Source organism: Microbacterium paraoxydans, assembly GCF_019056515.1.
Lineage (GTDB): Bacteria > Actinomycetota > Actinomycetes > Actinomycetales > Microbacteriaceae > Microbacterium.
Window position 1 is genome coordinate 3,195,088 of the sequence record NZ_CP064873.1, and the last position, 55,149, is coordinate 3,250,236.

Genomic DNA, 55,149 nt, shown 5'->3' on the forward strand with positions numbered 1-55,149 from the left:
TGGCGGCGAGGGCGGCGAAGGCAGCGGCCGCCCGAGTGATGCGCATGCGGGGCATCTTTGCTCCTCTACGTGGGTCGACCGTGTTGTCGACACCGCGAGGCTACCAGTGTTGACTGTTAACAGTCAACACTGGCGCGTCGCCCACGCGGGCGTCCACACCTCGCTCCGCCGCACTCCGGACATGACCCCGCACCGGGTCGACGAGGGTGACCCGATGTCCGCGGTCGAGGAGCGAACGCGCATGGACGCCCGCCCCGCCTCCGACATCGATCACGCGACCCTCGGCGAGGTGCTCCGCGATCAGCTCCTGGATGCGCTGGTGCTCCAGCGGCCCCTGCGCCGACCGGGTCGTCAACCGCACCGATTCGTCGAACTGCTCCTCGTAGTAGTCGCGGATCCGCTCGTCGAGCTCACGCTGGTCCATGGTCGGCCTCCGATCGGTAGGCCTCCATCATCCACGCCCGCCTGCGCGAAGGACGGCGCCAGGCGGGGATGCCCGCCTGGCGCCGTGCCTCCGCGTCTGGCCGGGCTAGCCGGCCGTGGCGTTCTCGTACGCCCGCATCGCGGCCTCCTGCGCTTCCTTCAACGCGTCCTCGGGCGACTTGTCCCCGAGCAGCGCCGCCGTGATGGCGTTGTTGAGCTCGTTCTGGATCTCCTGGCCCGCCGGGGAGGAGCCGAACGACTGCCCGTAGTCCACCACGTCGTAGTAGGTGGAGATGACCTGGTCGAAGCCGGCGTTGCCGCTGTCGGTGACGAAGGTCTCACGGATGGACTGGTCGGCGGACGGCGACCCGGTGAACAGCCCGGTGTTGATCCCCCCGTCGGTCTTCAGGGTCTCGGCACGCGCCTCACCCGCCGCATTCCACGCGTCGTCGGAGGTGAGGTTGACCATCCACGCGCACGCCGCCGCGGGGTTCTCCGCGCCGGCCGGGATCACGAACGCGGTGCCGGAGGCGACCGAGAACGGCTCCCCGTCGGCGTTCCGGAACGGCACGGCCTCGAGGTCGATCTGGTCGGCGTAGGGGCTCAGCACGTTCGGGTACCACTGCGCGTTCACCTGCGCCCCGACCTGCTGCGCGACGAACTGGTTCTGGTCGCCGAAGGCGTCGAACGAGTCGGTGAAGCTTTTGACGGCCGCGAAGCCGCCCTGCGCGTCGGTGATCTGCTTGAGCATCTCGATGCCGGCCACGTTGCTGGGGTCGTCCAGGGTCGGCGCCCCCTTGTCGTCGTTGAGCTGGCCGCCCATGCCGAGGATCCACAGCCCGGCCTGACCGGTCGCGACCGGGTCGAAACCGAGCCGCGTGGGCACACCGCCGGACTCCTGGTACATCTTCTCGATCGCGCCGAGCAGCACGTCGGGCTTCGAGGTGTCGATCTCGTCCGCCGTCACCCCCGCCTCGTCGAGCACGGCCTTGTTCAGCAGGATCGCCGGCGGCTGGTAGAACTGCGGCACCGCCCACACCGCGTCGTCGTAGGTGACGTCGTCGACGACGAAGGGGTACCAGTGGTCGCGCGGCGAGACGTCCTGGGCCGCGAAGCACTCGTCGAGCGGCATGATGAGGTCCTGCGCGGCATACGTGGTCACGTACCGGCGATCCATCTGCACCACGTCGGGCACGTCGCCGCTCGCGATGCGGGTGGTGAACTTCTGCGCGTCGAAGGCCGTCGCGTCGAGGTCGACCTCGACGTCCTTCAGCTGCTCGGCGGCGTAGTCCATGCGCGAGGTGCCGACGTCGTCGGCGTTCTCGAAGCCCCACGCCTTCAGCGTGCCGCTCGGCTCCGCCCCGAAGTCGGCGTCGGCCGCCTGGTCGTCTCCCCCTCCCCCGCCGCACCCGGCGAGGACGAGGACGGATGCCGCGGCGACCGCGGTGATTCCCAGCATGCGTGTGCGCATGACTGCTCCTTTCGATCTGTGGTTCGTCATCCCTTTCGCCCCTGGGTCGCGACGCCCTCGATGAAGGCGCGCTGCCCGAAGGCGAAGAGGATGAGCATCGGGAGGGTCACCAGGAGGGAGGCGACCATGACGTACTGGTAGTCGCCGTGACCGCCCGCGGTGGGGCTGTACTTGGTCATGGCGTACGCGATGCCGAGCGGCGCGGTGAACTCGTCCACCGATCCGGCGTTGAGGTAGATGAGGGCGGCCTGCAGGTTGTTCCAACTGGCCTGGAACTCGAACAGGAACACGATGACGAACGACGGGATCGACAGCGGCATCGCGATCCGCCAGAACAGTCCCCAGGCGCTGGCCCCGTCGAGCCGCGCCGCCTCGAACAGCTCCCGCGGCAGGCCGAGGAAGAACTGACGCTGCAGGAAGATGTAGAAGGCCGAGCCGAAGAGGTTCATGCCCCACAGCGGCACCCAGGTGCCGAGGAGTCCGGTCTCCTTCCAAATGAGGTAGATCGGGATCATCGTCACCGCGCCGGGAAGCATCATCGTCGCGAGCACGAGGCCGAACAGCAGGCCGCGCCCCGGGAAGCGGAAGTAGGCGAACCCGAACGCCACGATCGAGCTGGAGATCGCGACGGCACCGGCGGCGAGCAGCGCGATGGCGATGCTGTTGCCCATCCAGTTCAGCAGCGGGAGCTGATTCCACACCTCGACGTAGTTCTCCGGCACGAACGTCTTCGGGATGAGGGCGTTGTCGAATACCTCGCCCCGGGGCTTGAAGCTCGCCGCGATGAGCCACGCGAACGGGTACAGGAACAGCAGCGCGAACAGCACGAGGATGATGTTCAGCACGATCCGGGCGGCGAGGCTCTTCGGCTGCCGCAGCCGACGACGCCAGCGCGAGCGGGTGGCGACGGTGGTCGTGAACGTGCCCGGGGCCTTCTCGGGCTCCGCCTCGACGGGGACCTGACGCAGGGTCTGGGACATCAGCGGTCTCCCTCGTAGTAGACGAAGCGGTTGCCGACCTTCACCTGGATGAGCGTGATGATCATGATGATGACGAAGAGCAGCCATGCCATCGCCGCCGCGAAGCCGAAGTTGAACTGCCGGAACGCCTGCTGGAACAGGTAGATCGCGTAGAAGAGGGACGCCTCCGGTGACGAGTTGCTCTGATCCCGCCAGAACAGCAGGTACGCCTGGTCGAAGATCTGGAACGCGGCGATCGAGAGCACGATGACGTTGAAGAACATCGCCCCCGAGATCATCGGGAGGGTGATCGAGAAGAACTTCCTGATCGGTCCCGCCCCGTCGAGCGAGGCCACCTCGTACAGCTCGACGGGCACGTTCTTCAGCGCCGCGAGGAAGATCACCATGGTCCCCGCGACGGTCCACAGCGTCATGATCACGATGCTCGGCTTGACCCACGCGGGGTCGACGAGCCACTGCGGCCCCTGGATGCCGAACACCCGGAGGAACTGGTTGATCGCCCCGGAGTTGCCGTTCAGGAGGAGGAAGAACACGGCGGCGGTCGCGACGGCCGGCGTCATCTTCGGCAGGTAGTAGAGCACGCGGAACGCTCCCGCACCCCGCCCGACGCGGTTGAGCAGCAGGGCGAGGATCAGCGCGAACACGATCTCCAGCGGCACCGCCATCACCACATAGAACAGCGTGTTCGCGAGCGAGACGCCCACCCGCGGATCCTCGAAGAGGTTGGCGTAGTTGTCGATGCCGACCGGGCGGGCGCTGTTCGTGGCGAGGTTGTAGCTGCTGAACGAGATGTACAGGCTGTAGACCATCGCGCCGGCCGTGAAGATGAGGAATCCGAGGAGCCAGGGGGAGATGAACAGATAGCCGGCGAGGGCCTCTCGGCGGTTGTACCGGTCCCGCTGGCGGGTCTTGAGCGGCATCCACCTGCCTCCTTTCCGAGGACGCGCAGACACGGCGCTCCGTCCTGGCGCGATGCTAGGTCCGGAGAAGCGGTTCTCCGCGGGGCTTGCGCAGAACCGTTTCCTGTGGTTCGCCTGAATGCCGCGTGGACGCCCTGGTGCCCCGGCTGCGGTTCCTCCCTAGGATGAGGGGAATAAACACGGAGGAGGGCCGGGGGAATGTTCGACGAGCGACGGCGACAGGCAGCGCTCGAGGAACTGGGGATCCTTGACACACCACCCGATGAGCGGGTGGATCGGGTGGCACGACTGGCGAAGGAGATGTTCGGCGTGCCGATGGTCAGCGTCTCGCTGATCGACCGCGACCGGCAGTGGCGCAAATCGCAGATCGGCCTCGGGGGGAACGAGGCACCGCGCCAGGACTCGTTCTGCGACTACACCGTGTCGCAGGACCGGACGGTGGTGGTGGAGGACGCGAGCACGACCGACCTCTTCGCCGAGAACCCGTTCGTGACCGGCGATCCGCACCTCCGCTTCTATGCGGCCCATCCGCTGCACGCGCCGGGCGGCGAGCCGGTGGGGACGCTGTGCGTGCTCGACACGGAGCCGCACACCTTCACCGACGCCCAGCAGGATCTCCTGCGCGACCTCGCGTTCTGGGTGCAGACGGAGCTGGCACAGGACGCCGACGTCGACCACGCCGCCGTGGTGCAGCGGGCTCTGCGCCCGCGGGTGCACCCGGAGATCGACGGGTACACGATCGCCGCCGGCGCCGCCCCACGGGGAACGCTCGCCGGGGACTACTACGACTTCTCACGCCACGGGGAGGCCCTGCGCGTGACCCTGGCCGACGCGATGGGCAAGGGCACGGGACCGGCGCTGGTCGCGGCCACGGTGCGCGCCTCCCTGCGGACGGCGCCGGAGCGCTCGCTGTCCGACGCCGTGATCGAGGTGGACCGCCTGCTCGAGGACGATCTCGCGGACACGTCGATGTTCGTCACGGCCGTCGTCGCCGAGCTGCAGCCGGAGACGGGAGACCTCGAGGTCATCGACGCCGGTCACAGCCTCGCTTTCGTCGTCCGGGCGGACGGGTCGTGGACGCCGCTGCGTTCCACGAACCTGCCCCTCGGCATGGGCATGGGCCTCGTCGACCCCCGGGTTCCGGTGACCACCCGCCTGGAACCGGGCGATGCCTTCATCTGCTGCAGCGATGGACTCCTCGACGTGCTCGATCCAGACGACCCGTTCGGCCACGTCGAGCGCGTCCTCGCAGAGATGGGCCCCGGCGGTGCTGTCGGCGAGGCTCTGCGTCTCGCGAACGACGAGCGCGCCACCGACGACATCACCGTCGTGGTCGTGCGGAGGGACGCGTGACCGCCCGGTTCGCGACCATCCGCGTCCTCGCCCTGCTGTCGGTCCTGCTCGGCGTGAACTACGTCGCATGGCGGTGGCTGGAGTCGGTGAACTGGTCGGCCTGGTGGATCGCGGTGCCGCTCGTGATCGCCGAGACCTACAGCCTCATCGACACGTTCCTCTTCTGTCTCACGATGTGGCGCGCGAAGGAGCGCCCGGCACCGGTATCGCCGCCGCAGGGCACCGTCGACGTGTTCATCACGACCTACGACGAGCCGATCGAGCTCGTCATGACGACGGCCAGGGCGGCGAAGCGGATCGCCTATCCGCACTCCACCTGGATCCTCGACGACGGCTCCCGCCCCGAACTCGAGGCCGAGGCCAGGGCCGCGGGCGTCGGCTATCTCACCCGCTCCGAGGACTGGACGGGCAAGCCCCGGCACGCCAAGGCCGGCAACCTCAACAGCGCGCTCTTCCAGACCGACGGCGAGTTCCTCCTCATCCTCGACGCCGACCAGGTGCCCGACCCGCTGATCCTGCACCGCACACTCGGCTACTTCGCCGATGATCCCGAAGTCGCCCTCGTGCAGACGCCGCAGTGGTTCGTGAACGTCGACGAGGCCGACCCGCTCGGCAGCCAGGCGCCGCTGTTCTACGGGCCGATCCAGCAGGGGAAGGACGGCTGGAACGCGGCCTTCTTCTGCGGCTCGAACGCCGTGCTCCGCCGCGAGGCGCTCATGCAGCTCGGCATCGTGGGTTACGTGCGGAACGTGACCGACTCCGCCGCGCGGGCGCTCAAGACCTCCGAGGCGCTGATCGCTCGCGAGGCCGAGGCCGCCACCGACCCCGCGCTCGGCACCGAACTCGGGGCGCTCCGCATCGCGATCGCCCGCGGGCGGAAGGAGCTCGCCGGCGGCGACTCCGTCGCCGAGGTCGCCGCGCGCGTGGGGGAAGCTGTCGACAACGCCTCCCGGATCCTCGTGGCGCACGACCTCGAGGGCATCCGCGCCGACCTCGCCGTGATCGAGTCCCTGCCGGTGCAGCACGACGCCGAACTCGGGCAGGTGATCGTGGACGAGGCAGGGCTCGACGCTCTGGCCGCCTCGGACCTCTCCCCCCTCACCGCCGTCGAGGCGGTCCGCGGACTGCTCGACGCGCTCCGCCTCGACCGGGCCGATGAGGCCCAGCCGATCCTCCCCCTCGCCACGATCTCGGTGACGGAGGACATGGCGACCGCGATGCAGCTGCACGCCCTCGGTTGGAAGAGCGTCTACCACCACGAGATCCTGGCGCACGGCCTCGCCCCGGAAGACCTCAGGACGATGCTCACGCAGCGGCTGCGGTGGGCTCAGGGGACGCTGCAGGTGATGCTGCGCGACAACCCCCTGGCCAAGCGCGGACTCTCGGTGGGGCAGCGCCTCATGTACTTCGCGACGATGTGGAGCTACCTCTCCGGCTTCGCCGCGATCGTCTACCTCGCCGCCCCGGTGATCTATCTCGTGTTCGGGGTGCTTCCCGTCACCGCCTGGTCGGTCGACTTCTTCGTGCGGTTCCTGCCGTACTTCCTCGTCAACCAGGCGCTGTTCCTCGTGGTCGCGAAGGGGGTGAAGACCTGGCGAGGTCAGCAGTACTCGCTCGCGCTGTTCCCCGTGTGGATCCGCGCGTGCTGGACGGCCTTCGCCAACGTCGTGCTCGGCCGGCCGCTGTCCTTCGCCGTGACCAGGAAGGACGGCCGGGATCCGCGCGGCGTCCCCTGGCGCGAGATCTGGCCGCAGCTCACCGCCATGGTCGTACTCGTAGTCGCCCTCGTCATCGGGGTCGCCCGGGTCATCGTCGGCACGGGCGACGGCACCGGCACCCTCGTCAACACGGCCTGGGTCCTGTACGACCTGGTCGTCCTCAGCGTCATCATCCAGGCGGCGCGCTATCGCGGTCCCGCCGCGCAGGTCCTCGAGAAGGAGTCGAATGAACGTCAGCACTGACACCAGGGACGGGTACGCCGTCGTCGCGATCACGGGGCGCCTGACCGCCTCGGGCGCGCCGTTGCTGCGCAACGCGGTGAGCGACCTCGTCGCCGCCGGGCAGCCGCGCATCGCGATCGACCTCAGCGGCACCGAGTTCGTCGACTCCTCGGGCCTCGGCGCCCTGGTGGGCGGCCTCAAGAGCGCCCGGGTGGCCGGCGGCGATCTGCGCATCGCCGCCGTCCCCGAGGCCGTGCGCACCGTCCTCCACCTCACCAACCTGGATCGCGTGCTCCGCGACTACCCGACGCCGGAATCGGCGTTCGATGGACGCTGACATCCGGGCCTTCCACATCGACGGGCCCGCCGGGCTCGCCCTCGTCGACCGCGCCCTCGACGAGCTCGACCGGCTCTGGACTCAGGCTCCGGAGGTACCGGCGCAGGACCAGGTGCTGTTCACCCTGGCGCTGAGCGAGGTCACGACCAACGTCGCGCAGCACAACGAGCACGCGGACGTCGTCCTGAGCATCGACGTCCGCGTGACGGCGGAGGAGCTGCGCGCCTACATCCGCGACACCGCCCCGCCGGCACCGATCGACTGGGACGCGGTGTCGATGCCGGGCGAGGAGGCGGAGAGCGGACGCGGCCTCGCGCTGTCGCAGGCGGCGCTCGACGAGTTCACCCACACGGTCACCGATCTCGTCAACACATGGGTCCTCGTCCGCCGCGTGGATCCGGCGCGCGAGGCGGGCGGCTGACCCGTCAGGCGAGCCAGGCCGGTGCTCGTCCGCGGAGTGCCGCGGCGTCGATGGAGTAGCGGCCCGCCCCCGTGAGCGCGAGCGCCAGAGCCGCCACACCGAGCACGGCGACGAACTCGTAGCCACCGGCCGTCACCCACAGGCCCGCGGGCAGGTGCACGAGCACGAGGGCCACCAGCATGTCGACGGCGAGGAGGATGCCGACCGGACGCGTCAGCAGTCCGAGGATCAGCAGGATCCCGCCGATGAGCTCGAGGAAGGCGACGACGGGCGCGGCGATCTCGGCGAGCGGGACCCCCATGCCGGCGAAGCTGCCGATGGTCCCGGGGATCGTGAACTCGAAGATCTTCTGGGCGCCGTGGGCGGCGAAGATCGCGCCGACGACGATGCGCAGGACGAGGAGTCCGAGCGACGAGGCGGAGGAGGCGGAGGCTGTGGTGTTCGTCATGAGGAGGTTCTTCCTTCGTGGCAGGACACCCGCGCGGGCGCGGACCAGGGCTCTTGCCCTGGCCCCCACGGTAGGAACCGTTCTTTTCCGTCCGCTGAACGCCTGGAGTTCGCGGACGGGGCGGCCTCAGCGGGAGCCGACCTCGTGGAGCATCCGCTCCCGGGCGCCGTCGAGGTGAGCCGAGAGGACCGCGGCGGCGTCCTCCGGAGCTCCCGTGCGCATGACGTCGAGCAGCTTCACGTGATCGTCCGACGACTCGTGCAGGTCCTCGTCGTGGTTGATCGTGACCTCGAGCAGCGCCGTGAACGTGGGGAGGTACTGGTTCCAGGCGCCCTCCAGCCGCGGGTGATCGGCGAGGGCGTAGATCTGGGAGTGGAAGTCGAGGTCGGCTGTGACGAAGGCGGCATGGTCACCCGCGTCCGCGGCCTCGGCCATGCGCTGGACGGCGTCGGCCATCGGCTGCCACCGGTCGTCGTCGTCGACCCGCATCGCGCGCGACAGGGCGAGCTGCTCCAATGCGCCTCGGAGGCTGTAGAGCTGGTCGACGTCGTCGCTCGTGAGGCCCACGATGTAGACGCCGCGCGGGCGCTGCACCTCGACGAGCTTCTCGAAGCTGAGCTGGGTGAGGGCATCGCGCACGGGACCGCGGCTGACGGCGAACTCCTCGGCGAGGGCCTCTTCGGTGAGCCGGGCCCCCGGAGCGAGCTCCCCTCGGACGATGCGCTGGCGCAGCACGCGCGCGACCTGCGCTCCGAGCGACTCCCCGCGCGTGACGGTCTGCGTCATGGTGACCTCCTGTTAACAGTTGACAGGATACACACCGGGTGCGCGGTCAGGCTCCGGAGCGCGGACTCCAGAGCACGAGCTCGGTCGAGCGGCGGATGCGGCGGCCGGTCGGCATGGGCACGACCCCCGCGGATCCGGCGGCGAACACCCGCACGCCGGGACGGCTCTCGCGCTCGGCGCGGAGGGCGCCCTCCAGCGCGACGACACGGTCGCGCAGCATCCGGTTCTCGTCCTCCAGGTCGAGGAGCCGGGCGATCGCGGGGAGACTGACCCCTTCGGAGGAGAGCTGGGCGACCTCGCGCAGCTGCTCGATGTTGCGGTGAGAATAACGACGGGAGCCGCCGGGCGTCCGTCCCGGCACCACGAGGCCGATCCGGTCGTACTGACGGAGGGTCTGGGGGTGCAGGCCGGAGAGCTTGGCGGCTGCGGCGATCGCGAAGACCGGGGTGTCCGCGTCCATCACGCCTTCCTTCCTGATTTCACGTCAGGCCGTCGCGCCGGGTCAGGCAACTCCCTTCCGGAAGCGCCTGACCCGACGCGAAAGCCTGTGCTCGTCAACGGCGGGCTTTCGCCATGAGCTCGGCCCGCGGGTTCTCCTGCGGCTCCAGCTCCTGGAACCGCTCGAGAGCCTCGCGCGCGGCGTCGTCGAGGTGCGTGGGCACCGCGACCTGGAGCTCGGCGAGCAGGTCACCGGTCCCCTTCGCGGTCGCGACACCCCGACCCTTGACGCGGAGCACGCGGCCCGACGGAGTTCCGGGGGCCACACGCAGCTTCACCACGTCGCCGCCGAGCGTCGGGACCTCGATGGTCGCGCCCAGCGTCGCCTCGGTGAAGGTCACGGGGACCACCACGCGGAGGTTGAGGCCGTCCCGCGTGAAGACCGGGTGCGGACGCACCGTGATCTGCACCACGATGTCTCCGCTCTCCCCGCCGTCCGGCGAGGGGCGACCACGGCCGCGCAGCCGGATCTTCTGCCCGTCGGCGACGCCCGCGGGGATCTTCACCTTGAACGGCTTGCCGTCTTCTCCCTGCAGGGTGATGGTCTCGCCCTGCACGGCGGTGCTGAAGTCCAGCGTGGTGCGGGCCGTGACGTCGGCGCCGCGCTGCGGACCACCGAAGCCCCGGAAGCCGCCGCTCGGCTGCCCGAACCGGCCACCGCCGAACGAGCTGCCCTGGCCCTGGTTGAACATCGCGAAGATGTCCTCGAAGTCGGCGGTCTGGCCGCGCCCCTGCTGTCCGAACCGGCTGAAGACGTCTTCGAACCCGCCGGCGCCCGAGCCGCTCGCCGTGAAGCGAGCGCCCGAACCCATGGCGCGGATCTCGTCGTACTCCTTGCGCTGCTCGGCGTCGGAGAGCACCGAGTACGCCTCGCTGATCTCCTTGAACTTGGCCTCGGCCTTCGCATCGCCCTGATTGGAGTCGGGGTGATACTTGCGCGCGAGCTTGCGGTACGTCTTCTTCAGGTCAGCGTCGCTGACGTCCTTCGAGACCCCGAGGGTCTTGTAGAAGTCCTTGTCGAACCAATCCTGGCTGGCCATCGATCACCTACTCCGCAGGGACGGCGACGACGACCTTCGCAGGACGCAGCTCGACCTCGCCGAGGCGGTAGCCCACCTCGACGACCTCGAGCACCGTGGTCTTCGAGGTGCCGGGGGTCGGCTGCTGGAAGATCGCCTCGTGACGCTGGGGGTCGAACTCCTCACCCTGCTCGCCGTAGGCGACCACGCCGAGGCGCTCCACGACCGCGCGCACCTTCTCGGCGATCACGGCGAAGGGGCTGCCCTCGACCAGATCGCCGTGCTGCTCGGCGCGGGCCAGGTCGTCGAGCACGGGGATGAGGCCCTTGGCGGCCTCCCCCTTCGCGCGCTCGATCTCGATCTGGCGCTGCTCCTCCGTACGGCGGCGGTAGTTCGCGTACTCCGCCTGCAGGCGCTTGAGGTCGGTCAGCAGGGCGTTCTCGGCGTCGGCGATCGCGGCGTCGCCCGCGGCGGCATCCGCCGTCTGCGCGGCACCGAGGATGTCCTCGACCGTCAGCCCTTCCTCCGCCTCGGCAGCCGCGTCGACCGGGGTCTCGTCCGAGCCCTCGGCGGCCTTCGCCTCGCGGGAGTCCTGGTTCTGCGGCACGGGGCCGGATGCCTGAGCATCCGACCCCTCCGGAACCTCGTTCTCGTCGAAGTTCTTGTCCGTCATGATTACTTCTTCTCGTCCTCGTCGTCGACGACCTCGGCGTCGATGACGTCCTCGTCGGAGGAGGGGGCGTCACCGGTCGGGGTCTCGCCCTCGGCCGAAGCGCCGGCGGCGTCCGCCTGCGAGGAGGCGTAGATCGCCTCGCCGAGCTTCGACTGGGACTGGTTGAGCTTCTCGAACGCGGTCTTCACAGCCTCGTCGTCGTCGCCGGCCAGTGCCGTCTTGAGCGCATCGACGTCGGCCTTGACCTCGGTCTTCACGTCCTCGGGGAGCTTGTCCTCGTTCTCGGAGATGAGCTTCTCGATGGAGTAGGCGAGGGTCTCGGCCTGGTTGCGGGTCTCCGCAGCCTCACGACGCGCCTTGTCCTCGGCGGCGTGCTCCTCGGCCTCGCGCACCATGCGCTCGATGTCCTCCTTCGACAGCGACGAACCGCCGGAGATGACGATCGACTTCTCGGTGCCGGTGCCCTTGTCCTTCGCGGACACGTGCACGATGCCGTTGGCGTCGATGTCGAACGTGACCTCGATCTGCGGGATACCGCGAGGAGCCGGCGCGATGCCGGTGAGCTCGAACGTGCCGAGCGGCTTGTTGTCGCGCGTGAAGTCACGCTCGCCCTGGAAGACCTGGATCGCGACGGACGGCTGGTTGTCGTCGGCCGTGGTGAAGGTCTCGCTCCGCTTGGTCGGGATGGCCGTGTTGCGCTCGATGAGCTTGGTCATCATGCCGCCCTTGGTCTCGATGCCGAGGGAGAGCGGGGTGACGTCGATGAGCAGGACGTCCTTGCGCTCGCCCTTGAGGACACCGGCCTGCAGCGCGGCGCCGACGGCGACGACCTCGTCCGGGTTCACACCCTTGTTGGCTTCCTTGCCGGTCTCGCGCTTGACGAGCTCGGCGACGGCGGGCATACGGGTCGAACCACCCACGAGGACGATGTGGTCGATGTCGGAGACCTTGATGCCGGCCTCGCGGATGACGTCCTCGAACGGCTTCTTGGTGCGGTCGAGCAGGTCCTTCGTGAGGTCCTCGAACTTCGCACGGGTCACGGTCTCGGAGAGCGAGACGGGGCCCGAGTCGGTCAGCGACAGGTACGGGAGGTTGATGCTCGTGGACGTGGAGCTGGAGAGCTCCTTCTTCGCCTGCTCCGCGGCCTCCTTGAGGCGCTGCAGGGCGATCTTGTCACCCGAGACGTCGACGCCCGTGGTCTCCTTGAACTGCTTGATCAGGTAGTCGACGAGACGCTGGTCCCAGTCGTCTCCACCGAGACGGTTGTCACCGGCGGTGGCGCGCACCTGGATCGTGGAGAAGTCGTCGTCCTTGCCCACCTCGAGGAGGGAGACGTCGAACGTTCCGCCACCGAGGTCGAAGACGAGGATGAGCTCGTCCTCCTTGCCCTTGTCGAGGCCGTAGGCCAGGGCGGCCGCGGTCGGCTCGTTGATGATGCGGAGCACGTTGAGGCCCGCGATCTCACCGGCCTCCTTGGTGGCCTGACGCTCGGCGTCGTTGAAGTACGCCGGAACCGTGATGACGGCGTCGGTCACGGTGTCGCCGAGGTAGGACTCGGCGTCGCGCTTGAGCTTCTGGAGGATGCGCGCGGAGATCTCCTGCGGCGTCCACTTCTTGCCGTCGACGTCGAAGCTCCAGTCGGTGCCCATGTGGCGCTTGACCGAGGCGATCGTCCGGTCGACGTTGGTGACGGCCTGGCGCTTCGCGGTCTCGCCGACGAGCACCTCCCCGTCCTTGGTGAAGGCGACGACCGAAGGGGTCGTGCGGAAGCCCTCGGCGTTGGCGATGACCTTGGGCTCGCCACCCTCGAGGACGCTGACGACGGAGTTGGTGGTTCCGAGGTCGATACCGACAGCACGTGCCATGTGTTCTCTCCTTTGTTGGGAAGTCTGTAGTGGTCTGGAAACCTGCGGCGATCAGGGAAACCTGAGTCGCGATGGCTCAAGTGTACGCCGGGGCCGAAACGCTGTCAAATGAACTTGATATGAACAGGCTCAAGTTTTTCCCGCCGGGCGGTCAGATGTCCGCGAGCCGCCATGCTTGACTCTCACACGGTGTCAGACGGGAGAACAGAGACATGTTGTCCATCGGAGCGTTCGCGCAGATCGGCCAGGTGACCCACCGGATGCTCCGGCACTGGGACACGGCCGGGCTGCTCGTCCCCGCCCACGTGGACGAGTTCACCGGCTACCGGTCGTACGACCCGTCGCAGCTCGAGCGCCTGCACCGGATCGTCGCCCTGCGTCAGCTCGGCTTCGGCCTCGACGACATCTCGGCGATCCTCGCCCAGGGCGTCGACGCCGACCGGATCGCGGCACTCCTGCGCATCCGGCGCGCCGAGGTGGAGCAGGAGCACCGGCTCGCCGCGGCGCGACTCGTCGATGTGGAGCGGCGCCTCCACCTCATCGAGAAGGAGAAGCACATGTCGCAGATCGAGATCGTCCAGAAACCCCTCCCCGCCGTGCGCCTGGCGGCCGTGCGCACCGTCGTCGCCGAGCAGCCGGCGGTCGCCGAGGTCGTCGGCCCCTCCTTCGACGCCGTGGCCGAGGTCATCGGAGACGAGTGCGGCGCCCTCACCACCCCGATCGCCCAGTACCGGACGCTGCCGGACGGGATGGAGATCGTCGCCGGATACTCCTACTCCGGCCCCGCCGCCGACGGGATCGAGATCATCGAACTCCCCGCCGAGGAGGACGCCGTCTGCGGGGTGCACCTCGGCTCGATGGAGCGGATCGCGCAGAGCTGGCACGCCATCCACACCGAGGTGGTCGCGCGCGGCCTCGTGCACGCCGGGCCGTGTCGGGAGCTCTACGTCCGCGCCGTCGGGGAGGACCAGTCGGACTGGGTCACGGAACTCCAGCAGCCCGTCGCGCGCCGCTGACGCGGAGGCCGCACAGACGGGGCGGCCGGGGTCACTTGCCCCCGGGAGGGCCGACCAGCAGCAGGATCACGTACAGCGCGACGATGCCCACGACCAGCAGCACCGCGAGCACCCAGGGGCGACGGAGGAACCAGCGCATCAGGCGGTCGTACCAGCGGCGGTCACGCGGGTCGTCGGTGGCGTCGAGTCGCCAGTCGCCCCGAAGACGGCCGGTGCGATGCAGCCAGATCTCCATCGGGATGGTGGCGTACGGCACGACGGCGCTGAGGACCGCCAGCACACCGACGCCCGGGTGCCACCGCTGGTTGAGCGCGACGAGGACGGCGGTCGCGGCGTAGGCGAGGAACACGAACCCGTGGATACCGCCGCCGACCGTCACGACGCCACCGGGGGCTCCGACGGCGCGGGCGATGATCGCGGCGATGAGGAGGGTCCAGGTGATCGCCTCCGCGATCGCGAGGACACGGTACAGGCGGCCAGGGGTGCGGAACACGGAACTCCTCGGGTGGGGTACCCCTCCAGCGTATCCCGCTTCGAATCGCCCACTTGGCCCCATCCGGCGCCGAAATGGAGCAAGGTGAGCGATTCGAAGGGGAATAGGGGGATGGCAGCCGACGTTGCCGAAGGCATGGTGACGGTGGACGCGGATGCGCTGTCCGCTGTGCTCGGCACGGTGGACCTGCGGGTGGGGATCGCCCGCCGCGTGCGGCTGACCCCCGGAGGACTCCTCCCGCTGCCGCCTGGCCGGATCACCCTCGTCTACCTCGCCGACGGCGCCGTGCACGGGCATCCGCCTCTGGGCACGGGCTGCCGCCTCGACGTGGACCGTGACTCGCAGCAGCTCACGGTCGAGGAGCCCGGACGCCGCGACCGACTCGTCGCCGGCGACGCCTTCCTCCTGCTCCGCGGCGACACCTTCGCACTGGAGGCCGATGCCGACACCACGCTCCTCGTCGTCGACATCGAGCTCGCGGACACCGCCTCTCCCCTCCCCGCGCTCCTGCCGCCCTTCCTCGCGGTGACCGGGTTCGACGCGCTGGAGCCGGCCGCCGCCGCCCTCGCCGAGAACATGGGCGTGGTCGATGCGCCCGCGTGCCCGGTGCGCCAGGGAGACCCGTTGATCTGTCGGATGATGGCGACCACCGTGCTGCTCTCGGTCATCCGGGCCTGGGCGGCCAACGGCTGTGCGCCCGCGGGGTGGCCCTCGCTGTCGAAGGACCCCTTCCTCGACCGCGTGGTGGACGCCATCCACGAGCAGCCGGGACGGGACTGGACCGTCGAGCGCCTGGCCGCCGTCGGCGCCATGTCGCGCTCGGCCTTCGCGGAGCGGTTCCGCCTGGCCGTGGGCCGCTCCCCCGCCGACTATGTGACCGAGGTGCGGGTCGACGCCGCGAAGCGGATGCTCCAGGCCGGGCAGTCCGTCTCGAGCGTCTCGCGCGAGCTCGGCTACGCCTCGGACGAGGGCTTCAGCCGCGCCTTCCGCCGCCGGACGGGCATGACCCCCTCCTCCTGGCGCGCCTCGCACTCCCTCGTCCCCGCCTGATCCCACGACCTCTTCCCCCGCGCGGGCGGGCATGGCTTCGGAGCCTCAGGGCGACACGCCGGCCCCGAGCCCGAGGGGACGGCGTGTCGTCGGCCTGCTCCGAAGTCGAGCCCGGGCGGGCACGAGGTCAGGGGCGGGAGCTGCGGCGGTTCGAGAGGCCGAACAGCACGGCACCGGCGAGGAGGGAGACCGCACCGATGGTGTAGACGAGCTCGATGCTCAGGGTGTCGACGAGGAGTCCGCCCACACCGGCCGCGAGCGTGATCGCGCCCTGGAACCCGACGACCACGAGGCTCCCCCCGGCCTCCAGGCGGTCCGGCATGCGGTGGCCCACCCAGGTGTTCACGACGATCAGCCACGACGAGAAGAAGAAGCCCCAGAGGAGCACGACCGCGCCGATGCCGATGATCGATCCGGAGAAGAGCACCATCGACAGCACGGCGGCCGAGATCACCAGCGGCGCGAACACCGCGAAGAAGGCGAAGGAGCGGTCGATCACGAGGCCGATGGAGAGGTTGCCGAGGAGGCCTCCGACGCCGAACAGCGCCAGCAGCACGACGATCGTCGAGGCGTCCACGTCCGGGATGCGCTCCAGCGCGAGGCGGACGTAGGTGTAGGCGAGGAAGTGGCCGAGCACGACGAGCACGTGTCCGACCATCCCGAGTCCGATGCCCGGACGCCGCACCGTGTCGACGAGCAGACGCAGGCTCGACGCCCGCTCGGCCGGGACGGTCGGCAGCGCCCATCGCAGGGCCACGGCCAGCACCACCATGAGCACTCCCGCGATCGCGAAGACGGCGCGCCAGTCGACGACCTCGCTCAGCATGACCCCGAGCGGGACGCCGGCGACCGTGGCGAGCGAGACGCCGGCGGAGGTGAACATCACCCCGCGACCGAGGTGCTCCGGCCCCGCGAGCCGCGCGGCGACCGTGATCGACATCGTCCAGTAGGCGCTGATCGCCGCTCCCAGCAGGAACCGCGCCAGCAGCACGACCACGAGGTTCGGCGCGATCGCGACCACGAGGTTCGACACGGCCGCGGCGAGCGCCATCCACACCAGCAGCGACCGACGGTCCAGACGGGGGAACACGAGGCCGACGGTCGGGGCGACGAAGAGCCCGACGAGCGCGGTGACGGTGACGGTCTGCCCGGCCTGGCCGGGGGTCACCCCGAGGCCGTCCGCCATCTCGGTGAGCACTCCGTTGGGGAGGAACTCGGCGGTCACCAGCAGGAAGCCCATCACCATGAGGGCGATGAGTCCGCCGTAGCGGATGCGGTCGACGCGGGTGGTCGGCAGGGTCGGGACGGGGGCGGTCGTGGTCATGCTTCCAGACTCGCAACGGGGGCGGGCGCGCGCCCGACCGGTCGTCCGCCGCATCCGACCGATCGTCCGGCCCTGGACAACCCCCGGGAGACCCCCTAGGCTCGACGACGCACCGGGATCCGCCCGGGAAGCCCGAGCGAAGGAGGCGATGAGATGAACGCTGTCGTCGTCGCGCCTATCGCCGACCACCTTCCCTTCGAGGCCACCCGCTCCTGATCGCCGCGTGGCCTCCCTTCCCGGAGCCACACCGTGAACGAATCCCCCGCTTCCTCGGAAGCCGCGTCCTTCGACGCCACCTCCTTCGACTCCCTCGAGACCGCCCTCTCCTTCGCCGAGGTCGAGCCCGGCGCCAACCAGCGCTGGACGACCTGGCCCTCGTCCACCCCCACCGAGCGAGGGCCGGACCCCCGCCCCGCCTGGGTGGTGACCTCCGCCGGCGCCCTGGACACCGAGCTCGGCATCCTGAAGACCGGCAAGGAGGCCGACGTGTTCCTGCTAGAGCGCGCCGTGCCCGACGACCCGACGCAGCGCACCCTCCTCGCCGCCAAGCGCTACCGCGGCATCGAGAACCGGAGCTTCCAGCGCTCCGCCGTCTACACCGAGGGGCGCAGCACGCGGAACACCCGCGACACGCGCGCCCTCGCCAAGAAGACCGCCCACGGACGGGAGGTCGCCGCAGCCCAGTGGTCGCTCGCGGAGTTCGAGGCCCTGTGCCGGATGTGGGAGCGCGGTGCCCCGGTCCCCTATCCCGTGCAGGTCAGCGGCACCGAGGTGCTCATGGAGTTCCTCGGCGACGACCGGGGCATCGCGGCACCCCGGCTCGCCCAGGTGCGCGGGTCGAACGCCGAGATGCAGGAGTACTTCACGCAGGTGGTCGAACTCATGCGGGTCTTCGCCGCCGCAGGCTTCGCGCACGGCGACCTCTCCGCCTACAACCTCCTCGTGCACGAGGGGCGGGTGCGGGTGATCGACCTGCCGCAGATCGTCGACGTGATCGCGAATCCGCAGGGCCTCGACCTCCTGCACCGCGACTGCGTCAACGTGTGCGACTGGTTCGCACGGCGACGAGTGGAGCGCGACGCCGAGGCCCTGTTCGCGGACCTCCTCGCGACGCTGTTCTGACCCCGGGTGTCAGGAGGCGAGTCGGGCGGCGAGAAGGGTCACCAGCTCGTACACGACGTGGCTCGCGGCGATCCCGGTCATCTGGGCGTGATCGTACGCGGGCGACACCTCCACGACGTCGGCGCCGACGATGTCGCGGTCGCGCAGCGCCCGGAGGATGCGCAGCAGCTCGCGGCTCGTGAGCCCTCCCGCCTCGGGGGTCCCGGTGCCGGGCGCGTGCGCGGGGTCGAGCACGTCGATGTCGATCGAGACGTACAGCGGCTTGTCGCCGATGCGGGTGAGGATGCGGTCGATCGCGGCCTCCACCCCGTGCTCCTCGATGTATTCGCTGGAGACGATGGAGAAGCCGAGGCGCTCGTCGTCCTCGAGGTCCTGCTTCGAGTACAGGGGTCCGCGGGTGCCGACGTGGCAGCTCGCGGTGAGGTCGATCAGCCCCTCCTCGCTCGCGCGGCGGAAGGGGGTGCCGTGCGTGATGGGGGCCCCGAAGTAGGTGTCCCACGTGTCCAGGTGGGCGTCGAAGTGGAGGACCGCGACGGGTCCGTGCTTCGCGGCCACCGCCCGCAGCAGGGGAAGGGCCACGGTGTGGTCGCCGCCGATCGTGACGAGGCGCTGCACCTGCTCACCGAGCGCCAGCGCCGCGCGCTCGACCTCGGTCACGGCCTCGGTGAGGTCGAACGGGTTCACCGGGATGTCCCCCGCATCCACCACCTGGGCGAGCTGGAACGGCGACACGTCCTGTGCGGGGTTGTAGGGCCGGAGCAGCCGGGACGACTCCCGCACATGCGACGGGCCGAAACGGGTGCCGGGGCGGTAGCTCACGCCGGAGTCGAACGGGATGCCGACCACCGCGATGTCGGCGCGCGGCACGTCCTCGATGCGGGGCAGGCGGGCGAAGGTGGCGATGCCGGAGTACCGCGGGTTCACGGAGGCGTCGACGGGGCCGATGTTGTCGGTCATTTCTCGTTCCTGTTCGTCGGGAGGTGTGGGTCTCAGAGGGCGTGCTGCGGGATGTGCACGAGCTGCACCCCGCCGTCGGCGATGGCCGCGCGGATGCTGGGGGCGATGTCGGCGCGCGATGCCGCCCGTCGCCCGGTCGCCCCGAAGGCGGTGGCGAGCGCGGCCCAGTCCGGCTGCACGAGGTCGACGCCGACCGGGGTCATGCCCCGGTCGAGCTCGTTCTGGCGGATCTCCGCGTACCCGCCGTTGTCGACGCACACCACGGTGATATCGAGGCGCTGCTCGACAGCGGTGACGAGCTCGTTCACGCAGAACATCAGAGCGCCGTCGCCGATGACGGTGACGACCGGGCGTTCGGTCTGCGCGACGGCCGCGCCGATCGCGGCGGGGAGGCCATAGCCGAGCGTGGCGTAGGTCGGCGTGTAGAGGAGGGAGTGCGGCTGCTCCTGCCGCAGCACGCTGCCGAGCGCCATGTAGACGATCTGGGAGGAGTCGCCGGCGACGATCGCGTCGGCAGGGAGGGCGTCGGCGATGATCTCGGCCAGCGCGACGGTGTCCGGCGCGGTCTCCCGCGATTCCGCCTCGATCGCGGCTCGCTCGGCCGCGAGGTCCCGGGCGGGACGGGCGGGGTCCGGCAGCAGGGGCAGGAGGGCGTCGGTCACGGCGGCGGCGTCTCCGGTGAGAGCGACCGTCGCGGTGAGGTTCTTGTCCCGCTGCTCCGGAGAGATGTCGACGCGGATCACGGCGCCGCGTGCCTCGAGCCGCGGAGCCCAGAGCTCCGCCTCGCCCAGCTTCGAGCCGACCACGAGCAGCACGTCGGCATCTTCGGCCACAGCCCGTGCGGCGGCGAGGCGCAGGTTCGAGCCGAGCGAGAGCGGGTGCCGTTCGTCGAGCACCGCCTTGCCGTTCAGGGTCGTGAGCACGGGGGCTCCGAGCCGCTCCGCCACCGCGGCGATCTGGTGCGCGGCGTCCACCGCACCCCCACCGGCCACGATCACCGGGCGGCGGGCGGCGGACAGCAGCCGGGCGGCCTCGGCGAGCGCGATCGGATCCCCGGAGACGCGGTCGGGCATCGGGCGCGGCTTCCGGTCCTCCGCGGGCACGGCGGCGGGCGCCTCCAGCACGTCGAGCGGGATCTCGATGTGCACGGGGCGGGGACGGCCGGTGCGGAAGAGGTCGAACGCGTCGTGCGCGGCCTGCACCGCCTCCGCCGCGGTCGACACCCGTCGCGACCACTCCGCGATCGCGCCGACCATGGCCGTCGCGTCCTTCGTCTCGTGCAGCGTGCCCACGTCGGCGAACTCCGCCCCGAGCGGCACGCCGGGCGAGAGCACGATGAGGGGTCGCGACTCGCAGAAGGCCGTGCCGATCGCGCTCATCGCGTTCTGGAGCCCGGGGCCCGAGGTCGTGATCACCACGCCGGGGAGCCCGGTCTGCTGCGCCCACCCGTCGGCACCGTACCCCGACCCCTGCTCGTGGCGGTTGGTCACGGCGCGGATGCCGAGGTCGGCGAGGGGCCGGTAGAACTCCAGGTTGTGCGTGCCGGGGATGCCGAAGACCGCGGTCACCCCGTAGCCGCGGATGGTCTCCAGGACCGCACGGCCTGCGGTGTCGGCGTACCGGTCGTCTCCGGTGGTGTCGGTGCTCATCGTGTCATCCTCACATCGCGTGCCGACGGACGCCGTCGACCCAGGTCTCACGGACCTCGATCGCCGCGATCTCCTCGGCCGGCACCGCGAGCGGGTCGTCCGAGAGCACCGCGAAGTCGGCGTACTTGCCCGGCTCCAGGGAGCCGAGGTCGTCCTCCCGGCCGATCGAGACCGCGCCCTCGATCGTGTGCGCCCGCAACGCCGCGGTCGCGGAGATGCGCAGGTCGTCCGGGCCGAGCGTGTGCCCGCGCCGGGTGACCCGGGTGACCGCGGTCTGGATCGCCTCCAGCGGGATGGGCTCGGCGACCGGGGCGTCCGAGGAGATCGTCATGGGCACGCCCGCACGCTCGAACTCCCCGAGGGGGTTGAAGCGCTCACCGGGCGTGCCGATGGCCTCCTCCACGCCCTCGCCCCAGTTGAAGTAGTGCTGCGTCTGGTTCACGGGACGGATGCCAGCGGCCGCCATCCGCTCGATCTGCCCGGGGGTCGGCAGGCCGCAGTGCTCGATGCGGTGCCGGGCGTCCGCATCCGGACGCTCCGCGAGCGCGGCCTCGATCGCGGACACGACCATCTCGATCGCGGTGGGCGACTGGGCGTGGGTCGCGGTCTGCAGTCCGGCCGCGTGCGCCTTGCGGATGAGCTCCGCGTAGTCGGCGGGCTCGTGGTAGAGCTGGCCGGTGCGGCAGGGGTCGCCGACGTAGCCGTCCGGGAAGTACGCGGTCCAGCCGCCCAGCGTGCCGTCGGCGTAGAACTTGATGCCGGCGAAGCTGAGGTGCGCGTTGCCGAACTGCCCGACGAGCCCCATCTCCAGCGCCTCGTCGAGCAGGTGCGACAGCAGGTACATCGACACGCGCAGCTCCAGCCTCCCGGCCTCGGCGAGCCGCAGGTACATGTCGAACTCGCGGCGCGTGACCTGACAGTCGCCGATGGAGGTGACCCCGCCCGCGAGGAACCGCTGCGTCGCCGCGTCGAGCTGGCGCAGGTGCTCCTCCGGCTCGTCCGCGAGGTGGAAGTTCGGACCGTGGTGGCCGATCTTCACCCCGTGGACGCCGGTGAGGATGTTGCACGCCGCGTCGGACAGTTCGCCGGTGAGCTCGCCGTCGGCGTCGCGGAAGAACTCGCCGCCGTCCGGGTTCGGGGTGTCCCGGTCCACGCCGTTGAGGTCGAGCGTGTACGAGTTCACCACGCCGCCGTGGCCGGAGGCGTTCATGAGGTACACCTCGCGGTCGGCGGCCACCTCGTCGAGCTCGAACCGTGTGGGGTGCCGCTTCTCGGCGAGGTTCCGCTGCTCGTAGCCGTAGCCGCGCACCGGGCGCCCGGCGGGGAGATCCGCCGCGGCGGCCTTCAGCAGCGCCACGATCTCCGGGATGCTCCCCGCCTTCTCCGGACCGCAGTCCACCCAGGTCATCATCTGCCCGAACATCAGCGGATGCGCATGCGCGTCCACGAAGCCGGGCACGACCACCGCCTCGCCCAGATCGACGCGCTCCGGAGTGAGTCCGGCCCGTGCCGCCACGTCCTCGCACTCCGCCGCCGTGCCGAGGGCGACGATGCGCCCCCGGTCGGTCAGCATCGCGGTGACGGTGGTGTCCGCGGGGTCCGCCGTGTGGATGGCTCGCGCGGTGACGAGGACGGGAGCGGCCTGGGCCGAGCGGTCGAAGGGGGTGAGCTTTCTCATGATGCCTGTTCGCGGTGGTGTCGTGCGGGGGAAGGGTGCCGGTCAGGGCAGGCGGTTCGCCGTGGTGTCGGTCCGGGCGGTGAACGACGCCGTGACCGGGGCCTCGTCGGAGTGCTGCGGCGCGAGACGCGTGCAGATCCCGGCGATGACGGCCATGCCCACGAACATCGCGATGACGGACCAGACGCTGCCGGTCCAGGCGATGAGCTGCGTCGCGAACCAGGGCGAGAATCCGGCCCAGATGGCGGCGCCGACGCCGTACGACAGCGCGATCGAGGTGTAGCGCGCCTGCGGACGGAACATCTGGGCGAGGATCGCCGCGATCGGGGCGTAGGTCGCACTCATCGCGATGCGCACGAGCGAGGCGAAGAGGAAGATCAGCGGCTCCACGCGACCCGGCATCAGCAGCAGGAAGGGCGCGAAGGTCAGCACCGAGGTGATCAGGCCGATGTACATCACGTTCTTCCGGCCCCACTTGTCACCGAGCCAGGCGACCGGCAGCGTCACGACGAACTCCACGAAGGAGGCCAGGGTCATCGCGTCGAGGATGACCTGCTCGCTGATCGCGATGGGCTCGCCGGTCGCGTACGCGGTGGCGAAGGTGGTGGCCAGATAGTAGCCGCCGGTGGAGATGGGCAGGATGCCGATGCCGAGGAGGATCGGCTTCCAGTTGACGCGGAGGGCGAAGGCGAGCGGCATGGACTGCTTCCGGCCCTCGATCTTCTCCTCGAAGACCGGCGACTCCTCGACGCGATACCGGACCCACAGACCGACGCCGATCAGCACGATCGACAGCAGGAACGGGATGCGCCAGCCGCCGTCGATGATGAACGTGTCGCCGCCGCGAGCCATGATCGCGAAGATGCCGGAGGCGAGGAGGGCGCCGGCCGGGTTGCCGAGCTGGGTGAAGCCGCCGTAGAACGTCTTCGACTTCTCGGGAGCGTGCTCCACGCTCATGAGCACCGCGCCGCCCCATTCGCCGCCGACCGCGAGGCCCTGGATGGCGCGGAGCAGGATGAGGAGGATGGGGGCGAGGATGCCGATGTTCTCGTAGGTCGGCAGGCAGCCGACGAGGACGGTCGCGGCCCCCATCAGCAGCAGCGTGATGACGAGCGAGACCCGCCGACCGAGCTTGTCGCCGATGTGGCCGAAGACGATGCCGCCGAGGGGGCGGACGAGGAAGGCGACCGCGAACGTCGCGAACGCGGCGGCGGTCTCGGCCAGGGGGTCGTCGCTCGGGAAGAACAGCGGGCCGAAGACGAGGGCGGCGGCCGTGGCGTAGACGTAGAAGTCGTACCACTCGATGGTGGTGCCGACGAAGGCGGCGATGCCGGCGCGGCGTGCGCGGCTGTGGACGCCGCTTCGGGGGGTGGGGGTAGTGGTCATGGACCCGCTCCTTCGCGGATGGTGTCGGATAGCGAAGGATGCTACGGACGTGCAGCATCGGGAGCAAGGGCAGAACTCCAGCGATACGCGTCATTCACTGGATTTGTGTGAGACGCATCGCGCACTCCGGGCCTTCCGCTCGGTCGAACCGCGCTCTACGCTGAGGTTCTGCGGGGACGAGCGTGCACTGCGGGGAAATCGACGGAATCGGACGGCACATGGACTTCGACGCGGAACTCATCCGGGCGCTGCAGGAGGACGGCCGCGCCAGCATCCTCTCCCTCGCCGAGCGCGTCGGCCAGTCCCGCGCCGTCGTGGCGGCTCGTCTGCGCACGCTGCTCAGCGACCGCACGGTGCGGGTGGTCGCGGCCGTCGACCCCGTGTTCCTCGGGCAGCACGTGCTCGCCCATGTGTCGATCCGGACCGACGGCGCCGTCGAGGTGGTCGCCGAGCACCTGCGCGACATGTCCGAGACCGTGCTGGTGTCGGCGGTCGGCGGCGCCCACGACATCGTGACGGAGGTGCGGGTGGGCTCGATGTCGGAGCTGCACGACCTGCTCGCGCGCATCCGCGGGAGCGCCGGGGTGCTCGACATCAACACGATCATCTACTCGACCGTGATCAAGGGGTTCTTCGTCTCGGAGTACCACGGCGGCGTGACCCTCGACGGCATCGACGAGGCCCTCATCGAGCACCTGCAGTCCGACGGGCGGATGAGCTTCCGTGCCCTCGGCGAGCAGGTGCGGCTCTCCCCCAGCGCGGTCGCCACCCGGGTGCAGCGGCTCATCGACGCCGGTGTCATCAAGATCAGCGCCGTGGAGGCCCGAGGGCTCGCACATCGGCAGCTCTCGATGGGCGTGGGCATGACGCTCGGAGACGACGACGAGGCCGTGATCGACGAGCTGCGGCGGGGGCGCGGCGTCGACTTCGCGGCCCGGACCCTCGGGCGGTTCGATGCCGTCGCGACCCTCGTGGAGCCCTCCGCCGGAGCCCTGTATGCGAGTCTCGAGCGGCTGCGCGCGCTTCCCGGAGTGACCCGGATCGAGGCGTGGCTGCATCTCGCGGTGCTCAAGGAGGACTACGCCCGCACCCTCCGCCCCCTCCGCACCGACTGACCCCCCGTCCCCCCGTCCCGCCCCCCGTCCCCGTGCCCGTCCCGGGATCAAAACTGCGCCTCGTTCACCCATCCCCGGCACGTTTCTGCACTCCCACCGGGAGGGGCTCCCCACGCGGGATGCAAAAGGGGCTTCGGAAGCCGCAGCGAGGGGCCTTATCGATCCCGGGACCAGGGCGGGACCGGGACCGGGGCGGACAGGGGGTCAGGGAGTGAGGGGGGCGAGGAAGGCACGGCGGACGGCGGCGACGTCGGCGTCCTCGCGCGTGGGGTGCACGCGGTTGAGGAGCAGCACGCCGTAGGCGCCCGTCTCGGGGACGACCGCGAAGCACGTGCCGGTGAAGCCGGTGTGGCCGACCGCATCAAGGTCACCCATCCACGCGGCATCGCGCACGCGCAGACCGATCGCCTGGCCGTAGCCGGCGTCGGCCTGGATCGTGGGGGTCGTCATCCCGCGGAAGGACTCCCGTGACAGCACTCGCCCGTGCGTCCCCTCGCCCTCATCGCGGAGGAGACGGGCGAGAGCGGCGACGTCCCCCACCGTGCCGAACAGTCCCGCGTGGCCGGCGGGACGGCCGAGTGCATGGGCGAGCTCGTCGTGCACCTCTCCGCGCACGTTCCCGCGATGCGGCTGCGTCTCCGTGGCGACCGCACGCTCCCGCTCCGGAGCCATGGTCAGCGACGCGGCGCCGATCCCCGTGGCCACCTCCGCCCAGAGCGCCGCGAGCGGCCGCCCGGAGACCCGTTCTAGACAATCTCCTGCCGCGATGTACCCGACGTCGGAATACAGATGGCGAGCGCCCGGCTCGGCACCGAGCGCCCGACGCCGCACGCGGGCACGCAACTCCTCCCCGCGCACGCCCTCCCGCCACTCGCGCCCCTCCGCCGGCAGCCCGGAGGTGTGGGTGAGGAGGTGCCGGAGGGTGATCCGCTCCGCTCCGGCGCCGCTGCCCACCGCGAGGACGCGCTCGACGGGCTCATCGAGGTCGAGCACCCCCGTGTCGACGAGCCGCAGGGCGGCGATGGCGGTGAAGACCTTCGTCAGCGATGCGAGATCGAACAGGTGCGCGGCGGTGAGCGGAGCGGGATCGTCGTGCGCCGGCGACCCGAGGAGCTGCAGCTCTTCCGCGCCCCCGGCGACCGCCCGCACCGACGCCCACGCCGAGCCCGGGGTTCCGTTCACCATGATCCGCCTGCGGCCGTCACTTGCTCATGCCGGAGGTGAGGCCGTTGATGATCTGCTTCGTCGCCAGCAGGAACAGCACCACGAGCGGGATGGTGGCGATCGTGAGTCCGGCGAACAGCTGCGGCCAATCGGTCGAGTACTCCCCGAAGAACCGGGTCAGGCCCACGGGGAGCGTGTACGAGTCGCGGTCGCGCAGCAGGATCAGCGGGTAGAAGAAGTCGTTCCAGACCGGCACGAACCGGAAGACGATCACGGTCGCGAGCGCCGGGCGCACGAGCGGCAGCAGGATCTGGAGGAACGTGCGCAGCGGTCCGGCGCCGTCGATGCGCGCGGCCTCTTCCAGCTCGATCGGCAGCGCCCGGAAGAACACCGTCAGCACGAAGGTGGTGAACGGGATGCCGAGGGCGCCGTAGACGAGGATGAGGCTGAAGACGTTGCTGGTCATCTTGAGCGCGTCGAGCAGGTAGAACAGCGGCAGGATCGCCAGGTGCACCGGCAGCATGAGGCCCGAGAGGAACACGGCCTCGATCCCGCGGAAGAACTTCGCCCTGGCCCGCGCGAAGGCGTAGGCGGCCAGCACCGACACGACCGTCGTGACGATGACCGACCCGACCGTGACGGTGATCGAGTTGACGAAGTACGTGTCGAACGAGGCGGTGATCCAGGCGTTCTGGAAGCTCGTGAACGTCGGGGGGACGGGGAGTCCGAGCGGCTCGGTGGCGATCTGCTGCTGCGTGCGCAGGGAGTTGTTGACCATGAGCAGCAGCGGACCGATCGCGACCAGCGCGTATCCCCACAGGAACACGTTGGCGAGGAGCCGGCCCACGAACGGGGTGTCGTTCGTGCGCCGGGAGCGGCGCCGCGGGGCGGAGGGCCGGCCGGAGACGATCGCCTCGGTGCTCGGCTCCTGACGGGTGTCGAGGGCGGTGCTCATCAGAACAGCTTTCGTTCGGCGCGGCGCATCGTCGTCGTGATGACGACGGAGATGACCATGATGAAGATGAACAGGACGGTCGCGAGGGCCGAGGAGACCCCGATGGAGTTCGGGTTCCCGGACTCGAACGCGGTGCGGTAGAACAACAGCATCATCACGTCGGTGGAGCCGGCGGGAGCGCCGTTCGACCCGGCGAGCGCGAACGGGATGGCCATCGCCTCCATGCTGCCGATGAAGGTGAGCACGGTGATGATGCCGATCGTCGGCGTGAGCATGGGGAGCGTGATGTAGCGGAAGCGCTTCGCGGCCGTGGCGCCGTCGAGCGACGCCGCCTCCTCGATCTCCTCGGGGATGCCGCCGAGGGCGGCGCCGTACAGCAGGATCGGGAATCCGATCCACTGCCAGGCGCTGACCAGCACGATGACCCAGATCGCGAGCTGCGGATCGCCGAGCCACGGCAGCGCGAGGCTCTCCAGGCCGACGCCGCGGAGGATCGCGTTCACCGGCCCGAACAGCGGAGACAGCATCAGCGACCACAGGTAGCCGATGACCATCGGGCTCACGAGGTAGGGCAGGGCGAAGATCGTCTGGAAGAACCGCTTGGTGCGCTTGCGGCGGTGCAGCAGGGTCGCGATGCCGAGGCCGAGCGAGTTCTGGAAGACCAGGGCGCCGGCGAAGAGCAGCAGGTTGTGGCCGAACGCGTTCCACAGCTCGGAGGCGTAGGGCTCCTTGGTGAGGAGCGTGAGGTAGTTGCCGATGCCGGCGAATCCACCCTGCTTGGTGCCCTGCCAGTCGAAGAACGAGTAGCTGAGCGCGGCGAGCATCGGGTAGAGGATCAGCACCGCGAAGAGCACGGCGGCCGGGAGCACGAACAGCGCGGCCGTCGGCGTCGACAGCGCGATGCCGGTGCGCGGGCGCCGGCTCTTCGGCGGGCGCACGGGGAGGGTCAGAGCCATGGGGGGTCCTTCGCTCGTGGTAGGGCGCCGGACGCGGCGCCCTACCACGCTCGGATCAGGAGGAGGGGGTGAACCAGGTGGAGATGCCCGACTGCAGGTCGGCGCCCAGCTGCTCCGGGGTCTTCTGACCGAGGAACATGGCCTGAATGTCCGGGCCGAGCACCGCGGTGCCGGTCGGGTCGCCGTACCGGAAGTCGACGAGCAGCAGGTACGGAGCCGGGTTGGCGGTGTACTGCTCGTTCATCTCCTGCATGAGCGGGTCGGAGTACTCCACCCCGGGGAGCGCGGAGAACTGGTCGACCTCGTCGGCGACGAGCTGGCCGAACTCCTTCGTCGTCATCCAGTTGAGCAGCTCGGTGGCCGCCTCCTGATTCTCGCTGGCCGCGTTGATGCCGAAGCTGCCGTCCGCGTAGCCCGGGGTGACCGCGTGGTCGAGAGCACTGTCGGGGGACGGCGGGACCTCGTAGACGCCCCACTCGGTGTCGGGCGCGGAGCTCTGGAACGTGGGCAGGTCGAACGAGCCGCCGGGCCACTGCGCGGCCTGGCCCGAGGTGAACTGCAGGACGGCGTCGGCGACGGCGATCGCGTTGACGTTCTTGTCGAGGTACTTCTGCATGTCCTGCACGATCTGCAGCGAGGACACGTAGGCAGGGTCGGTGAAGTCGACGTCGCCGGCGAGTACCTTCTCCTCGAAGTCCGCACCGCCGTAGTGCGCCGAACCGACGATGTCGTGGAACATCGGCAGGACCCAGTCCTCGCGGGCGCCGAGCGCCATGGGGGTGACGCCCTCCTTGAGAAGGGTCTCCTGCAGCTCGATGAACTCGTCCCAGTCGGTGGGCTCCTCGAGGCCCATCTCGTCGAACATGGTCTTGTTGTAGAACATCTGCATGGTCTGGTACGCGAAGGGGACGCCGTAGGTCTTGCCGTCGTCCTTGCCCTGGGCCGCGCGCAGGACCGTGGGGTCGAACTGGTCGAGACCGTCGACGATGTCGTCGATCGGCACGATCTGCTCCGACTGGATCGCCGACTGCACGCCGCCATAGGCGCGCAGCATCGCGATGTCCGGACCGTCGCTGCCCTCGAGGCCGGTGGCGAGGATCTGGTTGTACTCGGTGGGCTGGAAGCCCTCGAACTCGATGGTGACGCCGGGGTGGGACTCTTCGTAGGCGTCGAACACGGCCTCCCACTTCGGGGACGACGAGGCCTGCCAGGACCAGATGGTCAGGGTGACATCATCCTGACCATCGCCGCTCGAGGCTGCGGGCGCGCAGCCGGCGACGGCGAGTCCGGCGACCAGGATCCCTCCGGTGAGAGCGAGGCGGACGGGGCGGTTTCGCATGGTGTTCCTCTCGGGTGACGTCTTCGTCGCGGCACGGGGACGATGCCGACACTGCCACTGTGGGCAATCTCTTACAAAAATGCAAGCGTTTCTGAAAATTCCTACCGAGTGCGGACCCGACCTGCCATCATGGGCTCGTGCCGAACAGTGTCGTGACAGCCATCCATCAGCGCCTCTCCGCGCTCACCCCCACGGAACGCCGCATCGCCGAACGCGTGCTCGCCGAACCGCAGGCGGTCCTGGAGAACTCCATCACCCGCCTCGCCGAGGAGTGCGGGGTGTCGGTCGCCAGCGTCGCCCGCTTCACCCGCAGCCTCGGGTTCCCCGGGTACCCCGACCTGCGGATCGCCCTGGCCGGAGAGCTCACGCGGAGCGCGTCCGAGCGCGAGCGCTTCCAGGTGTCCGCGGGGGATGTGAGCCGCCACGACGACGCCGCGACCACGGTGCGCAAGATCGCCTTCGCGGAGGCCGAGGCCATCGAGCGCACCGCCCGCCAGCTCGACATCGCCGAGCTGGAGCGGTGCGTCGCCGTGGTCCGCGGCGCGCGTCGTATCGACATCTACGGCGCGGCCTCCAGCGGACTCGCCGCGCAGGACCTTGAGCAGAAGCTCCATCGCGCCGGCCTCGTCGCCCAGGCGCGGACCGACCACCACCTCGCCCTCACCGGCGCCGCGCTCCTGGACGATCGGGACGCCGCGATCGCCATCTCGCACTCCGGCCGCACCCTGGAGATCGTGCAGGCGGCCGAGGTGGCCGCCGCCGCCGGCGCCACCACCATCGCCATCACCAACAACCCGCGCTCGCCGCTCGCCCGCGCGTGCGCGCACACCCTCGTCACGGCGGTGTCGGAGTCGACCTTCCGCTCCGGCGCGATGGCCAGCCGCATCGCCCAGCTCGCCGTCCTCGACTTCCTCTACACGCGCATCGCCCAGGCCGACTACGACCGGATCTCCGCGAACCTCCAGCGCACGCACGACGCCGTCACCGCTCACAGAATCGATTGATCATGCAGCTCGGAATCGACCGCCTCCTCCACGACGACCTGACGCAGCCGCAGCGGGACCGCCTCCGGGGCGCCCGCCTCGGGATGGTCACGAACGACCTGGCCCTCACCTCGACCCTCGCCCGTGGACGCGCAGGCCTCGCCGACGCCGGATTCCCGCTCACGCTCCTCTTCGGCCCCGAGCACGGCCTCGACGGCCGGGCCAGGGAGGGAGAGCTGATCGGGGATCTGCGGGACACGCTGACAGGGCTCCCGGTGCGCAGCCTCTACGGCGCGGACGTGCGTCCCGCGGCCGCCGACCTCGCCGACCTCGACATCGTGCTCGTCGACCTTCCCGACGTGGGTGCGCGTTTCTACACCTACATCTGGACGATGAGCCATGTGCTTGAGGCGTGCGCCGACGCGGGCGTCGCCGTGATGGTGCTCGACCGCCCGAATCCGCTCGGCGGACGCCTGGAGCAAGCCGAGGGGCCGATGCTCGACGAGGCGGCGAACTCGCTCGTCGGGCGGTGGACGATGCCCGTCCGCCATGGTCTGACGATCGGCGAGCTCGCGCGGCACTGGGTGCGCACGCGCGGGATCGACGTGGAGCTGCACGTCGTCGAGGTGCAGGGATGGACGCGCGATCAGACCGCCCTCGGCCGGCAGGAGCTGACCTGGATGCCGCCCTCGCCGAACCTGCCCAGCGCCGCGACCGCCCTGCTGTACCCCGGCACGTGTCTGGCCGAGGGCGTGAACGTCTCCGAGGGTCGCAGCACGGCCGTGCCCTTCCGCGTCGTCGGCGCCCCGTTCATCGACGCCGAGGAGTACACGACCGCGTTCGTCGAGTTCGCCCTTCCCGGTGTCACCGCCTCCCCCTACGGCTTCACCCCTCTGGTGCGGGATCACGCCGGCGAGGCCTGCCAGGGGCTCCTCCTGCATGTGACCGACCCGGTCGCCTTCCGGCCGGTGCACACCGGCGTCCGCCTGCTGTCGCTGCTCGCCGCCCTCTACCCCGAGGCCCTGGCCGAGCGGGCGCTGGTGCCGATGCCCGGGGAGTCCGACTGGTCCCCTCTGGAGAAGCTGTTCGGGGTCGAGGGCGCCTTCCGCCGGATCACGGCGGGCGCGTGGGACGAGCCGGAGTCGCTCGCGGTGCCGGACTGGCCGGGGCTCGTCGACGCCGACCTCCTCTACCGCTGACCGGCAGCCGCGCGGACGTCAAGGGGATGGCGGCGCGCGCGGCCGCCGCGCAGGATGGCCGGTATGACGGACGACGGCCCCGCGCCCACCGCGGACGGACACCACATCGTCGTGAACGGCCGGCGGTGGCGCGCCACCGATCCGTCGATCCCCGAGAACCTGCGGCAGGAGCTCGTCGACGAGCTCATGGCCGCACGGCGCGCGGTGAAGGCGGCGGAGCCCGACGCCCGCCGTCGCGTGCAGGATGCGAAGACCGCCCTCGGCGAGCGGGGTGCCCCGTGGTGGGAGGAGCCCTCCGCGGCGCAGGCCGAGGAGCGGATCGCCGCGACGATGCGCGCCCTCACCCGGAAACGCGCGGACTCGTCGATCTGCCCGAGCGACGTCGCCCGCGCGGTCGGCGGCGAGGAGTGGCGCGACCGGATGCCCGACGTGCGCCGCGTCGCCGCGGACCTGGCCTCCCGCGACGTCGTGGTCGTCACGCAGAAGGGCGAGCCGGTCCAGATCGCCGACGCCCGCGGACCCGTCCGCATCCGCCGCGGCCCCGCCCTCTGAACGCCCCGGGCGCCCGACGCCGACGGCGCGCCGTCACCGGGCGTTCACCGTCCGCGGCCAGACTTCGACCATGACCTCACCCGATCCCGCGGCGGGCGCCCCCGAGCCCGTGGCGACAGCGAACAGCGGCGCCGTGGCCGTCGTCGGCCTCGATCTGCGGGGAGACACCCCCGCGCCTCGGAAGCAGGTGTACTCCTGGGCGCTGTGGGATTGGGCGACGCAGCCGTTCAACACCGTCATCCTCACGTTCGTCTTCACCGCGCTGTACCTGGTCAGCGCCTCGTTCCTGCCGCCGGAGATCGCCGCCCTCGACCCGAGCGACCCGGTCCGCGTCGCCGCGGAGGCCGACCTCGCCTCCGGTCTCGGGCTGGGTTCGACGATCGCCGCCCTGGGCATCCTCCTGCTCGCCCCCGTCCTCGGTCAGCGCGCCGACGCCGCCGGACGACAGAAGCTCTGGCTGGGCATCGGCACCGGCGCTCTCATCCTCTGCATGCTGGGACTGTGGTTCGTGGAGCCGCAGCCGGCCCTGTTCTGGCTCGGCGTCGCGCTGATCTCCGCCGGTTCCGTGTTCGGCGAGATCGCCGCGGTGAACTCCAACGCCATGCTCATCGGCATTGCGAACCCGAAGAACGTCGGCCGCATCTCCGGCCTGGGCTGGGGCTTCGGCTACCTCGGCGGCATCATCGCCCTCGTCATCGTCGTCCTGCTCGACACCTTCGACTGGTTCGGCATGTCCACCGACAACGGCCTCGCGTACCGGCTCATCGCCGTGGGATGCGCGGTCTGGGCGATCGTCTTCAGCATCCCGATCTTCCTCAACGTGCCGGAGCCGTCGCTCGGGCGGCCGGAGCGCAAGGTGGGGTTCTTCCGCTCCTACGTTCTCCTCGTCCAAGACGTGATCGGCCTCTACCGCGACCCGCAGACCCGGTCGACGTTCTGGTACCTGCTCGCCAGCGCCGTGTTCCGCGACGGCCTCGGCGGGGTCTTCGCGTTCGGCGCCATTATCGGCACCGCGGTGTTCCGGTTCGGCACGCAGGACATCATCGTCTTCGGCATCGCCGCGAACCTCGTCGCCGGCGTCTCGACCATCATCGCGGGGCGCCTCGACGATCGCCTCGGCCCCAAGCGGATCATCCTCGGCTCGATCGGATCGATGGTCGTCGCCGGCCTCGCCGTGTTCCTGCTCCGCGACGCCGGGTCGCTCGTGTTCTGGATCGGCGGCCTCGTGCTCTGCGCCTTCGTCGGCCCGGCGCAGGCGGCGGCGCGCTCCTTCCTCGCCCGCGTCACCCCGGCAGGCCGGGAGGGCGAGATCTTCGGTCTCTACGCCACGACCGGCAGGGCCGCGAGCTGGATGGCCTCGGCCGCCTGGACCGTGCTCATCGTCTCGACGAGCCAGACCGCCTATGGGATCCTCGGCATCGTCATCGTGCTCATCATCGGGTTCCTTCTCCTGCTCCCGGTGAAGGCGCCGCGCTGAGCCCGCTCCGGGCGTCGGACGGGTCGGGCGGGAGTAGCCTGACCCGGTGACCGTCGTCCTCGCCTTCCTCGCCAACATCCTCGTCGCGATCGCGAAGACGGTCGCCGCCGTCATCACCTCGTCCGCGTCGATGGTGGCCGAGGCCGCGCACTCCTGGGCGGACGCAGGGAACGAGGTCTTCCTGCTCATCGCCGATCGGCGCGGCGCGAAGACCAAGGACGCCCGGCATCCGCTCGGCTACGGCCGCAACGCGTTCGTCTGGTCCCTCATCGCGGCATTCGGCATCTTCACCGCCGGCTCGATCGTCTCGATCATGCACGGCATCCAGGAGCTGTCCGACTCCGGCCCCGTGGAGAGCCCGGTCGTGGCGTACATCGTGCTCGGGATCGCCTTCGTGCTGGAGGGGGCGTCGTTCACGCAGGCGATGCTCCGCTCCCGCCGGCTGGCCCAGGAGCGCGGATCCTCCACGTGGGACTTCGTGCTGGAGACGAGCGACACCACGCTCCGGGCGGTGTTCTTCGAGGACTCCGCCGCCCTCATCGGCCTCGTGCTGGCGGGCGGATCGATCCTCCTGCATCAGCTCACCGGTGTCGCCGCGTGGGATGCGATCGGGTCGATCCTCGTCGGGATCCTGCTGGGCGTCGTCGCCGTGATCCTGATCGGACGGAACATCGCGTTCCTCGTCGGCACGTCGGTGTCCCCCGCGCTGCGCTCCCGGGTCGGCGCGGCCCTCCTCGGCATGGACGACATCGAGCGGGTCACCTACCTGCATATCGAGTACGTGGGGCCGAACCGGCTGTTCCTCGTCGCCGAGGTCGACCTCGCGGGCGATGCGCGCGAGCACGACGTGGCCCGGCGACTGCGGGAGGTGGAGCGGCGGATCGAGGCGCACGACGCGGTGGAGACCGTCGTGCTGTCCCTCTCGGTGGACGACGAGCCCTCGCTGGACTTCGCCCGCGCGTGAGGCCGGTCAGGCGCGCCAGTTGTCGGCGAGCTTGGTGAGCAGCCGCGCGAGCTCCGTGCGCTCCTCCGGGGTGAACGACTCGAGCGCGCGACCGAGCAGCTCGCGGCGTTCGCCCCGCATCCCGCGGGCCAGTCGCCGCCCCTCGTCGGTCAGCGCGATGCGGGTGCTGCGGGCGTCGTCCGGATCGGCCTCGCGCCGCACGAATCCGGCCTGCACACCCTGCTGCACGAGCCGGGACGCCCGCGGCTGATCCACGCCGATCGCCTGCCCGAGCGCGCTCACGCTGAGCGGTTCCGACGCGGCGGCGAGGGCTTCGAGCATGCGGAGACGGGCCGGTCCGCCGAGACGGCCGCCGTCGGTCATCCACGGCGGCATCCCCGGGTGGCCGCGGTGATGGGCGAAGTGCTCGCGCGGGTCACCATGGGGCCCGTGCCCGTGTGCACCGCGGGGCCCGCCGTGCTCGCGACCGCCGGGCCCTGGTCGACGTCCGCGCAGTCGGGAGAGCGCCTGCGCGATCGCTTCGGCGGCGTCGGGGGACGCGGGGTCGATCGGATCGGTGGCCATGCCCCGATTTTACATGCAGCTTGACATGCGTCTCGGTCCCATGTCACACTGCATATACATGCACAGTGACATTGATATGTCGAATGACATGCGTCATCGGTGCACCACAGACCACGAAGGATCACCATGAACACCACTGCAGACAGCACTTCTCACAACACCTCCCGCCCGTTCGGTTTCTGGCTCAAGGCCGTCGACCGTCTGATGGCGCAGGACTTCGCCACCGCTTTCGCCGCGGAGGGCGCGACCCGCCGCGACTGGCGGCTGCTGAACGTGGTCGACGGCTCGGTACCCGCGCGCCGCCCGCTGAACCCGCACAAGCTCCACGGCCTCGTCGACCGCGGCTGGGTCGAGGCGGACGGCGACGGATGGGCGCTGACCGACGAGGGCCGCGCGGCGAAGGAGCGTCTCGGCGCCGCCGTCGACGGCATCCGCGCGAAGGTCGCCGACGCGGTCTCCGACGAGGAGATGGCGACGACCCTCGCGGCGCTCGAGAAGATCGCCCGCGCCTTCGGGTGGGACGAGGAGACCCCTCTCCCCCGGAAGCAGCGCCCCGGGTTCGGCTTCGGCCCCCGCGGCGGCTTCGCTCGCCGGCACGGGCACGGGAACGAGCACGGGCGCGGCTTCGGGCACGGCTTCGGGCACGGGGACTTCGACCCCCGGCACGGCTTCGACCCCCGGCACAGCTTCGGCCCCGAGGAGGGCTTCGGCCCCCGGCACGGCTTCGACCGTCACGACGGAGCCGAGGAAGGCGGGTACCGCGGGCGCGGTCACCACGACGGCCAGGGGCACCGCGACCACGGTCGCGCACACCGCGACCACGGCCGCGGTCACGGGCACGGCCACGGCCACCGCGCGCAGCGGATGGCGGAGCGCGCATTCGAGCGTGGCTTCGACGCAGGATTCCGCCACGGCCACGCCGCCTGACCTCACCTCCTCGAAGCGCCCCACCGGAACCCCGGCTGGGGCGCTTCCGTGCACCGGGACGCCCCTCCGGGATCACTTCCGCACCTCCCGAGCGCACTCGAGGCACGTCTTCGATCCCCCACCCGCGCCCCAGCCCGACCCGAGCCGAGGACGGAGGCGAAGCCCCCTGAGCCGAGACGGGATCAGAGTCGCGCCTCCCAAGCCGTTCCGGAGCACGTTCTCGCTCCCCCACCGCGGCGACGCGAGCGCCCACTCTGCGGACGGGATCAGAATCGCCCCTCCCGAACACCCCAGCGGCACGTTTTCCATCTCGCAGGGTTATGCAGCCAGGCGGCGCGGGAGGGACGAGGAACGAGGCGCCCGGTGGAAGCGCAAGGGCCTGAGGTGACAGGTACAGGGAAGGCACGTGCGCGGATCAAGAACAGCCCTCCGTCGCACCTCGCGGGCCACTTCTCATCCCGCACGCAAGACGGCAGGCCCCGACCGTTAGGCAGGATCGGAAACGCCGCTCCCGACGGACCTCGGGACCCGATTCTCGCCCCGCACGCAACGGGGCCCGACCGTCGGGCGGGATTAGAAACGCCCCTCCCGACGGACCTCGGGACCCGATTCTCGCCCCGCACGCAACGGGGCCCGACCGTCGGGAGGGATCAGTCACGCCCTCCCGACGGACCTCGGGGGCCGATTCCCATCCCGCGAGCGAAAGAGCGGACGGCCCGACCGTCGGGCGGGATCAGAAACGATCCTTCCGACGGACCGCGGCGCGCATTTCCCATCCCGCACGCATAAGGGGGCAGGGCCCGACCGTGAGGCGGGATCAGAAACGGCCCTTCGAGGCGGGATTGCGGTGCGTTTCTGAGCCCGCAGGGGGAACGGGGGCGTGGGGCCCGGGCGCGGGACGGGGCTAGAGGTCGAGGAGGGCGAGTGCGGTTTCGGGGGCGCCCGCGTCACGGAGGCGTGAGCGCATCGCGGCCGCCGCAAGCGCATACGGCCTGTCGCTCCGCAGGAGGAGCGACCGCGCGTTGGCCTGCTCATTGAGGGCGACGAGCTCGAACGCCAGCACCTCGACGTCAGCCGCGTCGACCTCCCCCTCCGCGGCCGCGAACCGCAGCTGGGCCTCGATGTATCCGTACCAGTCGACGAGGGCTGCACGCACGGCATCGCTCACGGGACCGGGCTTGGAGTCGACGTCCGCCGCGGTCGCCGCGAAGAAGCAGCCGCCCGTGAAGACGCGGTCCTTCGAGTAGACCAAGGCGTTGTGGAGGAGCGCGGCCAGGCGGTGCGCTCCCCTTGGCTGGGCGCGGGCGGGCCCGATGATCCGCTCGACGAAGATGTCCTGAGCGGCGGCGACCGTCGCGAGCTGCAGGCCCTCCTTGCTCTGGAACAGCGTCGCGATGCTGCTCTTGCTCGACCCCGAGGCGGTCGCGAGGCGTCCGATCGTCACGCCGTCCAGACCCTCGACGGAGGCGAGGTCGGTCGCGCTCTCCAGCACGATGCGGCGGGAGGCGTCGCCGCGTGCCCGCCGGCCGTCCTGAATTACACCATCCACCATGGCCCTAGTATACGAACGACCGTTCGCCTAGTATACGGATGATCGTTCGTATAGTTCGGTGAAGGAGCCTCCATGCCGTCCGCGTCCTCTCTCCTCGTCCGCGCCCTCCCGACTGTGGGACGCCTCTCCCCTCTCCTCGCCGGCGATCTCGCCTACCGGCTGTTCTTCTCCACCCGCCCACGGATGGCCGTGCGTGCCGCCGACGCCGCCACCCACGACGACGCCCGCCGCGGGACGCTCCTCGTGCGCGGCATCCCCGTCACGACCTACACGTGGGGCACGGGTCCGCGCACCGTGCTGCTCCTGCACGGCTGGCGGGGCCGCGCCTCCCAGTTCGCCCCGCTCGTGCGGGAACTCGTCGCCGAGGGATTCCGGGTCGTCGCCTTCGATGCCCCGGCGCACGGCTCCTCCGGCGGGCGGCACACCGATATCCGCGACTGGGTCGATGCCGCGGAGCAGCTGGACCGCACCCACGGCCCCTTCTCCGCTCTCATCGGACACTCCTTCGGCGGGCTCGCGGCGCTGACCGTCGCCCGGTCGTCCGGCTCGGTCCCCGCCGTCGCCGTCGTCGCCGGGGCCGCCGCACCCGAGGCGTTCCTCGCCCAGTTCGTCCGTGACCTCCGGCTCGACCCCGCCACCGCGGACCGACTCCGCACCCGCTTCCACCGCCGCCTCCGGCTCGATCCCGCAACCGCCGTCGAACGGTATGACGCAGGCGCGCATCCACTCCCCGCCGGCACCACACTGCTCATCGTGCACGACCGGGGCGACCGCCGGATGCCCGACCACGACGCCCTCCGGCTGCACGCCGCTCATCCCGGCCGCTCCCGTCTCGTCCGCACGGTGGGTCTCGGTCATACGAGAGTGCTGTCGGCTGATCCGACCCTCGACGCCGTGGTCGCTCTCGTGACCGGGGGTCTCGACGCCGTGGATGCGCTCGGCACCGCCACGGGACGAGCCGACATTGATGCCGCACCGGCGGACCCGCCCGCCGCCCTTCGGAGCCCTACACCCGGGTCGGCAGGAAGCCCGCGCCCGGGTCGACGGCCGCGAACGGCAGCCCGACAGTGGTGATCAGCACGACGAGCGTCACCACAGCCGCCGCGAGCAGGAGGAAGAGCACGACGAAGACGACGACCGCGAGCATCCGGTAGCTGCCGGTGTCGGCGACCTCCGGGGCGATCGATCGCTGCGCCCAGTCGTCCGCAGCCGCCGCGGGCTGCTCGCCCTGGAGGATCGCGGGCGTCGGGCGGGATCGCTCCGAGCGACGGGTCGGTGCCGGAAGCGCATCGCCTGCGGCGTCCGGTGCTGTCAAGAGCCCCTCCGGGATCGGTGTCTCCGGCGGTGGAGGCGGGATGACGGCGTCGGCCGGCGGGATCACCGCGTCGGCGGGAGCGACGTCCGGCCCCGAAGCATCCGGCGGCGCCGCCCCCTCGGGCACCGCGGACTCGTCGGAACTCGTCCCGCTCGCGTCGCTCATGTCAGCCTCCGACGGCTCCGATGTCAGTCACACCCACGTCGGTGCGGTGGAAGTTCTGGAACGACCGGGACGCCGTCGGACCCCGCTGACCCTGGTAGCGGTTGCCGTAGGGACCGGAGCCGTACGGGTTCTCCGCCGGTGAGGTGAGCCGGAAGAAGCAGAGCTGGCCGATCTTCATGCCGGGCCACAGCTTGATCGGCAGCGTCGCCACGTTCGCGAGCTCCAGCGTCACATGCCCGGAGAAGCCCGGGTCGATGAAGCCGGCGGTCGAGTGGGTGATGAGCCCGAGGCGCCCGAGCGACGACTTCCCCTCCAGCCGCGCGGCGATGTCGTCCGGCAGGGTGACCTGCTCGAACGTGGCCCCCAGCGCGAACTCGCCGGGGTGGAGGATGAAGGGCTCGTCCGGATCGACCTCGATCAGCCGCGTCAGCTCGGGCTGGTCGACCGAGGGGTCGATGAACGGGTACTTGTGATTGTCGAAGAGGCGGAAGTAGCGGTCCAGTCGCACGTCGATGCTCGACGGCTGGATCATCTCCGGCGCATGCGGTTCCAGGCCGACGCGGCCGGAGGCGAGTTCTGCTCTGATGTCGCGATCGCTGAGAAGCACGGCACAAGCCTAGTCATGAGCGACCCGCGCTTTGGCCATCCGGCCCGCGACAGGTAGGCTTGCTCCACCTGCTCTCGGGCGGGTGCGGGGCTGTAGTTCAATGGTAGAACTTCTGCTTCCCAAGCAGACAGCGCGGGTTCGATTCCCGTCAGCCCCTCCATATGTGACTTCCACAGCTGATCCGGACATTCCGGAGATACTCCAGACCGGAGCTCGCCTCTTGTGCTCCCGCGGTTGCCCGCTTGTTGCGTCGATCCTCCCTGATGACGCTGATGATGCTGACGGTCGTCGTGATGAGCAGCAGGGTCTGGAAGGTGGCCTGGAATGGGTCAGGGTTCTCGGAGGAGTGAGCTTGCGGCAGGGAGGCACCCAGGGTCCCGCGCCCGAGGCGAGGTAGGGCACATCGCCGAGCTACGAGCGATGCCGCGAAGAACGCCGCATCGTGTCGCAAGGTACGGGCCACTCCCGGACGGATGGTTCGTCGCCGAATCGCGACCCTGCCGTTCCGACCCCGACGTTCCGTGGCGGGGCTCCGGGTGTACCCGTTCTCAGGCAGACTGCCCGCCGGAGGCCGAGTTCATCCCGATGTCCGACGGCAGCTGCAATAAGAATGCGCCGTGGTGTTCAGCCGGCCCAGGGATCACAGCAGTTCGGCCACCAGCTTCTGAATGCGCGCGCGGATGTCGTCGCGTATCGGGCGGACTGCGTCGATTCCCTGTCCGGCCGGGTCCTCGAGCTTCCAGTCCTCGTAGCGCTTGCCCGGGAAGAACGGGCAAGCGTCGCCGCATCCCATCGTGATGACGACGTCAGATGCCTGCACGGCTTCGGTTGTGAGCACCTTGGGCTGTTCGGCCGTGATGTCGATGCCGAGCTCGCCCATCGCCTCCACGGCGATCGGGTTGATCTGGTCGGCTGGCATGGAGCCAGCGGAGCGCACTTCGATGCGGTCGCCGGCGATGTCACGGAGGAAACCGGCGGCCATCTGTGAGCGTCCGGCGTTGTGGACGCAGACGAAGAGGACCGAGGGCTTGGTGCTCGTGGTCGTGTCAGTCATTGGTGCTCCTGGTGAGAGGCGTGGTCAGTGGACGAGGTCGTCGACGAGTGCGCGAACGCGTTGGGCGATCTCGTCGCGGATGGCCTCGACGCCTTCGCGGGAGGCGAGGGCGGGATCGCCGACCGCCCAGTCGTCGTAGCGGACGCCGGGAATGATGGGGCAGACGTCGCCACACCCCATGGTGATGACGACGTCGGCCGCGCGGACGGCATCGTCGGTGAGCGGCTTCGGGAATCGCTCAGCAGCCCCGTCACCTTCGATCTCCGCTAGGAGCGAGCGGACGTGGGGGTGGACGACGTCGGCGGGAGCGGAACCGGCGGAGCGTGCGACGACCTTGCCGGGGGCGAGCTGGTTGACGAGCGCGGCGGCGAGCTGCGACCGTCCCGCATTGGCGACACAGACGAACAGCACTTGCGGGAGGGCCGAGCCGCGGTCTCGGGTCAAGTCCGCGAGCCGTTGCCGCGCGAAGCGCTCGGTGAGAGGGATGAGCGTCGAGGTAACGCGGGCGGTCCGCGCGAGCGCGGTGTAAGACTCTCGGACGGTCGTGAGGACGACATCTGGGTCGAGCTCGGGCACTTCTGCCGCGAGCTCCTCGGCGAGGCGGGTCACGCGCGCGTCGAAGTCCGGCCGTAGCGGGCTTTCTTCGTCGACGCGGCCGGGCGCGACCGAAGCCGGCGCGAAGGAGTCCAGCAGTGCGGTGACGGCACCACGTCGCGTCGGGTTGATCCGATACCAGACCCATGTGCCGCGTCGCTCAGATGTGAGCACCTCGACGTCCCTGAGCACCTTGAGGTGGTGGGAGACGGTGGGCTGGGAGACGTCGGCGAGCTCAGCGAGGTCGCACACGCACGATTCTCCTCGCGGGTCGGAGGCGATGGCCGACAGCATCCGTAGGCGCAGCGGATCCGACAGCGCCTTCAGCGTCACGGCGACTGTGGAGGCTGCTTCCAGCCCGATGGCGTGCGTCGCGACCGGACTGCACGTGTCGATGTCCGTCGTTGCAGTGACGTTCATGACTGCATCCTTTCAGCCGCGTACGGGTCCGTGTGGAACCAGCGGCGGGCTGCCCAGAGCGAGACATACACGAGCCCGACGAGAACCGGGACCTCGATCAACGGACCGACGACGCCTGCCAGGGCCTGTCCGGACGTCGCTCCGAACGTGCCGATGGCGACAGCGATGGCGAGCTCGAAGTTGTTGCCGGCCGCGGTGAACGCCAAGGTCGATGAGCGGGCGTAGCCGAGTCCAAGTGCTTTCCCGGTGAAGAGACCGATGAACCACATGACCGCGAAGTAGGCCAGCAGAGGAAGCGCGATCCGCGCGACGTCCCACGGGCGGCTGGTGACCTGTTCCCCCTGAAGAGCGAACAGCAGCACGATGGTGAAGAGCAGACCGTAGAGGGCCCAGGGACCGATCTTCGGCAGGAAACGACCTTCGTACCAGTCGCGTCCCTTCGCACGCTCTCCGATGAGGCGGGAAGCGAAGCCGGCGATGAGGGGGATGCCCAGGAAGATCAGGACGTTCAATGCGATCTGCCAGACCGATATCTCCAGGCCTTGCGAATCGAACCCGAGCCAGCCGGGGAGGACGGTCAGGTAGAACCATCCGAGCAGCGAGAATGCGACGACTTGGAAGACCGAGTTGATGGCGACCAGAACGGCTGCCGCCTCCCGGTCGCCGCAGGCGAGGTCATTCCAGATGACGACCATGGCGATGCAGCGCGCGAGCCCGACGATGATGAGCCCCGTGCGATACTCGGGCAGATCGGGGAGGAACGCCCAGGCGAGGACGAACATCAGCGCAGGACCGACGAGCCAGTTGAGCACCAGCGACGAGATGAGCAGTCTCTTGTCTCCGGTGACGGCAGCGATCCTGTCGTAGCGGACCTTCGCGAGGACTGGATACATCATCACCAGCAGGCCGAGCGCGATGGGAATGGAGATTCCACCGAGTTCGAGAGCGGCCAGGAGATCGGAGACGCCGGGGATGAAGCGGCCGACGAGGATTCCACCGACCATGGCCAGGCCGATCCACAGTGGCAACCACCGGTCGAGAGTCGACAGACGTCGAGTGGCTGGAGCAGTAGTGGGAACAGTTGCGGTGCTCATGCGAGGAGCGCCTCTGCGGCGGGGTCAGCCTCGATGGGTGCGGTTTCGTCAAGCGCGGCCAGGTAGTGCTGGGCATCCTGAGCCGCGGCGCATCCGGTGCCCGCCGCAGTGATCGCCTGACGGTAGGTATGATCCACCAGGTCGCCGGCGGCGAAGACTCCCGACACGTTCGTGTGGGTGGAGGGGTGGTCGACGAGGACATATCCATCGGCGTCGGTTTCGACGAGCCCGGTGACGATCTCGGAGCGCGGGTCGTGACCGATGGCGACGAACACTCCGGTGGCGGGCAGTTCCCGTTCCGCACCGGTGACGCTGTCGCGGAGTGCGACCGCCTCGACCTTCTCGGCGCCGATGAGGCCCGCGACTTCCGCGTTCCAGGCGACTTCGATCTTCGGGTGGTCGAGCACGCGCTGGGCCATGATCTTCGATGCGCGGAACTCGCCGCGGCGGTGCACGATAGTCACCTTCGATGCGAAGCGGGTGAGGAACAGCGCCTCCTCCATTGCGGAATCCCCGCCGCCGACGACGACGATCTCCTGGTCACGGAAGAAGAAGCCGTCACACGTGGCACACCAGGACACGCCGCGGCCAGTGAGGCGCTCCTCGTCTGGCAGTCCCAGCTTGCGATAGGCGGAGCCCATCGTGAGAATGACGGCGCGAGCATGGATAGTGTTCCCCGTGCCGGTCTCGATGGTCTTGGTGCGCCCGTCGAGGTCGACCCGGATCGCGTCGTCCAGGAGGATGCGGGCACCGAAACGCTCCGCCTGCGCGCGCATCGACTCCATCAGTTCGGGCCCCTGTACGCCGTCAACGAACCCAGGGAAGTTCTCGACCTCGGTCGTCGTCATCAGCGCGCCACCCGCCGTCACGGATCCGGCAAGCACCACGGGCGCGAGGCCAGCTCGCGCAGCATAGATGGCTGCGGTGTAGCCCGAAGGGCCGGACCCGATGACCGCAAGCTCGACTTCTTGTATCGACATGTGTCTATATTGACACTCATCAATGCCTGAGGCAACCGCTACGATCCGCGTTGGTCTGACACGGAAGGGCGGGGCTCCACTCATGAGCCCCGCCCTTCCGTCAGCGGAGATCAGCTGACGGCGACGGGCCGTGCGCCGATCTGGATGGTTGAAGGAGCCGCACAGCAGCTGCCCGCGTTGTCATCGAAGTCGCCGGACCCCCCGCACACCCCGGTGTCGGGGAGGACGAGTTCGCTGCGCCCGGCGGCCTCGTGATCTCCCACGAGGTGCGCGGCAACACTTCGCACCTGCTCGAAGCCGGTCAACGCGAGGAAGGTCGGCGCCCGACCGTAGGACTTCGCGCCGACGATGAAGAACCCCTGCTCCGGCTGCGCGAGCTCTCGCGCCCCCGTGGCACCCACAGATCCGCAGGAGTGGATGTTCGGGTCAATCTCGGACGCGATGCCCACGACCGCCTCGAGCGCGGGATCAAGATCGATACGGAGCTCTCGCAGCATCTCCGTGTCCGGCCGAAAGCCCGTGAGTGCGAATACACGCCCGACACCCGCGACCTCGCGCCCGTCTTCGGCGACCACGGTCAGGCCGTCAGCGGCTTGCCGGAACTCGGCGACACGGAATCCGGTCACCAGCTCCACGACACCCTCGTCGACCATCTTGCGCGCACGAGAGCCGAGCGCGGCCCGTTCGGGAAGTTCATCTCTGGCGCCACCCCCAAAGACGTTCGTTGCCTCCCCCCTACGGAGAATCCAGGTGACGCGGGTGCCAGGGGCCCGGCGTGCCAGCTCGCTCAATCTCAGGACAGCGTGCGCGGCGGAGTGCCCCGCTCCCACGACGACGACGTGCGACCCCGCGAGTTCTGACACATCGGCCGGGATGCGGTACGAGATCAGATCGGATGCTGCGGCCTCCCCGAGGGCGGGATATCCATCCGCGCCCGCCGGATTCGGAAGCGCCCAGGTGCCGCTCGCGTCGATGACCGCGCGAGCGAGAACTCGCGACTCTTGGCCGTCCGCGCTGACCGTATGCACGACGAAGGGCTGGCCCTTGCGTCCGCCGTCGACGACCTTGTCACGACCTTGACGAGCGACTCCAGTAACGGTGGTCGCGTAGTGAACCCGCTCGCCCAAGGCATCCGCGAGAGGCGCCAGGTAGCTGTCCACCCATTCGGCGCCGGTCGGGTACCCCGAGTCGGGTGCGGTCCATCCGGTCGGCTCAAGAAGACGTCGTGCCGCCGCGTCAGTGAGCTCTGGCCATGCCGAGAAGAGGCGCACATGCCCCCATTCAGCGACCGCAGCAGCAGGCCCCTGCCCGCGCTCGACGACAACCACGTTCTCGTCGCGTTCGACAAGACGCGCCGCTGCGGCGAGACCCTGCGGACCCGCTCCGATGACGACGACAGGAAGCTCGGACATCATGTCTCCTCAAATTGACAAACTTCAATATGAAGACTGTCGCCCACCTATCGAAGATTGTCAATACGTGTCACACTAGACCCGTGAGCTTGCCGACGACAATCGAAGCGACCAGCTGTTGCGTTCCGCCTATAGCGCCGTCGATGACCGTCGCGGACGCCGAGCGTGTCGCCCGGGTCTTCAAAGCGCTGGGCGACCCCACGCGCGTCCGACTGTTGTCGCTCATCGCCGCCGGAGCCGGCGGGGAAGCGTGCATCTGCGACCTGACCGAACCCGTGGGACTCTCACAGGGCACGGTGTCGCATCACATGAAACTACTGGTGGAAGCGGGCCTGGTCACACGTGAGCAGCGCGGCAAGTGGGCCTACTTCGCTCTGGACGCGGGGGCGATGGATGCTGCCGCCAGTGCGCTCCGCGCGGTGTGACCAGCGCACCGAGCCGGCTGGAGCTGGCTCTTCGTGATGCCCGCCCGTGCGGACGCGTGCCCGACCGGCATCCATCGAAAGAGGGAGACTTCCCTCCATCGTCTTGACGATGTCGCCGCCCGGCGCTCCTGGTGGAGTGACGGGTATGGCAGATTCTCGCGCTCTTCGGCGCTTTCCCGAGTGGATGACCTCCCGTGGCGGAGCGTGGATCACGCTCGGAGCGGTCGTCCTGATCATGATGACTCTCTTCGGCCTGTTCGGGTCGGCGAAGGCACCCGCCGGCAACGAGCAGGCCCCCGCGGGGTCGGAGTCGGCGCACACGAGCGACCTGCTGGCCGAGTTCCCGAACGCGGATCGGCAGTCCGTGATCGTGGTCGCGTCACGCGACGACGGCGCGACGCTCTCGGCAGAGGACGTCACCGCCCTCGAAGGTCTCCTCCCGGTGCTCGACGCGCACGCGGACGCGGATCCGACCGGGCCTCTCGTGAGCGAGGACGAGAAGGCCGCGGTTCTCGTGACGCCGATCGCGGTCGGCCAGACGAGCACCGACACCGCCGCGGTGATCGCGGCGCTCCGCGCCGACATCAACGAGCACGCACCGGACGGGATGACGCTACTCGTGACCGGCGGTCCGGCGTTCGGCGCCGATATCGCCGCCTCCTTCGAAGGCGCCGACTTCACCCTGCTCCTCGTGACCGTCCTGATCGTCGCCGTGCTCCTCATCGTCACGTACCGGTCACCGGTGCTGTGGCTGCTGCCGCTCGCCGCCGTCGGCCTGGCCGACGGACTCGCCGGGCGACTGACCGCGGCTGCCGGTTCCGCGTGGGACCTGCAGTTCGATGCCGGGATCATCAGCGTCCTCGTCTTCGGCGCCGGGACCAACTACGCCCTGCTCCTGATCTCGAGATATCGGGAGGAGCTCACCACCACGACGAACCACCGCCGCGCGCTCAGCACGGCCTGGCGCCGGACCGCTCCGGCGATCCTCGCCTCGAACCTCACGGTCGTCCTCGCCCTCCTGACACTCGCCCTGGCGGTGATCCCCGGCACGCACGGACTCGGCGTCTCGTCCGCCATCGGGCTGTTGGTCGCCCTGGCGTCCGTCCTCTTCCTCCTGCCTCCGCTGCTGGCGGTGTGCGGACGGAAGGTGTTCTGGCCGTTCGTCCCTCGTCCCGGAGCTGCCGCACGACGCGACGGGGTGTGGCGGACGATCGCGACGCGCGTCGTGAGCCGGCCGGTCGTGAGCCTCCTCGGGGGTGCGGCCCTGCTGGCCGTGATGACGGTCGGCCTCGTCGGGACGACCGTCGGACTCGACCAGGTCGACAAGTTCCGGGTCCCGTCCGAGTCCGCGACGGGTCTCGAGGTGCTCTCGAACCACTTCCCGGCAGGAGAGGCGCAGCCGATCCTCATCGTCACGGACAGCGGCGAAGCCGAAGCCGTCCTCACTGCGGCGCGCGACGTGGAGGGCATCGTCCGCGCCGCTCCTGTCGGGACGACGGACGACGAGAAGCTCACGAAGATCCTGGTGACCAGCGAGTATGCGCCCAGCACCGACGAGAGCCTGGCTCAGATCACGGATCTCCGGGACGCCGTGCACGATGTGCCCCGGGCGGGGGCTGTCGTCGGCGGCGCGGTGGCGACGGATCTCGACGCCCGTGCCGGGAACCTCGCGGACCTCGGCGTCGTGGTGCCGCTGGTGCTGGCCGTGAGCTTCCTGGTGCTGGCGTTCCTGCTGCGGTCGCTGGTCGCGCCGCTGCTGCTGCTCGCCGTCAATGTGGCGAGCGCCGTGGCCGCCATCGGCGCCGGAGCCTGGCTCAGTCGCGTGCTGTTCGGGCAGCACGCGCTCGATCTCCCGGTACCGCTGCTGGCCTTCCTGTTCCTGGTCGCCCTCGGCATCGACTACACCATCTTCCTCGTCCACCGCGCCCGGAGCGAAGCGGCGCTGCGGGGTACCCGGGACGGCATGGTGGAAGCGGTCGCCCACACCGGCGGCGTCATCACGAGCGCCGGGATCGTCCTCGCCGCCGTGTTCGCGGCGCTCGGCGTCCTGCCGCTGGTCACCCTCGGGCAGCTCGGCCTGATCGTCGGGGTCGGCGTGATCGTCGACACGCTGGTGGTCAGGACGGTGATCGTCCCTGCGCTGTTCGCTCTCGTCGGCGACCGCATCTGGTGGCCGGGGCGACCGGCCTCCCGAAGCGTCGCTGACGCCGGCTGATTCGTCGGGGCTGCTGTGCGTCGCTCACGCCGCCGGACGGTACCGCTGCGCGACGGCGCCGGAGCGGAACTCCCGCCGCTCCACGAGCTCGAGCCGAAGACGCTCGCGCACGCCGTCGAGCAGCCGAGGACCATGCCCCGCGACGACCGGGTGGACCACGAACAGGTACTCGTCGATCAACCCGAGGTCGGCGAGCGCCGCGGGCAGAGCCACTCCGCCGACCGACAAGCCCTCCCCCGGCTGATCCATCAACCCCCGCACCGCCTCGGCGAGGTCGCCGCGCACGAGGTCCGCGTTCCAGTCGACGGCATCGAGCGTCGCCGACACCACATGCTTCGGCAGGCGATCGATGGTCTCGGCGAAGGGCGTCTCCCATTCCTCCATCCAGCCCGGCCAGACCCCGGATTCCGGACGCCGCCACGCGGCCCGCATCATGTCGTACGTCACCCGGCCGTAGAGCAGAGCGTCGGCGCGCTGCAGCTCCGCGGTCCAGAAGCGCATCGACTCCTCGTCGGGCGGGAGTCCCGCTTCGTGATGGCAGCAGCCGTCGAGCGTCACGTTGATCGCGTACCGCAGCGGCCTCATCGGAGCTCTCCGACCGGGACCGGCACCGTCAGCACGTTGCCGGGTGGCGCCAGCGGGCACGCCCACGCCGGGTCGTAGGCGCAGGACGGGTTGTACGCGAAGTTGAAGTCGAGCACGAGCGTGCCGCGGCGCGGGTCGGCCCCGAGGTCGGCACCCTTGATCGTGTCGATGAGGTACCGCCCGCCGCCGTACGTCCCCCCGCTCTGCCCGGCGCGTAGGAATCGCGCACTGGCACGAACAGGCCGCCGCCGTAGGAGGCGAGCCGCCACACGTCGAGAGACCCGACGTCAGGGATCTCCACGACGCCGACGCGCTCGAACGGCACGATGCCGTCCGTCCCCGTGGCGAACTCGAACGTGGCCGGCTCCGTGTCGAGGATCGGGAGCTCGAACCGCCAGGCGGGGTCGTACGAGGCGATCGGCAGCCCCTCGAACAGCGCCCTGTCCTGCGGGAGGAGGGGCGTCGCCGGGTGCCGCAGCAGCAGCTCGTCGCGCTCGATCCGCCACAGCTCGTGCGCCTCCTCCGGGGAGTCGGCCCGTCGCACCGCTTCGTACAGGGCGAACACCCGCCGCCGCCAGTCGACGACCTCGACGGCCGTCTGCGCATTCGTCATGCGCCCACGGTACGCCGGACGACGGACGCTCGGAACGGCCTCAGTCCCGGTCGATCATGTCCGCGTAGCCGTCCTCGTAGGTCGGGTAGTCCAGCCTGCCGAGGACCGCATGCACCAGCGAGCCGTCGTAGACGAAGCCGCTCACCGCACCGCCGTCGTCCGGGGGCACGGGCACGCCGAGGCGGTCGGCGAGGAAGGTCACGACGTCTCCCAGGGGGGCGGGCGCCTGGTCGACGGCGTGCACGAGCGCCGGGGGCTCCGGCATCCGCAGCAGCAGGTCGAGAATGCGTACGAGATCGGTCTCGTGGATCCGGTTCGTGCGGCGGCGGTGCGTGACGGGTGCCCCCTCCCTGACCTTCCGGAGGAGGAACTCGCGCCCGGGACCGTAGATGCCCGCGGGGCGCACGACCACCGCGTTGAAGAGCTCGACGGCCGCCTTCTCGCCGTCCCGCAGACCGCGGCCCCGGTCGGTGGTGGGTGCCGGCTCGACCCGCTCGGTCACGGGCTCGGAGCTCCCGGCGCCGTCGAACACCCCGGTGGACGAGACGAAGACCGTCCGCGTCGGCCGGGCCGGCAACGCCGCCGCGAGATGCGCGAGCGCCGTGCGATACGACGACACGTCCGGACCGGGCGGCAGGGTCATCACAACCGCGTCGACCTCGGGCAGCGGCGTGGTGAGCGGAACGGTCAGATCGGCCGCGAGCGCCGTCACCCCGTCCGGCACGGGTCCGTCACTGCGGCGGAGGGCCAGGACCTCACCACCGTCCGCGAGGAGCAGCGGAGCGAGCCGGGTGCCGAGTTTCCCGAAGCCGACCAGGAGGGTGCGGCGCGGCGGAGGCGGAGTGGTCATCCCTCCCACCCTCGCACATCGTCGCCGAGCGACGGACGTAGGCTTGATCGGTGACGGAATCGCAGGGACGGGTGTGGACGGGAGTCCTCCGCGTCGGTCCGCACCGCGGGGATCACCGGGTCGCCCTGCGCGCCGCGGTCAGTGTCGCCGTCCCGCTCCTCGTGCTGTGGGCCGTCGGCCGGCTCGACCTCAGCATCTATGCGAGCTTCGGCGCCTTCGCCGCACTCTACGGCCGGCACGACGTCTTCCGCGACCGGATCCGCATGCAGGCCAGCGCCGGCGGCGTGCTGCTCGGCGCGATGCTGATCGGCACGGCCCTATCGGTCCTCGCCGCCCCCGCCGTGCTGAGCATCGTCGTCGTCGCCCTCGTCGCGTCGGCCGTGACGCTGCTCGCCTACGTCCTGCAGTGGCACCCGCCCGGTCCGCTGTTCACGGTCTTCGCGACCGGGGCGTGCGCGACCATCCCCGCCACCGGCGCCTCCTTCGGCGCGGTCCTGCTGGTCGGCGGGGCGAGCGTGCTCTTCGGCCTCGCGCTCACCGCCCTGGTCGCCGTCGTCACCCGGACCACGGCGGAGGCGGCACCGAAGGCACGCCCGGCCGTCGGGCCGGTCGCCGCCGAGATGGCCGCCTCGGTCGCCGCCGCGATCGTCGGAGCGGGTGTGGTCGGCCTGCTCCTCGGCGGCACCCACTGGTACTGGGCGGCGGTCGGCGCGGTCGCGGCGGTCAGCGGCGCACAGCTCACCGCCCGCGTGATCCGCGGCATCCAGCGCCTCGTCGGCACGCTGCTCGGCGTGCTGGTCGCCGCCGGGATCCTCGCCCTCGACATGCCGCCGCTCGCCGTGATCGCCGTCGTGGTGGTCCTGCAGGGGACGGCCGAACTGTTCATCGGCCGCAACTACGGCATCGCGATGGTGTTCGTCACCCCGCTCGCGCTCCTGATGGTGCACCTGGCCGCGCCGACTCCTGTCGCCGACCTGCTGACCGACCGTGTGCTGGAGACGATCATCGGCGTCGTGGTCGGAACGGTGGTGGCCGTCACGTCCGCCGCGCTGCGCCGACGGAGCCGACGCCGCTGACGAGACGACGAAGCGCCGCACCCCGGGAGGGATGCGGCGCTCCGAGGCGAGGCTTCTACTCGGCGTCCGCGGCGATCTTCCGCGCATCGTCGGCGTTGAGCACCCGGAACAGCAGGGCGGCGATGATGGCACCGACCGCGGGGGCCACGATGTACAGCCAGAGCGAGCCCCACGCGAAGTGCCCGCTGACCGAGAGGCCGAGGGCCACCGCCGGGTTGAATCCGCCGCCCGAGATGGAGCCGACCGTCGCCGCACCGACGAAGACGGTCGCACCGATCGCGAGCCCGTAGAACGAGTTGCCCGCAGTGTCCTTCGAGGTGGCGGAGTTCAGCACGACCCAGACGAGGATCAGCGTGAACAGCGCCTCGACGAGGAATGCCGGGCCGACCTCGATGACCATCGCCTTCTCCCCTGCCGGCCAGACGGCGAGGGCCACGAGAGCCGCGAGCGCCCCACCGGCGAACTGCGCGACGAGGTAGGAGACGAAGTCGGCGACGCTGAGCCCACCGCGCAGGAACACGCCCAGCGAGACCGCCGGGTTGAGGTGGGCGCCGGAGATGTGGCCCGTGGAGTACACGAGCACCATCAGCGTGAAGCCGATCGCGAGCGGGGTGAGCGGGCTTCCGCTGTTCACCGCGGCGATGATGGCGAGGACGAAGAGGAACGTGGCGACCGCTTCTGCGAGCGCCTTTCGAGGTGTACCGGTCATGATGGTGTCCTTCTGTGGGATCGCAGGCGGCCCCCCGTCTCCCCGGAACGGCCCGGGCGACGACCCGCCTTGCGGCACCGAGGATAGCGCGCGGTCGGCTCTCGCTGGCTCATTGGCGGCGGAACTGTCAAGCCCGTCGCCCGCCGGAGTCCCGGCCCCTACCGTGCAAGGATGACCGTCCAGACCGAGCCGCGCGCCGAGAACCCAACCCGGCTGCGCCGCGCCATCACCGGCCCCCTGTTGTTCGCGTTCATCCTCGGCGACGTGCTGGGGGCGGGGATCTACGCGCTGATGGGTGTGCTCTCGGAGGACGTGGGCGGCCTGCTCTGGGCACCGCTCGTCCTCGCGCTTCTCCTCGCCATGCTCACCGCAGGGTCGTATGCCGAGCTCGTCACCAAGTACCCCCGCGCGGGCGGCGCCGCGGTGTTCGCCGAGCGGGCGTTCCGCAGCCCGCTGGTCTCCTTCCTCGTCGGCTTCAGCATGCTCGCGGCCGGCGTGACGAGCGCGGCCGGTCTCGCCATCGCCTTCGCCGGCGACTACCTCAGCACCTTCATCGACCTGCCGACGATCCCGGTCGCGATCGTCTTCCTCGCGATCGTCGGCCTGCTCAACGCCCGCGGCATCCGCGAATCGATGGGCGCGAACCTCGTGATGACGGCGATCGAACTCAGCGGCCTCGTGATCGTGATCGTCGTCGTCGCGGTGTTCGTCGGCGGCGGAGGCGGCGATCTGTCCCGGGCGACGCAGGTGCCCGAGGGGGCGAACGTCGCCCTCGCGGTGCTCTCCGGCGCAGTGATCGCGTACTACTCGTTCGTCGGCTTCGAGACCTCGGCCAACATGATCGAAGAGGTCAAGAACCCCCGGCGGACCTACCCGCGCGCGTTGTTCGGCGCGCTCCTCACCGCCGGCGTCGTGTACGTGCTCGTCGGCATCGCCAGCGCCGTCGCGCTGCCGGCCTCCGAGCTGCAGGAGTCCAGCGGCCCGCTGCTCGCGGTCGTCGAGGCCACCGGGGTCAGCGTCCCGTCCTGGATGTTCAGCCTCATCGCGCTCATCGCCGTCGCCAACGGCGCCCTGCTGACGATGATCATGGTCAGCCGCCTCACCTACGGAATGGCCGAGCAGAACCTCCTGCCGTCGGTGCTCGGACGCGTGCTGCCGAAGCGGAAGACCCCGTGGGTGGCGATCCTCACCACGACGCTCGTGGCCATGGGCCTCACGCTGGTCGGAGACCTCGCGACGCTCGCCGAGACCGTCGTGCTGCTGCTGCTCGTCGTGTTCCTCAGCGTGAACATCTCGGTGCTGGTCCTGCGCCGCGACAAGGTCGAGCACGACCACTTCCGCGTGTGGACGTTCGTCCCGGTGCTCGGCATCGCGTCGTGCATCCTGCTGCTCACCCAGCAGCGCCCGCAGGTGTGGCTCTTCGGCGCCATCCTGCTCGCCGTCGGCGGCGTGCTCTACGCTGTCGCCCGGTGGACCCGCAACCGCTCGAAGACCGCCGACACGAAGGAGAGCCATGAGCACGCCTGACGACACCGCCGACGAGACGTTCGAGGAGAACCGTCACGACCAGCTGACCTCGGCCCCCGACGCCACGGAGGCCGACGCCGCGCCGCGCGTGGACGTCTCGGAGCACGACGGCAACACCCGTATCGACATCCGGGACGATGCCGAGGTGCGTCCGGGCCCCGGTCCTGGCATGCCCGAGGCCGACGGCGCGGACTGATTCCGTACACGCACGAGCGCCCGCTCTCCTCCCCGGAAGCGGGCGCTCGCACGTGCGGGGTCAGAACAGTGTGTAGCCGCCGTCGACCACCAGGACGGTGCCGGACATGAAGCTCGCGGCATCCGACGCGAGGAAGACCACCGACGGGCTGACCTCGCTCGGCGTGGCGTAGCGCTGCTGCGCGGAGTCCTCGATCCAGAACCGTCGGAAGCGCGGCTCGTCCACCGGCGACATGTCGGTCTTGATGTAGCCGGGCGCCACGGCGTTCACGCGCACCCCCGCCGGCGCCCACTCGGCCGCCAGCGACTTGGTGAGGTGGTGCACCGCGGCCTTGGAGGCGTTGTAGGCGGGCTGCATCTGCGGGCGGTTGACGATCTGGGCCGAGATGGAGCCGACGTTCACGATCGACCCGGAGCCGCGCGCCACCATGTGCGCACCGACCGTCTGCGACAGTCGCCACAAGGCGGTGAGGTTCGTGTCGATGACGTGCGCCCACTCGTCGTCCGTCACCTCGAGCGCCGGGCGGTGGATGCAGGCGCCCGCGTTGTTGATGAGGATGTCGAGACGCCCGCCCACAGCCTCGATCGCCTCCGCCGCGATGCGGTCAACGGAGGAGCGCTCGGTGAGGTCGCCGAGCACGACCCAGGCCCGCCGGCCGACGGCCTCGATCTCGGCCGCGGTCTCCTTCGCTGCGGCCTCGTCCCGGCCGTGGACGACCACGTCGGCGCCGGCCTCGGTGAGGGCACGGGCGAACTCGCGCCCGAGGCCGCGGGTGGCGCCGGTGACCAGCGCCGTCTTGCCGGTGAGGGCGAATGCATCCATGACGCTCATGCGTCGTCTCCTTCGTTCAGGGTGATGATGGCGTCGGCCCGATGCCGGGTCGCGCGGATGAGGACGGCGTTGGGGCCGTCGACGTCGGTCGCCCAGGCGACGGCGTCGGTGTGCGACCTCCCGTACGCCTCGTGGCGGGCGACGAGACGACGCAGCCGCAGGTCCTCGGGCACGTCGAGGTACCAGGTCTCGTCGAGCAGGGGGCGCACGTGCTCCCACCCGTCGGCGTCGTGCAGCAGGTAGTTGCCCTCCACCACGATCACGCGATCCCGGGCGGAGAGCGGCAGCATCTCGGCGACCGCGGCGTCGATGTCGCGGTCGAACCGCGGGGCGCGCACGTCCTCCCCCGCGCGGAGGCGGCCGAGGAGGGCCGCGAAACCGGCGACGTCGAACGTCTCCGGTGCCCCTTTGCGGTCGCGGAGTCCGCGGCGATCGAGGTCGTCGTTGGCGAGGTGGAACCCGTCCATCGGGAGGACCGGCATCCCGAGCCGCTCGGCGAGGGTGGACTTGCCGGCCCCGGGCGGCCCGACGACGCCGAGCAGGAACGGCCGCCCGTCGCGGGACAGTTCCCGCACCCGTGTCAGGGCATCGGCGGCGGTGAGTGCGTGCATCAGCGGTCCTCGGCGGTGGTCGGGCACGGATCGGGGGAGCGGGCGGGTGCCCGCTCCCCCGGCCGGTGTCACTGGTCGAGCAGTCCGGCTTCCTTGTACAGGTCGATGTACTCCTGGACGCCGTCCTTCGTGATGAGCGGGTTGCCGATGTCGACGTTCACCTCGTCCTCCGCGCCCGTCAGGAGATCGTGCACGGCCTTGAGGTTGAGCTCCGCCAGCTCGCGGGCGTTCTGCAGGGAGGTGGCGGTCATGGTGCCGGCCTCGATCAGCAGGACGGCCTCGGGGGTGCCGTCGACGCCGTAGGCGAGGATGCC

At 70.2% G+C, this 55,149-nt stretch carries 56 protein-coding genes, 1 tRNA gene and 1 pseudogene (2 of these 58 cut by a window edge); 21 read left to right on the top strand and 37 right to left on the bottom strand.

The window, feature by feature from the left end:
* The 5 genes from IZR02_RS15620 to IZR02_RS15640 all read right to left on the bottom strand — a co-directional run.
* On the bottom strand, nt 1-46 hold the beginning of the coding sequence (locus IZR02_RS15620) for a tripartite tricarboxylate transporter substrate binding protein (RefSeq protein ID WP_231729519.1). The gene continues 914 nt to the left of window position 1, outside the view; only the first 46 of its 960 coding nucleotides appear in the window; the start codon lies at nt 44-46; its stop codon lies off the left edge, out of view.
* 54 nt (nt 47-100) lie between these two features.
* Nucleotides 101-424 carry a class I SAM-dependent methyltransferase gene (locus tag IZR02_RS15625; protein ID WP_025102658.1) on the bottom strand — a complete coding sequence of 108 codons (324 nt, stop codon included), beginning with the start codon at nt 422-424 and terminating at the stop codon, nt 101-103.
* 105 nt (nt 425-529) lie between these two features.
* Nucleotides 530-1,894 carry an extracellular solute-binding protein gene (locus tag IZR02_RS15630; RefSeq protein WP_025102659.1) on the bottom strand — a complete coding sequence of 455 codons (1,365 nt, stop codon included), beginning with the start codon at nt 1,892-1,894 and terminating at the stop codon, nt 530-532.
* A 26-nt stretch (nt 1,895-1,920) separates the two neighbouring features.
* Entirely contained in the window at nt 1,921-2,874 is a 954-nt protein-coding gene (locus tag IZR02_RS15635) for a carbohydrate ABC transporter permease (RefSeq protein ID WP_025102660.1), read from the bottom strand.
* Entirely contained in the window at nt 2,874-3,794 is a 921-nt protein-coding gene (locus IZR02_RS15640; protein WP_025102661.1) for a carbohydrate ABC transporter permease, read from the bottom strand. Before IZR02_RS15640 ends, IZR02_RS15635 begins: the two co-directional genes overlap by 1 nt.
* Before the next feature lie 198 nt (nt 3,795-3,992).
* Between IZR02_RS15640 and IZR02_RS15645 the strand changes: the two genes are divergently transcribed.
* Genes IZR02_RS15645 through IZR02_RS15660 form a run of 4 tightly spaced genes read left to right on the top strand, consistent with a single transcriptional unit; the run spans nt 3,993 to nt 7,845 of the window.
* Nucleotides 3,993-5,147: a PP2C family protein-serine/threonine phosphatase gene (locus tag IZR02_RS15645; RefSeq protein WP_025102662.1), complete on the top strand. Its 1,155-nt coding sequence runs from the start codon at nt 3,993-3,995 to the stop codon at nt 5,145-5,147.
* On the top strand, nt 5,144-7,108 hold the full coding sequence (locus IZR02_RS15650; protein WP_025102663.1) for a glycosyltransferase family 2 protein: 1,965 nt from the start codon (nt 5,144-5,146) through the stop codon (nt 7,106-7,108). The genes IZR02_RS15645 and IZR02_RS15650 overlap by 4 nt, the downstream gene beginning before the upstream one ends.
* Complete coding sequence (locus tag IZR02_RS15655) at nt 7,092-7,424, top strand: STAS domain-containing protein (protein ID WP_025102664.1); 333 nt, start codon at nt 7,092-7,094, stop codon at nt 7,422-7,424. Before IZR02_RS15650 ends, IZR02_RS15655 begins: the two co-directional genes overlap by 17 nt.
* The gene (locus IZR02_RS15660; protein ID WP_217316529.1) at nt 7,414-7,845 is read left to right on the top strand and encodes an ATP-binding protein; all 432 of its coding nucleotides are present in this window, start codon (nt 7,414-7,416) and stop codon (nt 7,843-7,845) included. Before IZR02_RS15655 ends, IZR02_RS15660 begins: the two co-directional genes overlap by 11 nt.
* Before the next feature lie 4 nt (nt 7,846-7,849).
* Here IZR02_RS15660 and IZR02_RS15665 read toward each other — a convergent pair whose 3' ends face one another.
* The 6 genes from IZR02_RS15665 to dnaK all read right to left on the bottom strand — a co-directional run bounded on the left by IZR02_RS15665 (nt 7,850) and on the right by dnaK (nt 13,134).
* Entirely contained in the window at nt 7,850-8,293 is a 444-nt protein-coding gene (locus IZR02_RS15665; protein WP_025102666.1) for a DoxX family protein, read from the bottom strand.
* A 126-nt stretch (nt 8,294-8,419) separates the two neighbouring features.
* Entirely contained in the window at nt 8,420-9,079 is a 660-nt protein-coding gene (locus tag IZR02_RS15670) for a GntR family transcriptional regulator (protein WP_025102667.1), read from the bottom strand.
* A 46-nt stretch (nt 9,080-9,125) separates the two neighbouring features.
* Nucleotides 9,126-9,539: a heat shock protein transcriptional repressor HspR gene (locus IZR02_RS15675; RefSeq protein WP_029989135.1), complete on the bottom strand. Its 414-nt coding sequence runs from the start codon at nt 9,537-9,539 to the stop codon at nt 9,126-9,128.
* Between the two features lie 94 nt (nt 9,540-9,633).
* Nucleotides 9,634-10,617: a DnaJ C-terminal domain-containing protein gene (locus tag IZR02_RS15680; RefSeq protein ID WP_025102669.1), complete on the bottom strand. Its 984-nt coding sequence runs from the start codon at nt 10,615-10,617 to the stop codon at nt 9,634-9,636.
* 7 nt (nt 10,618-10,624) lie between these two features.
* Nucleotides 10,625-11,269, bottom strand: a complete 645-nt coding sequence (gene grpE / locus IZR02_RS15685; RefSeq protein ID WP_025102670.1) for a nucleotide exchange factor GrpE — start codon at nt 11,267-11,269, stop codon at nt 10,625-10,627.
* Between the two features lie 2 nt (nt 11,270-11,271).
* Nucleotides 11,272-13,134, bottom strand: coding sequence for a molecular chaperone DnaK (gene dnaK / locus IZR02_RS15690; RefSeq protein WP_025102671.1), 1,863 nt, complete (start codon nt 13,132-13,134; stop codon nt 11,272-11,274).
* Between the two features lie 212 nt (nt 13,135-13,346).
* On the opposite strand from dnaK, the gene IZR02_RS15695 reads away from it, so the two are divergent.
* A complete protein-coding gene (locus IZR02_RS15695; RefSeq protein ID WP_025102672.1) occupies nt 13,347-14,150 on the top strand; it encodes a MerR family transcriptional regulator in 804 nt (267 codons plus the stop codon).
* 31 nt (nt 14,151-14,181) lie between these two features.
* On the opposite strand, the gene IZR02_RS15700 is transcribed toward IZR02_RS15695, so the two are convergent.
* The gene (locus IZR02_RS15700; protein ID WP_025102673.1) at nt 14,182-14,643 is read right to left on the bottom strand and encodes a DUF3817 domain-containing protein; all 462 of its coding nucleotides are present in this window, start codon (nt 14,641-14,643) and stop codon (nt 14,182-14,184) included.
* Between the two features lie 111 nt (nt 14,644-14,754).
* Between IZR02_RS15700 and IZR02_RS15705 the strand changes: the two genes are divergently transcribed.
* A complete protein-coding gene (locus IZR02_RS15705) occupies nt 14,755-15,693 on the top strand; it encodes a helix-turn-helix domain-containing protein (RefSeq protein ID WP_231729520.1) in 939 nt (312 codons plus the stop codon).
* 127 nt (nt 15,694-15,820) lie between these two features.
* Here IZR02_RS15705 and IZR02_RS15710 read toward each other — a convergent pair whose 3' ends face one another.
* The gene (locus IZR02_RS15710) at nt 15,821-17,017 is read right to left on the bottom strand and encodes an MFS transporter (RefSeq protein WP_025102675.1); all 1,197 of its coding nucleotides are present in this window, start codon (nt 17,015-17,017) and stop codon (nt 15,821-15,823) included.
* Nucleotides 17,018-17,266: 249 nt separating this feature from the next.
* Here IZR02_RS15710 and IZR02_RS15715 point away from each other — a divergent pair, with 249 nt between their 5' ends.
* Complete coding sequence (locus IZR02_RS15715; protein ID WP_025102676.1) at nt 17,267-18,139, top strand: serine protein kinase RIO; 873 nt, start codon at nt 17,267-17,269, stop codon at nt 18,137-18,139.
* A gap of 9 nt (nt 18,140-18,148) precedes the next feature.
* Here IZR02_RS15715 and speB read toward each other — a convergent pair whose 3' ends face one another.
* Genes speB through IZR02_RS15735 form a run of 4 tightly spaced genes read right to left on the bottom strand, consistent with a single transcriptional unit; the run spans nt 18,149 to nt 23,809 of the window.
* A complete protein-coding gene (gene speB / locus IZR02_RS15720) occupies nt 18,149-19,096 on the bottom strand; it encodes an agmatinase (RefSeq protein ID WP_025102677.1) in 948 nt (315 codons plus the stop codon).
* Nucleotides 19,097-19,128: 32 nt separating this feature from the next.
* A complete protein-coding gene (locus IZR02_RS15725) occupies nt 19,129-20,745 on the bottom strand; it encodes a thiamine pyrophosphate-binding protein (RefSeq protein WP_025102678.1) in 1,617 nt (538 codons plus the stop codon).
* 10 nt (nt 20,746-20,755) lie between these two features.
* Nucleotides 20,756-22,423 carry an amidohydrolase gene (locus IZR02_RS15730; protein ID WP_025102679.1) on the bottom strand — a complete coding sequence of 556 codons (1,668 nt, stop codon included), beginning with the start codon at nt 22,421-22,423 and terminating at the stop codon, nt 20,756-20,758.
* Nucleotides 22,424-22,465: 42 nt separating this feature from the next.
* Nucleotides 22,466-23,809, bottom strand: coding sequence for an MFS transporter (locus IZR02_RS15735; protein WP_025102680.1), 1,344 nt, complete (start codon nt 23,807-23,809; stop codon nt 22,466-22,468).
* A 218-nt stretch (nt 23,810-24,027) separates the two neighbouring features.
* Between IZR02_RS15735 and IZR02_RS15740 the strand changes: the two genes are divergently transcribed.
* On the top strand, nt 24,028-24,924 hold the full coding sequence (locus tag IZR02_RS15740; protein WP_025102681.1) for an Lrp/AsnC family transcriptional regulator: 897 nt from the start codon (nt 24,028-24,030) through the stop codon (nt 24,922-24,924).
* Between the two features lie 204 nt (nt 24,925-25,128).
* On the opposite strand, the gene IZR02_RS15745 is transcribed toward IZR02_RS15740, so the two are convergent.
* From IZR02_RS15745 to IZR02_RS15760, 4 genes are read right to left on the bottom strand one after another with little or no spacing between them, the layout of a single operon-like run.
* A complete protein-coding gene (locus IZR02_RS15745; RefSeq protein WP_025102682.1) occupies nt 25,129-26,109 on the bottom strand; it encodes a serine hydrolase domain-containing protein in 981 nt (326 codons plus the stop codon).
* A 16-nt stretch (nt 26,110-26,125) separates the two neighbouring features.
* Complete coding sequence (locus IZR02_RS15750; RefSeq protein ID WP_025102683.1) at nt 26,126-27,043, bottom strand: carbohydrate ABC transporter permease; 918 nt, start codon at nt 27,041-27,043, stop codon at nt 26,126-26,128.
* On the bottom strand, nt 27,043-27,999 hold the full coding sequence (locus IZR02_RS15755; protein WP_025102684.1) for a carbohydrate ABC transporter permease: 957 nt from the start codon (nt 27,997-27,999) through the stop codon (nt 27,043-27,045). The genes IZR02_RS15750 and IZR02_RS15755 overlap by 1 nt, the downstream gene beginning before the upstream one ends.
* A gap of 55 nt (nt 28,000-28,054) precedes the next feature.
* The gene (locus tag IZR02_RS15760; protein ID WP_025102685.1) at nt 28,055-29,338 is read right to left on the bottom strand and encodes an ABC transporter substrate-binding protein; all 1,284 of its coding nucleotides are present in this window, start codon (nt 29,336-29,338) and stop codon (nt 28,055-28,057) included.
* A 137-nt stretch (nt 29,339-29,475) separates the two neighbouring features.
* Here IZR02_RS15760 and IZR02_RS15765 point away from each other — a divergent pair, with 137 nt between their 5' ends.
* The 5 genes from IZR02_RS15765 (at nt 29,476) to IZR02_RS15785 (ending at nt 34,513) form a co-directional block, all read left to right on the top strand.
* On the top strand, nt 29,476-30,342 hold the full coding sequence (locus IZR02_RS15765) for a MurR/RpiR family transcriptional regulator (protein ID WP_029989136.1): 867 nt from the start codon (nt 29,476-29,478) through the stop codon (nt 30,340-30,342).
* A gap of 2 nt (nt 30,343-30,344) precedes the next feature.
* Nucleotides 30,345-31,520: an exo-beta-N-acetylmuramidase NamZ family protein gene (locus IZR02_RS15770; RefSeq protein WP_025102687.1), complete on the top strand. Its 1,176-nt coding sequence runs from the start codon at nt 30,345-30,347 to the stop codon at nt 31,518-31,520.
* A 63-nt stretch (nt 31,521-31,583) separates the two neighbouring features.
* Nucleotides 31,584-32,072 carry a DUF3253 domain-containing protein gene (locus IZR02_RS15775; protein WP_025102688.1) on the top strand — a complete coding sequence of 163 codons (489 nt, stop codon included), beginning with the start codon at nt 31,584-31,586 and terminating at the stop codon, nt 32,070-32,072.
* A 70-nt stretch (nt 32,073-32,142) separates the two neighbouring features.
* The gene (locus tag IZR02_RS15780; RefSeq protein WP_025102689.1) at nt 32,143-33,549 is read left to right on the top strand and encodes an MFS transporter; all 1,407 of its coding nucleotides are present in this window, start codon (nt 32,143-32,145) and stop codon (nt 33,547-33,549) included.
* Between the two features lie 46 nt (nt 33,550-33,595).
* Nucleotides 33,596-34,513, top strand: coding sequence for a cation diffusion facilitator family transporter (locus IZR02_RS15785; protein ID WP_025102690.1), 918 nt, complete (start codon nt 33,596-33,598; stop codon nt 34,511-34,513).
* Nucleotides 34,514-34,519: 6 nt separating this feature from the next.
* Here the strand turns inward: IZR02_RS15785 and IZR02_RS15790 are convergent, their stop codons facing one another.
* On the bottom strand, nt 34,520-35,077 hold the full coding sequence (locus IZR02_RS15790; RefSeq protein WP_025102691.1) for a MarR family winged helix-turn-helix transcriptional regulator: 558 nt from the start codon (nt 35,075-35,077) through the stop codon (nt 34,520-34,522).
* 126 nt (nt 35,078-35,203) lie between these two features.
* Between IZR02_RS15790 and IZR02_RS15795 the strand changes: the two genes are divergently transcribed.
* Complete coding sequence (locus IZR02_RS15795; RefSeq protein ID WP_025102692.1) at nt 35,204-36,004, top strand: MarR family winged helix-turn-helix transcriptional regulator; 801 nt, start codon at nt 35,204-35,206, stop codon at nt 36,002-36,004.
* Nucleotides 36,005-36,908: 904 nt separating this feature from the next.
* Here IZR02_RS15795 and IZR02_RS15800 read toward each other — a convergent pair.
* Nucleotides 36,909-37,556 (bottom strand): TetR/AcrR family transcriptional regulator, encoded by a 648-nt coding sequence (locus tag IZR02_RS15800; RefSeq protein ID WP_025102694.1) that lies wholly within the window; start codon nt 37,554-37,556, stop codon nt 36,909-36,911.
* Nucleotides 37,557-37,628: 72 nt separating this feature from the next.
* Between IZR02_RS15800 and IZR02_RS15805 the strand changes: the two genes are divergently transcribed.
* Nucleotides 37,629-38,630 (top strand): alpha/beta fold hydrolase, encoded by a 1,002-nt coding sequence (locus tag IZR02_RS15805; RefSeq protein WP_025102695.1) that lies wholly within the window; start codon nt 37,629-37,631, stop codon nt 38,628-38,630.
* On the opposite strand, the gene IZR02_RS15810 is transcribed toward IZR02_RS15805, so the two are convergent.
* Nucleotides 38,563-39,036, bottom strand: coding sequence for a hypothetical protein (locus tag IZR02_RS15810; protein WP_025102696.1), 474 nt, complete (start codon nt 39,034-39,036; stop codon nt 38,563-38,565). The genes IZR02_RS15805 and IZR02_RS15810 overlap by 68 nt on opposite strands.
* Before the next feature lies 1 nt (nt 39,037).
* Nucleotides 39,038-39,643 (bottom strand): dCTP deaminase, encoded by a 606-nt coding sequence (gene dcd, locus IZR02_RS15815; protein WP_025102697.1) that lies wholly within the window; start codon nt 39,641-39,643, stop codon nt 39,038-39,040.
* 86 nt (nt 39,644-39,729) lie between these two features.
* Here dcd and IZR02_RS15820 point away from each other — a divergent pair.
* Nucleotides 39,730-39,803 (top strand) — tRNA-Gly (locus tag IZR02_RS15820).
* 480 nt (nt 39,804-40,283) lie between these two features.
* On the opposite strand, the gene IZR02_RS15825 is transcribed toward IZR02_RS15820, so the two are convergent.
* The 5 genes from IZR02_RS15825 to IZR02_RS15845 all read right to left on the bottom strand — a co-directional run bounded on the left by IZR02_RS15825 (nt 40,284) and on the right by IZR02_RS15845 (nt 45,200).
* The gene (locus IZR02_RS15825) at nt 40,284-40,697 is read right to left on the bottom strand and encodes an arsenate reductase ArsC (RefSeq protein WP_025102698.1); all 414 of its coding nucleotides are present in this window, start codon (nt 40,695-40,697) and stop codon (nt 40,284-40,286) included.
* Nucleotides 40,698-40,721: 24 nt separating this feature from the next.
* Nucleotides 40,722-41,711, bottom strand: coding sequence for a metalloregulator ArsR/SmtB family transcription factor (locus IZR02_RS15830; RefSeq protein ID WP_025102699.1), 990 nt, complete (start codon nt 41,709-41,711; stop codon nt 40,722-40,724).
* Nucleotides 41,708-42,805 (bottom strand): ACR3 family arsenite efflux transporter, encoded by a 1,098-nt coding sequence (gene arsB / locus IZR02_RS15835; protein WP_025102700.1) that lies wholly within the window; start codon nt 42,803-42,805, stop codon nt 41,708-41,710. The genes IZR02_RS15830 and arsB overlap by 4 nt, the downstream gene beginning before the upstream one ends.
* Nucleotides 42,802-43,785: a thioredoxin-disulfide reductase gene (trxB, locus tag IZR02_RS15840; protein ID WP_217316530.1), complete on the bottom strand. Its 984-nt coding sequence runs from the start codon at nt 43,783-43,785 to the stop codon at nt 42,802-42,804. The genes arsB and trxB overlap by 4 nt, the downstream gene beginning before the upstream one ends.
* A gap of 110 nt (nt 43,786-43,895) precedes the next feature.
* Nucleotides 43,896-45,200, bottom strand: a complete 1,305-nt coding sequence (locus tag IZR02_RS15845; RefSeq protein WP_025102702.1) for an NAD(P)-binding domain-containing protein — start codon at nt 45,198-45,200, stop codon at nt 43,896-43,898.
* An 80-nt stretch (nt 45,201-45,280) separates the two neighbouring features.
* Between IZR02_RS15845 and IZR02_RS15850 the strand changes: the two genes are divergently transcribed.
* Together IZR02_RS15850 and IZR02_RS15855 are read left to right on the top strand one after the other, a co-directional pair.
* Nucleotides 45,281-45,622, top strand: a complete 342-nt coding sequence (locus tag IZR02_RS15850) for an ArsR/SmtB family transcription factor (protein WP_025102703.1) — start codon at nt 45,281-45,283, stop codon at nt 45,620-45,622.
* 184 nt (nt 45,623-45,806) lie between these two features.
* Nucleotides 45,807-47,837 (top strand): MMPL family transporter, encoded by a 2,031-nt coding sequence (locus IZR02_RS15855; protein ID WP_036292256.1) that lies wholly within the window; start codon nt 45,807-45,809, stop codon nt 47,835-47,837.
* Nucleotides 47,838-47,861: 24 nt separating this feature from the next.
* On the opposite strand, the gene IZR02_RS15860 is transcribed toward IZR02_RS15855, so the two are convergent.
* The 3 genes and pseudogenes from IZR02_RS15860 to IZR02_RS15870 all read right to left on the bottom strand — a co-directional run bounded on the left by IZR02_RS15860 (nt 47,862) and on the right by IZR02_RS15870 (nt 49,885).
* Entirely contained in the window at nt 47,862-48,422 is a 561-nt protein-coding gene (locus IZR02_RS15860; RefSeq protein ID WP_025102705.1) for a dihydrofolate reductase family protein, read from the bottom strand.
* Nucleotides 48,419-49,035 (bottom strand): annotated as a pseudogene (locus IZR02_RS15865) (DUF1684 domain-containing protein). Before IZR02_RS15865 ends, IZR02_RS15860 begins: the two are co-directional and overlap by 4 nt.
* 40 nt (nt 49,036-49,075) lie before the next feature.
* A complete protein-coding gene (locus IZR02_RS15870) occupies nt 49,076-49,885 on the bottom strand; it encodes a sugar nucleotide-binding protein (protein ID WP_025102706.1) in 810 nt (269 codons plus the stop codon).
* 50 nt (nt 49,886-49,935) lie between these two features.
* Here IZR02_RS15870 and IZR02_RS15875 point away from each other — a divergent pair, with 50 nt between their 5' ends.
* Nucleotides 49,936-50,961, top strand: coding sequence for an FUSC family protein (locus IZR02_RS15875; RefSeq protein ID WP_025102707.1), 1,026 nt, complete (start codon nt 49,936-49,938; stop codon nt 50,959-50,961).
* 55 nt (nt 50,962-51,016) lie between these two features.
* Here IZR02_RS15875 and IZR02_RS15880 read toward each other — a convergent pair whose 3' ends face one another.
* On the bottom strand, nt 51,017-51,670 hold the full coding sequence (locus IZR02_RS15880; RefSeq protein WP_025102708.1) for an MIP/aquaporin family protein: 654 nt from the start codon (nt 51,668-51,670) through the stop codon (nt 51,017-51,019).
* Nucleotides 51,671-51,841: 171 nt separating this feature from the next.
* Between IZR02_RS15880 and IZR02_RS15885 the strand changes: the two genes are divergently transcribed.
* Nucleotides 51,842-53,197: an APC family permease gene (locus IZR02_RS15885; protein ID WP_025102709.1), complete on the top strand. Its 1,356-nt coding sequence runs from the start codon at nt 51,842-51,844 to the stop codon at nt 53,195-53,197.
* Nucleotides 53,184-53,393, top strand: coding sequence for a hypothetical protein (locus IZR02_RS15890; RefSeq protein WP_025102710.1), 210 nt, complete (start codon nt 53,184-53,186; stop codon nt 53,391-53,393). Before IZR02_RS15885 ends, IZR02_RS15890 begins: the two co-directional genes overlap by 14 nt.
* A gap of 60 nt (nt 53,394-53,453) precedes the next feature.
* Here IZR02_RS15890 and IZR02_RS15895 read toward each other — a convergent pair whose 3' ends face one another.
* The 3 genes from IZR02_RS15895 to IZR02_RS15905 form a co-directional block, all read right to left on the bottom strand.
* Nucleotides 53,454-54,224: an SDR family NAD(P)-dependent oxidoreductase gene (locus IZR02_RS15895; RefSeq protein ID WP_025102711.1), complete on the bottom strand. Its 771-nt coding sequence runs from the start codon at nt 54,222-54,224 to the stop codon at nt 53,454-53,456.
* A complete protein-coding gene (locus IZR02_RS15900) occupies nt 54,221-54,835 on the bottom strand; it encodes a nucleoside/nucleotide kinase family protein (protein ID WP_025102712.1) in 615 nt (204 codons plus the stop codon). Before IZR02_RS15900 ends, IZR02_RS15895 begins: the two co-directional genes overlap by 4 nt.
* 68 nt (nt 54,836-54,903) lie before the next feature.
* Nucleotides 54,904-55,149: the 3' portion of a sugar ABC transporter substrate-binding protein gene (locus tag IZR02_RS15905; RefSeq protein WP_025102713.1), read on the bottom strand. It continues 765 nt past the right edge of the window; the window shows 246 of its 1,011 coding nt (coding positions 766-1,011); the start codon falls outside the window, past its right edge; its stop codon occupies nt 54,904-54,906.

Coding starts and splice junctions, on each gene's coding strand:
- arsB (WP_025102700.1), bottom strand. CDS start 42,805: ATGAGCACCGCAACTGTTCCCACTACTGCTCCAGCCACTCGACGTCTG.
- IZR02_RS15725 (WP_025102678.1), bottom strand. CDS start 20,745: ATGAGCACCGACACCACCGGAGACGACCGGTACGCCGACACCGCAGGC.
- IZR02_RS15800 (WP_025102694.1), bottom strand. CDS start 37,556: ATGGTGGATGGTGTAATTCAGGACGGCCGGCGGGCACGCGGCGACGCC.
- IZR02_RS15885 (WP_025102709.1), top strand. CDS start 51,842: ATGACCGTCCAGACCGAGCCGCGCGCCGAGAACCCAACCCGGCTGCGC.
- IZR02_RS15830 (WP_025102699.1), bottom strand. CDS start 41,711: ATGAACGTCACTGCAACGACGGACATCGACACGTGCAGTCCGGTCGCG.
- IZR02_RS15900 (WP_025102712.1), bottom strand. CDS start 54,835: ATGCACGCACTCACCGCCGCCGATGCCCTGACACGGGTGCGGGAACTG.
- IZR02_RS15745 (WP_025102682.1), bottom strand. CDS start 26,109: ATGGTGAACGGAACCCCGGGCTCGGCGTGGGCGTCGGTGCGGGCGGTC.
- IZR02_RS15755 (WP_025102684.1), bottom strand. CDS start 27,999: ATGGCTCTGACCCTCCCCGTGCGCCCGCCGAAGAGCCGGCGCCCGCGC.
- IZR02_RS15775 (WP_025102688.1), top strand. CDS start 31,584: ATGACGGACGACGGCCCCGCGCCCACCGCGGACGGACACCACATCGTC.
- IZR02_RS15680 (WP_025102669.1), bottom strand. CDS start 10,617: ATGGCCAGCCAGGATTGGTTCGACAAGGACTTCTACAAGACCCTCGGG.
- IZR02_RS15825 (WP_025102698.1), bottom strand. CDS start 40,697: ATGACTGACACGACCACGAGCACCAAGCCCTCGGTCCTCTTCGTCTGC.
- IZR02_RS15760 (WP_025102685.1), bottom strand. CDS start 29,338: ATGCGAAACCGCCCCGTCCGCCTCGCTCTCACCGGAGGGATCCTGGTC.
- IZR02_RS15665 (WP_025102666.1), bottom strand. CDS start 8,293: ATGACGAACACCACAGCCTCCGCCTCCTCCGCCTCGTCGCTCGGACTC.
- IZR02_RS15705 (WP_231729520.1), top strand. CDS start 14,755: ATGGCAGCCGACGTTGCCGAAGGCATGGTGACGGTGGACGCGGATGCG.
- IZR02_RS15770 (WP_025102687.1), top strand. CDS start 30,345: ATGCAGCTCGGAATCGACCGCCTCCTCCACGACGACCTGACGCAGCCG.
- IZR02_RS15645 (WP_025102662.1), top strand. CDS start 3,993: ATGTTCGACGAGCGACGGCGACAGGCAGCGCTCGAGGAACTGGGGATC.
- IZR02_RS15710 (WP_025102675.1), bottom strand. CDS start 17,017: ATGACCACGACCGCCCCCGTCCCGACCCTGCCGACCACCCGCGTCGAC.
- speB (WP_025102677.1), bottom strand. CDS start 19,096: ATGACCGACAACATCGGCCCCGTCGACGCCTCCGTGAACCCGCGGTAC.
- IZR02_RS15795 (WP_025102692.1), top strand. CDS start 35,204: ATGAACACCACTGCAGACAGCACTTCTCACAACACCTCCCGCCCGTTC.
- IZR02_RS15750 (WP_025102683.1), bottom strand. CDS start 27,043: ATGAGCACCGCCCTCGACACCCGTCAGGAGCCGAGCACCGAGGCGATC.
- IZR02_RS15640 (WP_025102661.1), bottom strand. CDS start 3,794: ATGCCGCTCAAGACCCGCCAGCGGGACCGGTACAACCGCCGAGAGGCC.
- IZR02_RS15675 (WP_029989135.1), bottom strand. CDS start 9,539: ATGGACGCGGACACCCCGGTCTTCGCGATCGCCGCAGCCGCCAAGCTC.
- IZR02_RS15870 (WP_025102706.1), bottom strand. CDS start 49,885: ATGACCACTCCGCCTCCGCCGCGCCGCACCCTCCTGGTCGGCTTCGGG.
- IZR02_RS15880 (WP_025102708.1), bottom strand. CDS start 51,670: ATGACCGGTACACCTCGAAAGGCGCTCGCAGAAGCGGTCGCCACGTTC.
- IZR02_RS15625 (WP_025102658.1), bottom strand. CDS start 424: ATGGACCAGCGTGAGCTCGACGAGCGGATCCGCGACTACTACGAGGAG.
- IZR02_RS15895 (WP_025102711.1), bottom strand. CDS start 54,224: ATGAGCGTCATGGATGCATTCGCCCTCACCGGCAAGACGGCGCTGGTC.
- IZR02_RS15655 (WP_025102664.1), top strand. CDS start 7,092: ATGAACGTCAGCACTGACACCAGGGACGGGTACGCCGTCGTCGCGATC.
- IZR02_RS15660 (WP_217316529.1), top strand. CDS start 7,414: ATGGACGCTGACATCCGGGCCTTCCACATCGACGGGCCCGCCGGGCTC.
- IZR02_RS15860 (WP_025102705.1), bottom strand. CDS start 48,422: ATGAGGCCGCTGCGGTACGCGATCAACGTGACGCTCGACGGCTGCTGC.
- IZR02_RS15790 (WP_025102691.1), bottom strand. CDS start 35,077: ATGGCCACCGATCCGATCGACCCCGCGTCCCCCGACGCCGCCGAAGCG.
- IZR02_RS15805 (WP_025102695.1), top strand. CDS start 37,629: ATGCCGTCCGCGTCCTCTCTCCTCGTCCGCGCCCTCCCGACTGTGGGA.
- IZR02_RS15890 (WP_025102710.1), top strand. CDS start 53,184: ATGAGCACGCCTGACGACACCGCCGACGAGACGTTCGAGGAGAACCGT.
- dnaK (WP_025102671.1), bottom strand. CDS start 13,134: ATGGCACGTGCTGTCGGTATCGACCTCGGAACCACCAACTCCGTCGTC.
- trxB (WP_217316530.1), bottom strand. CDS start 43,785: ATGTCGATACAAGAAGTCGAGCTTGCGGTCATCGGGTCCGGCCCTTCG.
- IZR02_RS15735 (WP_025102680.1), bottom strand. CDS start 23,809: ATGACCACTACCCCCACCCCCCGAAGCGGCGTCCACAGCCGCGCACGC.
- IZR02_RS15730 (WP_025102679.1), bottom strand. CDS start 22,423: ATGAGAAAGCTCACCCCCTTCGACCGCTCGGCCCAGGCCGCTCCCGTC.
- IZR02_RS15810 (WP_025102696.1), bottom strand. CDS start 39,036: ATGAGCGACGCGAGCGGGACGAGTTCCGACGAGTCCGCGGTGCCCGAG.
- IZR02_RS15630 (WP_025102659.1), bottom strand. CDS start 1,894: ATGCGCACACGCATGCTGGGAATCACCGCGGTCGCCGCGGCATCCGTC.
- IZR02_RS15670 (WP_025102667.1), bottom strand. CDS start 9,079: ATGACGCAGACCGTCACGCGCGGGGAGTCGCTCGGAGCGCAGGTCGCG.
- grpE (WP_025102670.1), bottom strand. CDS start 11,269: ATGACGGACAAGAACTTCGACGAGAACGAGGTTCCGGAGGGGTCGGAT.
- IZR02_RS15845 (WP_025102702.1), bottom strand. CDS start 45,200: ATGATGTCCGAGCTTCCTGTCGTCGTCATCGGAGCGGGTCCGCAGGGT.
- IZR02_RS15695 (WP_025102672.1), top strand. CDS start 13,347: ATGTTGTCCATCGGAGCGTTCGCGCAGATCGGCCAGGTGACCCACCGG.
- IZR02_RS15740 (WP_025102681.1), top strand. CDS start 24,028: ATGGACTTCGACGCGGAACTCATCCGGGCGCTGCAGGAGGACGGCCGC.
- IZR02_RS15635 (WP_025102660.1), bottom strand. CDS start 2,874: ATGTCCCAGACCCTGCGTCAGGTCCCCGTCGAGGCGGAGCCCGAGAAG.
- IZR02_RS15780 (WP_025102689.1), top strand. CDS start 32,143: ATGACCTCACCCGATCCCGCGGCGGGCGCCCCCGAGCCCGTGGCGACA.
- IZR02_RS15855 (WP_036292256.1), top strand. CDS start 45,807: ATGACCTCCCGTGGCGGAGCGTGGATCACGCTCGGAGCGGTCGTCCTG.